This is a genomic window from Pseudoalteromonas sp. Z1A8, from assembly GCF_011378855.1.
Classification (GTDB): Bacteria; Pseudomonadota; Gammaproteobacteria; order Enterobacterales; family Alteromonadaceae; genus Pseudoalteromonas.
In genome coordinates this window covers 1-57,671 of the sequence record NZ_WTLB01000017.1, presented here as the reverse complement: position 1 = coordinate 57,671, position 57,671 = coordinate 1, and the positions used below count along the sequence as shown (strand labels likewise).

Below are 57,671 nucleotides of genomic sequence, written 5' to 3'. Positions count from 1 at the left end.
CTAAAACCTACTTGCCCAGTACTGATTATTAAATCTTGCCCAAAGGCTAAGTAAGTACCTTCAATTAAGTTAAGCTCACCTGTGGCTATAATTGGCGCACCTTGACTCATTTTTATCGCTAAATCACCCACAACTTTTGACTCCAAGCCAAACGACTCTACTTTTACATCGTTTTTAACAATCACTTTTAAATTTATGTCGTAATCAAACGGGACTTTTTCGGTAGCTTCAGTTTTTTGATCAACAATAATTTCATCATCACTAACTTGCACTGCGCCCTCAGGGAGCTCTTCAATCATTATACGACCGTAAGGCACAACTACCTCACCAGCAAGCTTGAGTGCATTATTAGCCAAGCCTATTTTTAAATCCGGCGATACTTTAAAAGTAACCCCTTGCTGCGCGCGTACATAAAACTGCTCGCCAACTACTGCCACATTTACAGCAGGTTGCGCACCTTGCCAATCAACGTCACCGGTGAGATTTATTTTACCGCCTTGATTGTCGTTTAAGTTGCCTTTTATTGTGGCTGTTGTTTTATCAAACAATACGTTTATATTTGATTTTTGCAGCGCTATAGGTAATTGATCGCCCTCTAAACTAATATCGCTCACATTAAGCTCGCCATTTAATAATGGATCTTTTAACGTACCTGCTAACGCGACTTTTCCGCTAATATCACCTTTTAACTGCTCGAGCGTTTCAAGAAAAGGTTGTAAGTCTGAAAGGAGTATTTTATCGATATTAATGGTGCCATTAAGCGCTTGCGTATTTTGTATATCATCGATATTAATTTGTGTATTAATTTTTCCTAATACACTTGATTCTAAATTAGCTTCAAGCTTGCCAATTTGAGAATCCGAAAACGCACTAATACTTAATGTTTCGATTGGTAATTTAAAACGATCTTCTTCCGAGGTAAGTACCGCTGTTAAATCAGTAGAATCGATATTTGCGCGTAATGTTTTAAGCGCACCGCCTTGCCAATTAAGTGCAATATCGCCAGCTATATTACCGCGAGTACGAATGCTACGAGGTAGAAAATGCTTAAGCTCCTCAAGTGCTAATTTGCTTAGTTTAGCATTTAGCTGACCAAGTTCTTTTGTTTGAGCTAGCGTGTCTATACATAATTCACTTTGCTCAGATGCCCAACAATGCGCGCTTACATTAAAGTCGCTAGTTTGAGTGTTAAACATAATGGCGATATTTTTAGTGTTGCTAAAGCTTAGCTTTTTATCCCCGAGCGTTACATTACTAAGCTCGCCATTCCAGGTGGCATTATTAATTTTGCCATTAACTTCAAGCTCTATAATGCCTTGTTCTGCATCTACTGATGCCGTAAGTTGATGATCTGTTTTATCGCCGCTGGCATCAATTTTAACACTATTAATTTGTTGGTCAGCCACAAGCGCCGAACCAACACTCACAGATACATCGGTTTGCCAATCGGCAGCGGTATCTAACTGCCCTTTTACTGATAATTTATCAATGTTTATTTCATCAAAAATAAAGCGATCTAGCATTAACGCTAAATCAACTGAAGGCGTTAATCGCTCGCCTCTCACTTTTAAATCTGCAAAGCCATCTGCAGTAAATGGAATATTAGCTTTTTCATCACTTTTTAGCGTTACTTTGCCATCAACCTGCCAAATGTCGTCAACTTGCCCACTTAGCGCTAACTTGTTGGTGCCACTACTTAAATAAAAGCTATCAATGTTCGCTTTTAACGTGTTGTCTAGCTTAAAGTTAGAAGCAAACTCTAGTGGTACATCGTTAAGTAATCCGTTTAGCTTTGTATTATTCATTTGTAGCTGCCACGCATCAGCTGCAGCATTAAACGAGCCTTCAAACTGCCCTGAAATATCACTTGTTGCAGCGTCAGTTAAATACTGCGCTTTTAAATTAGCAAGCGTGCCATTAAAGTTAGCCTTTATGCCTTGTTGCCAATCAACATTGGCTTTAATCACTGCGCTGCTCTCATTCGCTTTTATACTAAGCGCTTCAAGCGTTGCTTTTGTAAGACTTCCTCTTAGCTGTGTATTTAAATCTACAGCTGGGTACGCGCCTAATTGACTATTTGCCAGCAGTGTAAGCTGATAGTCGTCGGCATTACCTTTAGCATTAAGGCTAACATTTTTAACCTTCAGCTCATTACTTTGCGCATCAATAAGCCACTGCTTAATTTTGCCATTTAACTCAAACGGATAGTTTTTTTGCTTTAAATTTGCCGTTGCCGTTAAACTAAGTGGATATTGCCCCTGCGTTTCTAAATTTAGGTTTAGGTTTGATAAGTCGCCATCTAGCTCCAAGTTAGCTTGATGTTCATCACTTTGTAAAACCACACTCCCTTTTAAAGGTAATTCTCCTGCAAGCTCAGCGTTAAGATGCGTATTAAGGTGCCACTGATCATACTTTGCTGAGAATGACTCTAAATTAATAACCGCATCTTCTACACTTAATTGCAGTGAGATGTTTTCAATAACATGCTGCGCTTCGTCTTGTTCTATCGTAATGTTAGCTATTTCAAAGTCTTCAACAACTAAATCAAGTGGCGAAGTAAATTCTATATTAGGCAATGCAGGTAGGTGTGTTAAAGGCGCTTGAGTATTTTGCGCCGTTTGTGTTTTCGCATCTTGCTCTTTTAAGGCAACAAGTATGGTGGGAATATTCAGGCTTTTAACCGTCAGCTTTGAACCCTCTGCTTTTGCTGAGAGTTTAAAGTTATCCACACTTACGTTTGCACTTGGGTGCTCTAGAATAAATTTGTTTATCGCAATGTTTTTTACAGCAATATTAAAAGGTAAGCTAACTTTTTCAAGTGGTTCTGCAGCGGCTTCTTCTTGTGACTCTGCAGTTTTTGGTAATGTTAAATTTATAGATTTAGCACTTAAGTTATCTATACAAATTCCATCGCACTGCCACCAAAACAAATCAATTTTCAATTGTTGTGCATTAAAGTCCAATCCGTTGTTAGTAAAGCGCACATTAAAGGCATCATTATAAATAAAGCGGCCATTTTTAATTTCAATATGTAGTCCATCAACCGCTTTGTTAGCACTATAAGCAATAAATTGATTACCGGGTGCGGTAAATAACAAACAAAATAGTGCAACAACTAACGTGACAAAAATAGCACTTACGGCGGCTGTTATCTTTTTTAATACTGACATTAAATTTCTGGCCCTATGGTAATACTTAAACGTGTGCTTTTACTTTCTTTTGTTAATCCCCAAGCGTGGTCTATGCGCACTGGGCCAACGGGTGTTAAATAGCGAAAACCAAAACCAGCGCCTACTTCAAAATCATCAGAAAAATCATTAGTCGCAGTACCACCATCAACAAATAAAGCTGCTCGCCAGTTTTTAGCAAACTGGTAGTTATATTCCATCGTGCCCGATAGTAAATACTTACCACCTATTAGCTCGCCGTCGTCGTTCTCGGGCGATATTGATTGGTACGCAAAACCACGAACACTTTGGTCACCACCTGCGTAAAACCGAAGTGAAAATGGCACGTTATTAATATCATCAACAAGCATTGCTCCCACATTCGCTTTTAAAAACACCAAGTGGCGGTCAAAATAAGTGCGTAGCCATGCATGTTGCATTTGCACCCTAATCAGATTAGTACTCGAAAGCACGTCATCTAAGCCAAACTCAGCAGATATAAGCCACTGCTCTCCCCAATAGGGAGTGGTGCCGCCTTTTGACTTTTTACGTGCATAGCTAATGCCGGGCATTAACATTTCGGTACTTTCTTCTGGCTCATCACCAATGCGGTAGGTTTCTTGGTCACGGCGTAAAAAGGCTGTGCGCACCCACTTATTTTCAGTGAGCCATTGGCGCTGAACTTGCCCAGTTAATATTTCACTGTAAGTGTCGTTTGTTAGCTCATCTTCTAATTTATAACCGACAGAAAAACGCCATAAATCATCATTAGGATCATCAACCGGAATTGTATAGGCCATGGAAATATCTTGCTGTTTTTGTGCCACATTTAAATTAGTTTCGAGGTAATGGCCGTCTTCTGTGATCCACGGTTTACTCCATTTAAAACGTACTTTGGGTCCTAAGTCAGTACTAAAACCACCGCCAATTTCATAACTGTTAGCGGGCTTGGGTAATACTTCAACTTTAATCGGTACTTGGCTATTTTTGCGTGCAGCAATATCGGCGTAAACACGAACACTGGCAAAATAAGGTGTGCTTGATAAATCTAGATTATAGTCAGCAATATGCGTTGATTTATAAGGTTGACCTTGAGTAAAAGGAGCGATAGATCGTATATATTTTTCGGCGGGAGTATTACTCGCTATTTCTATATTGCCAAACTGATACCTAACCCCGGTATCAATTATAAAAGTAATAACAGCACTATTTTTTTTAAGCAACACTTCTAATTTGCGCGCTGGCCACTTAGCATCAAAATAACCAAGCTCTAGTAGCATTGATTCTATTTTTTTATGAGCAGAGTCATATTTACCATGATTTAAAACATCACCTTGTTTTAAGTTGGTATTTTTAATTAATGCCTGTAATTGAGTATCGCTTTGACCATCACCGTTTAGCGTAATATTAATTGCTTCTATACGAGTTGCAGGTCCTCGCTCAACTTTAACAATTAACTCACTGTCGTCTTTATCATAAATAACCTCGACGGTCGGGCTGTAATAGCCAAGTGCTTTTATACTATTTTGTACTTGTTTTTGAGCATAACGGCGAAGTGTACGGGTTGGCTTCTCGCCAATTAACTGCTTGAGGTAAAGAGCTACGTTATTTTCTAAATCGCCACTTAGTCCTTTAATTTCGTAATCTTCTATGACTTTTTCTGCCGCATAACTATTTGTCGCAATTAAAGCGCTCACAACACACATGCAACGTAAAAACTTAATAAACAAGTAAATATCCTTACTTTTAATATCTTAAATATATAATTGACGAATTAGAAGCATATTAGCATAGCCATAATGAGCAACACATTAACTTAATGGCAATCTAAGATGATAAATTATGTATTGTATTAAGGTTGATATAATTAAAATTAGTACGCGTTAAGACAATATTTTAGTTACAATAGTGCATACGAATACAAAATTAATTTTAAATGAGTTTTTAATGCAATTCCCTGATGATGATAACGGCCAACTTTTAGCCGAAATAGCCGCTGCTGGCATTGATTTAAATAAAATGCACCAAGTCGATTTTTTTATTTTATTTGAACAAGAAGCTGACGCTGAAAAATTTGCTAAAGAAATAGTATCTGATGCATTAGTTCAAAATGCTGAGCTTGAAAAATGCAAAGACACTGGCGTTTGGGAAGTAATCACTCAAGTACAAATGGTGCCAGAGCACACTCTTCTAGGCCAAGCAGAGCAATACATTGAAAGCATTGCTAATAGCTTTAATGGCTACGGTGACGGCTGGGGATTAATGGACGGTGAAGAACCTTAATTAGCTCTTGTCCTGAGTACTCTATCAGTTAAGCCTAGCGGCTTAACTGATTTGCCTTTCTAAAACCCCCTTTATAGTCAAATAGCTTATCAGCCACTTTCCAACCATACTTTTTACTTTTTCGTGCAATAACAAAATCTGGTGGCACTAATTCAAATTGTGCCTTTATTACCTGCTCTGCCGTTTTGAAGTCTATCGGTGTTTGCCCATGACTCACGCGTTTACCAAATTGTTTATTAAATATAAACTGCCCACCACTACTGGCAAGATTATATACCTCATCGCAACTTGCGCCATCTTCATCAAAATACGTTACTTTAATAAGTTCATCTTTAAGTTGAGTTACCGATAACCCACTACATCGAAGCACAAGTGCGTCTTTTAGGTTTAACGCATTACGTAACTTATCATCAGGGTCGGCCATTACAGCGCCGCAATCATGGCATTGTCGTGCAGCAATATCGTTTTGGGCACCGCACTGCTCACACTCTTTAAACCTAAAACGATAATCGCACTGCTCTTTATGACCACTATCGTCTTCTAACAACCCTTTACAACGTCTGCCAAAGTGCTCTATTACTTTTCCTGCTGAATCAGTTTTACCCCAAAATATATTCGCAAAACCACAGCCAGGACAAAGTACCTGCACAGGCTCATTATCACTATCGCCTTTTTTATCGCCCACTTCAGGGTGAAATAAATTAAAACCGTTACCAGCATAATCTATTACCAAGCAATCCGTTTTTGATTCAGATAACCTCAAGCCTCGCCCCACAATTTGTTGATACAAACTAACTGATTCTGTAGGCCTTAATATAGCAATAAAGTCGACATGCGGTGCATCAAAGCCGGTTGTTAATACCGATATATTAACTAGATACTTTAATTGCTTAGCTTTAAATTGCTTAATGATTTTATCGCGCTCAGTGTTTGGCGTATCACCTGTTATAAGTGCACTTTGATGAGCTGGTAGGTAGCTTAATATTTCCTGAGCATGCATTACTGTGGCGGCAAAAACCATAACACCTTCACGCTCTTCACTGTATTGAATTACTTGCTGTAATATAGCTTTCGTAGCGCGCTCACTGTTTTTTAAAAGCGCATTCATATCATCAGACGTATATTGCCCAAATGCATTACTATCTAAAGACGAAAAATCATAATGGCTAATCGCTGCATCAACTTCGTTTGGCGGCGTTAAATAATTATGTTTGATCATATACCTGAGCGGCAATTCAAAAATACAACTTTTAAACGGGCTTTCTTTAGTTCCTTTAACAAAGCCATGATAATGATGATGGTATATCCACCCCATTCCCAATCGATAAGGTGTTGCGGTTAAACCCAATACTTTTAACTGAGGGTTATATTCTTTTAAACTGCTTATTACTTTTCCGTACTGGCTTTTTTTATCCCCATTTACCCTGTGGCATTCGTCAATAATAAGTAATGAATAATGCTCATTTAATTTATTTAAATTACGGGACAGTGATTGCACACTGGCAAAGGTTACTTGATGGTTTAATGATTTTTCTTTTAAGCCAGCTGAAAATATACTCGCCTCTAAACCAAAACTTTTATATTTTTGAGAATTTTGCTCAACCAACTCTTTTACATGAGCAAGTACTAATACTTTTCGCTTAGCTATGCGTGCAAGCTCAGCAATAACAAGGCTTTTACCTGCACCAGTTGGTAGCACGATAACGGCAGGATCATTACTCTTTCTAAAGTGTAAAACGGTTCGTTCTACGGCTTCTTGCTGGTAAGGTCTTAGTTTATAGCTCATGGGAAAATAATTGGATTTGAATGAGGAGATTTTAGCAAATAATGGCTAGGAGTTTTAAACTTTAATTTTATTTAATAGAAGTTTGATGAAAAAAACCCTATAAAAATTATTTATAGGGTTTATCTTTTAAGAATTAAGTTAACTCATTAATTAAAATTCAACGCTTAGGTTAGCGAAGAAGCGTCTACCTATAGCATCATAAATAGCTTCGTTTCCACCGCTAGCTGAAATATACGCTGGCGGTAATTTATCCATAAGATTACGAATACCGAAACCTACACGTGTGTTATCAAATACATGATAACTTGCAGAAATATCATGCGTTATGATCGAACCTACATAACCTGGCTTAAGATCTTCTTCAATATCGCCTTCCGGAGATAGATCAAATCTAGCAGAACGGTCTATATAACGTGAGGTCCAGTTAACTACTAAATCATTGTACTTATAAACTGCAGAGAACCTAGCTTGCCACTCTGGGTCACCCACTTCACCATTTTCTACATTTACTTTATCTGGGCGATTTTGAAATTCGAAATCTTCAAGCTCAATAAGGTGATTTACGAATAGATTAAGTTTTAAGTCCCCTTCTAAAGAATAATCAGCCAAATTCATGTTGTAATCAAAATCAGCTTCAATACCACGAGTAGTTGTCGCTGCGGCATTTAAATAACCTGAGCGAACTAAAGTAACATCACGAGTGGTTGGATCACGGTCTATCTGAGAACAAAATGACTGGTCTGGTCCACCTGCAGCGTCAACACAGTTATCTGCAATGCTTTGTGTTGCAATGAACGAAATCGCATCTTCGATTTCAATATCATAGTAATCAACTGTAACCGAGAAGTTTTCAAAGAAGCTAGGAGTCCATATAACACCGGCAGTTAATGACGTTGATGTTTCAGACTCTAAGTCTGGATTACCACCACTAATAACATCTACGCTCACATTATCATTTGCTTGAAAGTCTGCAGGAATATTTAGAGCTGCACAGTTAGCTGCACGATTTGGATTATCTCCAATGTTATCTGCATCACAAGGATCTGCAACACGACCAAAACCCGGTGACTGAGGATCAAAAGCTTCAGAAATATTTGGTGCTCTCACTGCTTGTCCGTACGTACCACGTATACGAACGTCATCAATTGGGCGATACAAAACACCTACTTTCCAAGCATCCGCTGTACCAGCATGAGAGTAATCCGCTGTTCTATAAGCAGCATCAAGGCTAAGCTCTTTTGCAAAAGCGACATCAGTTAATAAAGGTAAGTTTACCTCTATAAACCCTTCTGTAACATCAAACTCACCATATGCATCTGGAGTGGCAGCATTTGTTAAAAATCCTGCTTTAGTAAACTCATCTGTTATACTTTCAGAAGTTTCTTCTCTGTATTCAAAACCTGCTGCAAAACCAACTGCACCACCTTGAAGTTCAAAAAACTCACCAGTATCAAAAGTTACACTACCACCAATAAACTCTTGTGTGATTTTATCTGTACGAGTAACGTCCGCTGAGACATAATCTTTTGCCGCGTCAGAAACTTGACCGAAACCAAATGCATTGTATGGCGTACAAGCACTAGGGTTTACACCTGCTGGATCTGTGTAGCCTTCACCTTGCAAACTTTCAACTTGACTTCTACACGCAACCTCACCCGTAGCAGGGTCTATTACAGCGTCAAGTGCAGCTGTTAAGTTACTAGGAATAAGATCATTAAGTGTTTTACGGCGGTTATCAGTTTGACCATAAACATAATAAAAATCATAGTCGAAGTCTGTTTCGCTTAAAGTGAACAACCCTTTAAATCCTGTAACAATTCGGAATAACTCACGTTTGTTATCTGCGCTTCGATTTCCAAGTTCGCCGAAGAACTTAGCCATAGATATATTGCTAGTACCTTCATTTAGTAATTTCTGACGTAGGTCTCGGTCTAAATAAGGATTATCTTCAACATTTATATTAATGTTACCGAATCGGAAAGAAGGTTGAAATTGTTGTTCAATTTCAGAACGGATAAACTTAAAATCACTATAAAATGCGTGATCATCTGTAATATTATAATTTAGAGTAGAACCAATTGTTATTTTTTCTAGTTCAGGTAATAAGTTTTCATATTCTTGAGTATTCGCACAGAATTCACAACCATCAGGAAAATTACCAAAAGCAAAGCTACCACTTGCCTCTCTAGCAGGCATAAGTTCAGCAATACCCATATCATTAAATGTATAGATGCTTCCATCGGCCCCAAATGGATTGATAACACCATTATCACTAATTCTCTCTGATAGTACATTTGGAACAGTTATTCGGTCTGGAATACCGTCATTTTCACCCGTGTTTAATGGGTTATCAACTGTGCCATAGGCATTCGCTTGGCGTAGGTCAGTACCTAACACTTGTCGAATTCTATCTTTACCAGCAAAAAATGTGATATTACCTTTACCGCCAGCAATTTCAGTACCAGCAACAATACTTAAACTATGGTTTTCTGTTCCCACTCCTTCTGTTGAATTGCCAACAGATGCGTTAAATTGCAGGCCATCAAAACTGTCTTTTAAAATAACATTCACAACACCTGAAACAGCATCAGAACCATAAATAGCAGAAGCACCACCTGTAATGATTTCAATTCTCTCAATCAAGGCAGAAGGAATTGAATTTAAATCTACTTGTGACGATCCAGGGGCTCCAGCTACATGGCGCTTACCATTAACAAGAACCAATGTTCTTGCAGCTCCTAAACGCCTTAAATCTGCAGAGCTTACACCAGCGGATGCGTTACTATCATTATTTCCGACTAACGTATCGGTAGAACCAATCGCAGGTAATTCCGCTAAAATGCTACCTAAATCAGGAGTACCAGCTTTTGCTATATCTTCTGCAGAAATAGTAACAATAGGTGCTGGTTGAGAAAGACTAGCTTTACTTATGCGTGAACCAGTTACTTGAATACGTTCTACTTTTTCAGCTCCTTCATCTGCAGCCATTGCGTTTGCAGAAAAAACAGCTGTTGATGCTGTACCGAAAGCAATCGCTAAGCGAACTGCCTTTGAAATTTTATTGTTTAACATTTGATTATCCCTAGAATACTTATTTATTATTTTGTTTTTTCAAAAGTGGGTTTACTATTCAATGTAGTACCCATCTGTACCTAGATAGTAATCCTAACCTAACCATGACGTCAACACCTTGGTAACTAATTACACGTTTAATTTACAAACACTTGTTTTTTGATACTAAAAAGTAAACAATCAAGTGCTTTCTCTCATTAACTTTAAAACCATTAATAAATCATGTTGTATTTAGCAAAGACTCTGGTTGTAATTGAGTTAGTCGGATACTGCAGCCCAATAACTGAGATAAACTGCTTATAGCTGGGTTATCAGGTATAAAGCCGTGCGCTCTTAAGCTTCTGGCTGGTAAGGTCTTAGTGTATAGCTCATGGAGGGAATAGATTTTAATAAGGGAGTTTTAGCAAATTATTGCTATGGCATTTATAATTTTATTTAATTAAATGTAAACAAAAAAGAGAAGCCGAAGCTTCTCTTAATTTAGCTTTAGGCTAAAAACTTTTCAAGCTCAACACCTTCGAACGCTTTAGGGCGGCGACCACGGCCTGTCCATTCTATAGTCTCACCATTAAGTTCCATACGGTACTTAGGCTTAACTTTAGTGCGCTTGTCAGATGCTCCATCTTGTAAATCTTCTAGCGTAAGTCCTTTTTCTTTTAAAAGATCCAAAACTTCCTGTTTCGCTTTTTGCTGCTGGGTATATTTTGAAATTGCATCATTGATAAGCTGTTGAGCTTTTTCAAGATCTGTTAATGATGCTGTTTTAATAAAAGATCGGACTTCTTTCATTTATATCTCGCTAAATTATATGATTGGATTTATTTAAATATTCTTTTTAAGTATAAGGCTATTTTTCAAAAATAACTACGGCACATAATTTATTAATGTATATAAAATTTATTCATAAAAAAACCGCGATTAAAATCGCGGTTTTTATCGTTCTTATATAAATAACAATTAGAATTTAGTAGTAAAACTCAATTGGAAGTAACGACCAGTAACATCATAAGCTTCACCAACAGTATTTACACCTGTTGCTCCACTTACAGAGCTTTGGTTTGCTACAGGAGGTTGTTTATCAAAAACATTTCTAACTGATAAAGTAACATCTGTACCATCTGCAATGTTATAAGTACCTGATAGGTCATGATATATAACAGTTGGGAATCTATTGAACTTGTCTAACGGAGCGCCCGTTGAGAAGTTTTGGTTACCTTCGATATTACTATCATTTGAGCTTGCCCAGTACTTCATGCGCCATGATACCGCAAAGTCATCGACTGCATAACCTAAGTTCAGGTTTGCTCGATTTGTAGGCGTTAATACTTCACCTCTGTAGTCAATCTCTTCACCTGACTCAATCGATGTTTCAAGGTATTCGTACAAGTGATTCCATATTAAATCAGCAGAGAATTCGCCGTAAGCAAACTCTTGTTTGTAGCTTAATTCAATATCTAATCCTTTTGTACTTAAATCATTTTCATTACTTGTACCAGAACTTACCTCTGTTAAAGCACCTCTAGTGTCGCGTATTGCACCACCACAATTTGAATCAAATTCAGATGGGCTAACACCGTAACATCGATTTAATACTGTTGTTCTACCTGTAGTCGCAATTGCATTATCTACAGCAATATCGTAGTAATCTAGAGTTAATGAGAACTCATCCGTTACTTGCCATATAGCACCAACACTAAATGAATCTGAAGTTTCTTCTTTTACTTCTTCATTACCGCCAACATAACCACCGGTACTTTGGCGTTCAATTGTTGTCAAATTAAATCCACCATCAGCAGCAACTCTGTTAGCAACTTCTGGGATAGAAAGACAGTTTGCCGCAACATTACCTGTTGATGATGCAGTAATTGAATCACAAGGGTCTGTTATACCAGCAAATGTTTCACCTCTACCACCAAATAGATCAGCAATATTTGGTGTACGAATTGCTCGTGCAGCTGATGCTCTTAGTTTTACTGTATCAGTTGGAGAATACTGAACACCTGCATTCCAAGTTGTTTGGCCACCAACAATTTCATGATCTGAGTAACGAGCGGCTAAATCTAGTTCAACATTTTCTAGTACTGGTAAAACAGTTTCTACAAAAACATCGTTAGTATAAAAACTTCCATCAGTAGGATCCGATTTATTCGTACTCGATGCACCAGTTTGAGCTAAATCACCTGGAGAATATGAACCTTTTTCAAGACGATGTTCTGCGCCTACAGCCAAACCAACCATACCACCTTCTAGTTCAATTGGTAGTTCACCAGAAAGAGTTGTAGAGAATATAAATTGTTCAACTTGACCCTGAGATTTTGCTGGTGATTTTACATACGCCACAGCTTCATCAGATAAAGTTCCTGCACCAAATAAATCTAAAGGTACACAGCCTTGTAAAACAGCTAGCTCATTTGAACACTGAACATTGCCCGCTGAGTTAGTATAAACATCAAGTGCATTAGCAGCACGTTCAACATTAATTTGGCCGCCATTTTCTTGACGTTGGTCTGTTTTACCCCAAGAAATATATGTATTTAAAAGCCAGTTGTCATTAATGTCCCAATCAATACCTGTAGCAATACGAATAGTATCACGCTCTAAGTCTGTCGAACGTGCACCAAATTCAACCATACGACGAACTAACGTAGGGATATTATCACCCGCGGTTAAGTCTGGATTATCAGCCATTAAATTTTGGCGCAACAATTCCGGCACTAAAGGGCTACCTAGCTTAATGCCACCAACGCCGCCACGTGAAGGCAGATATACGTCGTCAGTAGTAAAAGGTGTAGGCTCAGTAGTTGAGTTGTATGTTTTAGATGAATTCCAGTTTACTTCCGTGAAAGAGTGAACACTATCTGAAATATCTTGTTTAAAGTTAACTGCTGCGTATTTACGTTCAAGCGGAGTCACTAACTGTCGATAAGAAGCACGATTGAATGAATTCTCATCACCGACATAAGGTGTACCATCAGCATTATATCCGCCAACACGGCCTTGAGGTGGGTATGAAGAGTTTTGAACACCTACATATTCACCACCTTCATCATTCAAAAATATAGCTTGGTCATATTTAGAGAAATTACGGTCAGATGATTTAAGGCCTTTATCGTCATCATATCCAGCTGCAATTGTAACACTACCTGAATCCCATGTATTACCTGCCGTAAGGTTTAAAGAGTATTTTTCACGATCGGATTCATCTGAAATACCTGTTTGAGCATTAACCTCAACACCTTCAAAATCGCTACGTGTTATGATATTCACAACACCTGCAACAGCATCTGAACCATAAACTGCAGATGAAGCGCTTTTAAGAATATCAATTCGCTCAATCATTGATGCTGGAATTGCGTTTAAATCAACCGCATAACCAGTTGAAGGTGAAACACCTGATACAAAGCGACGACCGTTAACTAATACTAATGTTCTTGAAGAACCTAAATTACGTAGCGATGTTGTATTTAAGCCAACACCCGTAGTACCAAATGCACTATTTGATTGGTTTGAGCCAGCAATAGTAACTGGTGACTGATTCAATACATCGGCTACATTCAATGCGCCCATTTGAATAATATCGCTTCGGCCAATTGATGTAATTGGTACAGTTGTTTCAATATCAGTTCGCTTTATGCGTGAACCGGTAACTTGAATACGCTCTACTTTTTCAACGCCTTCATCAGCAGCCATCGAGTTTGCAGAAAAGACAGCTGTAGATGCTGCACCAAAAGCAATCGCTAAGCGAACAGCTTTTGAAACTTGATTATTTAACATTGGATTCTCCCTAGAATACTATTTTAATTATTTTACTTTCTACCTGGTCTGTAATTAATCACAGTACCTATTTCGATTTGAATAGTAGTCCCAACCCAACCAAAAGGTCAACACTTGGCTAACTAAAAAAATGCCTTTAGTTACAACAAGTTAAAGTAACACAAAATAAACACGGTGCAAAAATAACATTAATGTAATTTTTGCACCTATTGATTTTTGGAATGAATGTTTAGAAAAAATAGTTTTGCAACCTTATTACAGCAAAAGAGTTACAAAGGTAAATGTGTATCTTTTAGAGTGGGGTAAAGTTTGAATCGGGGGAGGTTAAATTTAAAAAGTAAATATCACACTTAAAATTCACGATAGCTAGAAGTATAAAAATTCATATTAGGGTCTGACTTAAAAGACACCTATTAAAGCAATGTGTTAAATACAAAAAAGGCCCATAGTCACGTGACTATGGGCCTTTTAATTAAATTTCTAATATTAGAATTTCAAGTTAAAGCTTACATGAACAAAACGACCTAACGTGTCATAAAAACCAGCTACAGTGTTTGCATTAGAAGCTACAGTGTTACCAACTAACGGTGGCTCTTTATCGAAGATATTATTCATACCGCCAGTAAAGGTTAAATGCTCGTTATATGAGTAGCTACCCGAAACATCAATAAAGTTATATGCTTCTATACCACCATCATCAATTAATAACGTATCTGCAGTTCCTTCATAATCTACAGTTCCGTAATAACGCCATTTAACACCAACACGCCAATCATCACGTAAGTAATTTACATTAGCTGTGTGACGCCATTTCGGAGATGCAAAACAGTCTGTACTAATAGTGCCTGAACAATCGTAAGCTAAATCCGCATCACCTAAAATAGGTTCAACTTCTTTTTGAATGCTGTAGTAACCATTAATATCAAAGTTTAATGCACCTTCTTCTAGGTCCATTTTGTAAGCTGCTGTAAAGTCAACACCTTCCCATGTTTGACCACCAATGTTATCGCTCAAGTTTGTAACGAAACCAGCTTGACCTAACCATAAGCTGCCAGATGGGCTACGAGTAACATTGTCACAGAAGAATGCATCGCCTGTTTCAGCACAGTTGTTAATAATTCTTTCTGCACCTACAACACCAATTACTTTTTCAATTTCAATCTTGAAGTAATCAATTGAGAAGTTGAATCCATCTAATGGATTTGCAACTAAACCGATTGTAAATGTATCACCTTCTTCTGGTTCTAGTAACTGATTACCACCTGCGAATTGGTTATATTGACCCGCTGGAGACTCACCAATACCACCGTACTGTGAAGCACTTACACCAGTATTTTCACACTGACTTTGTGAGAATGCAGGGGTATCGCCTGAACACGAATCCGCACCACTCCATAAGCTAATACTTTGTGCAGAGAATAACTCACCAACATTTGGTGCGCGCACAACTTTTGCATAGCTTGCTCTTAGTTTATATGCATCTGCAATCGTGTAATCTGTACCAATTGAGTATGTAGTGTCTGAACCTGTTGTTGAATAATCAGACCAGCGAGCAGCGGCTGATACATTTAACTCGTCAAGTACAGGAATTTGTAATTCACCATAAACTTCATTTACATCAATAGCACCGTACAAACTTGGAGATGGACCACCTTGACCTAATAGTTGACCTTCTTCGTATACCGTATCTGAAACACGTTCATAATCTTGCTCACGACGTTCAAAACCGAATACTGCAGCGATAGGAGCTGATGCAGAAGGTAGGCTCCAATCAAATTCACCGGTAACGTAACCACTGTAAATAATCTGTGTTACTAAACCGGTTTGTGTTCCAACACCAGCTAATTGCCCAGCCTGCTCTGCGGTAACACCATCTAATTCAAATACGTTATATAGCAAACAACCATCTGCAGTATCACACTCTGTACCTACAGCGCCAACGCGTGGAGCAATTTTTGGCGAAAGTAAGTCATTTTTATAAACTGAGCTTGATGTTGTTGCAGAGTAGTTATAGCTAATATCGTAAGACCAGCTATCGTTAATCTCACCTTCCATACCTGTCAAGATTCTGTATGACGTATGCTCAAGGTTATCCTCTCGTGGACCACCTTCAACGTTACGTTTACCAATGTATGCAACAAATTGGTCATCGCTGCCTTGGCCAAATAACGTTTGTAGTTGTTCTTTTTGAAGATCAGATAATAATGGGTTGTTATAATCGAATAAAATTTCTTCGTTATAAAAAGTACCAGATTCAGCGATTTGGCCTGCTGTTCTGTTGTGCATAAATGAAAATTCTAAATATGGTCTAAAGTGTTCATTTATTTCATAATCAATAAATGTACCAAACGTAAAACGCTCATTTGGACGTAAAAAATGGTTTACCGGTGCAAAGTTGTAACGGTAGCCATCATCTTCCATAAAACCTTGGCCATTTGGATTCAGATAACCAAAAAGATTCTGATCGTAATCAACATCACCGTCTACAACCGGGTAAATATCAAAATGAGGATTTGGAGTCGTAGCAGAACCACTACATGACTGGCCATTGCCACCTAAAGCACACGATGAATAGTCTCGAGTACCTTGTACTAATTCGTTTTGACGGTTATAAGTAACATAACCTACGGCATGACCTTTACCACCATCAAATCCACCACCAACAGTAAAATCGATGCTATAAGCTTTACCATCGATTCCAGTATTACCTGTATCGTAGTCATAACCTTTGTCATCCATCAAACCTTGCATGTACTTGTTATCATTGTTGTGCTGAAAGCCTGATGAGCCCACATTTAGTGAAATACCATCAAACTCATCATCCATAACAAAGTTAACAACACCAGCAACGGCATCTGCACCGTATACTGCAGCTGCGCCACCTGTTAGTACATCAACGCGTTTAATTAAAGAGGCTGGAATTTGGTTAATGTCAGCAACTTGAGAGGTAATACTACCAGCCTGCATTCTGCGACCATTTATTAACACTAGAGTTCTGTTTGAGCCTAAACCACGTAAATCAACAGTTGCAGTACCTGTTGCGCCATTAGCTAAGAATGAGCTTTGAGCGGCTTCTATTTGTGGAAGTTGGTTTAAAACATCTTCAACACGAGTAAAACCACTTAGCTTGATCTCTTCAGCAGTCATTACTGTTACAGGGCTAGATGTTTCTAAGTCAGTTCTTTTAATTCTAGAACCGGTGACTTGAATACGTTCTACTTTTTCGATTTCATCTTCAGCTGCAAAAGAGTTTGCTGAAAAAACAGCTGTTGAGGCTGCGCCAAAAGCAAGTGCGATACGCACCGCTTTAGCTACTTGATTATTTAACATTTGATTCTCCCTGGTGTCACTACTTAATAGTAGCAATCATTATTTATTTTATTGTTACAGCTTTTTAACAGTAACTGAAACAAATAATAAACAAAAAACACTGAAAAGCCAATAAAAGTTAATAGGATTTTGCAAAAAAGAATAAATAACGCAATAAAAAGGAAGTGCAGGAAGGTTTAGAAGATAAAAACACCATATTGTTGCTGTTTTGGGTATTGTTAAAAAAGCTCATCCTGAGAATTTAACCCAGAATAAACATTGTAGTTCGAAATAAGATCGACCATTTCAATTAGCGGTACAATTTGCTTTTCTAAATAAATTGCATAGTCATAGCTATGAAAGCCTTGATATAGTTCAACTCCAGCAGTTGTGTAAACAAATGTAACAAATTCACCCCTATTGACCGTAAATTCGCTATTTTTTTTCTGGTGTTTTTTAACTGCTTGAACATGAGGGGGGATATTTTTCTTATAATCGATTAAATTTTGACCTAATCTCTTTTTAAAAATGAGTAAATGATCAAAATCACCTTGGTATAACTTTGTTGTATAGTCTTTAACAAGGTCATTTATATTTAAATTTCCATCAAAAAGACTAGTAAATAGGTCGAACTGGAATTGTTGAGCAAGTTTAGTCCAATCACTTCTTACTGTTTCTAATCCTTTAAATACTAGTTTTGATTCGTTTGGTTTAATTAATTTACCGACATAGCGCTTTTTAGAGCCAACTAGCTTTCCCCTTATGGTTGGCAAAAAGAAAGGGCTATAAAGAGATTCAAATTCTATTTCTAAATGACTTGTTAAGTTGTGCGTTTGTTTAATCTCGTTAATCCAATCTGTAGTTATCTTTTTAGCTAAAAACACGCCAATTTCATTACACTCGTCGTGGGTTAAATCATCATCCAACTTAATAAACGTAGAATCGGTATCGCCATAAATAACGCTATAACCAAGCTCTTCTATCCATTTTTTAGTTTGTAGCATTATTTCGTGCCCTCTTAACGTAATAGAGCTCGATAACCTAGGATCGTAAAACCGACATCCTTTTGAGCCTAGAACGCCATATAAACTATTCATTATTATTTTGATTGCTTGAGAAAGCATTTGATCTTGATTATCTTTGGCGAGCTGCCTTTGAGACGCTAAGCTTTTAACGAGTAGAGGGAGGTGGTGTTTGTCTCGCGAGAATACGGCTTCATTAAATCCCTGCACACTATGCTCAGGATTTTTCAGACCTTCTATTAGTCCGAGTGGATCAATGTAAAAAGTTTGCATAATACTGGGGTATAGGCTTTTAAAGTCTAAAACAATGACATTTTTATAAAGGCCAGGAATAGACTCCATGACATAACCACCAGGGCTTTCAAATGTAAGTCCATGATCGCCCATATTTGGGGCAACATAACCACTGCGATGCAGTAATGGTAAATACATATTGATAAAAGCAGCAACAGAGCCGCCCTTTTTTTCAAGCTCTAACCCCGTAAGCTTTGTTCTTATAATAGAAAAATTGAGTAGCTTTAATTTATCAAAAATTTTATTTACCAAAATACAATCTTGTCGATTATATTTTGCTAAAGAAAGTTTATCTTCGTTAAATTGCCTAATAATTTCCTGGAGACTATTACCCGAATCGATTAATTTAGACTCACCCAACACTTGATTTGAAACATTAGCTAACGAAAAGCTCTCAAAGCTATATGTGCCATTTTTTAAAGTGTCTATTCCATCAACTACACATCGCCCGGATATCGATACTCGAGTAAAGTGCCCTTTTCGAACATATAAAGGCTGATTTCCTCTACCCAGTAATAACTTAATCCCGAGTGCTTCAGCTCTTTCATGAATAACAGCAAAGTCGAACTCAATTACATTCCAGCCAATTATTACATCAGGATCGCTAAGCTTAATAAAATGCTCTAATCCCTTTAAGAGCTCGGCCTCATCTACACACCAAATAATATCAAACTCGAGGTTGGTAGCCTCTCTTTCTGGCTCGCCAATCATTAAAACACAGTCTAAATTACAGCCCACGAGTCCAATAGAAAACAAAACCCCACTTTCGTTACATTCAATGTCTAACGAGAGCTTATTAAGAGTTGGGAAATATTCTTCATTCGCTTTTAATTTAGCGTTGGTTATTAATGTATAGCCATCTTGTTTAAATACATTACCCGTTATCCAAGCTCCACCTTTTATAAAGCGCTCCATTAAATAGCGCTCTATTGGTCGAATATCTTCTTCAAATAATACAACTCCACGTTGCTTTAAAGCTTTAGCAGCAGAATAAAAATGCTTTAGTGATTTGAAGTAGCAGGCCGACATATCTTCTTGCTGAAAGTTTTTTAGCTCAAGACTTTTAATATTAAAGTTAAGTGATTCAGCTACTAATATTTCATTCGCTATTTCAGCATCTTTGCTTTTGATAAAAAACAGTGCATTTTCGTTAGCCGACACCGTTTTTATAGGTCCTTTATCACTACAAAACCACGCTTCGTAACATATGCCGTTTGCAGTATCATAAGCATGAGAAGAAACAATAAAACCGGCTGTTAAGTACACTATTACTAAACCTTATACATATATATGTAAGTTTTTACTTAATTAAAAATGCTTTAAAGCCATACACTCAACCTAAATAAACACTCAGAGACTTTATTTTGCTAAATTAATTTCATCACTTCTTGTAGTTACACTCTTATAACTCTAAAATCCATAGCACTGTAATTATATACATACTTTAGGTAAATCATCCCATGCTTTCTGACTCACTAAAAAAAACAATTAGGCAAGTACACCAGCATGTGGCTAGTAACCTAAACGATTATCGCCCTCGCAGCAGCCAAAATTACCTTGTAGCCGAAATAGCAAAAACACTTGCAGGCGAATATCACAAAAAACAACGCATATGTGTTATTGAAGCAGGCACAGGTACCGGTAAGTCTCTTGCCTATTGTTTAGGCGCATTACCGCTTGCCTTAGCGCAAAAAAAGAAGCTAGTTATTTCTACCGCAACCGTTGCACTGCAAGAACAATTAATAGCAAAAGAACTGCCATTTTTTAAAAAGCATTCAGGCCTCGACTTTAAATTTGATTTGGTAAAAGGTCGCCATCGTTACATTTGTGCTCATAAATTACATAACGCGGTTAATGGCGATAGCCAAACACAAATGGATTTTATGCCAACGCTTACTTCACCACTGAGCGCAATGGAAACCAAATGTTTAAATGAGTTATATAACGCTTACGTAAATAAAAAATGGCAAGGCGATAGAGACAGCTGGGCTGACACAGTACCCGACAGAGTGTGGAACTTAATAGCCTGCGATAAGCATTCTTGCCAACGCCAAATGAAAGCACACCAAACGTGCCCGTTTCAGCTTGCTCGTAATCAATTAATGCAAATGGATGTGCTAGTAATTAATCACTCATTACTACTTGCTGATTTAGACTTAGGCGGTGGTAAAATTTTACCAGAACCCGACAATACCATTTATGTTATTGATGAAGCGCATCATTTAGCGCACATCACACGCGACTTTTCATCAGCTGCTGCCACAATTAAAGGCACGATAGAATGGCTTGATAAGCTCACCAAGTTTAGCGGGAAAATGGCTAAAATTTTAGTGGGGCAAAGAGCTATTGGACAAAACTTTAAACTTTGCGACAGCATTAATGACGCTAATAAAGATTTAAAAGTAGTGCGCGATATTCTTGATAATGCCGATTTTGAGTATTCAAAAGACGATACTTATCGTTTTGAACACGGTGAAATTCCAAAATCATTGCACAGTAAAGCAAAAGACATAAGCGAAGCCACGCAAGATGCGCTGCGCTGTTTAAACAAAATGCACGACACCCTTACCCAAGATGTTAGCGATGGCGACATAAAACCTTACGTTGCCGACCCAATACTAGGCGAAAGCGGGCAATACATAAACCGCTTAGAGCAGCTAAACAAACTATGGTTTAGTTATGCTAAAAAAGGTGAAGGTGCTCCGCATGCACGATGGATAAAACGCCTTGAATACAAAAGCCATCACGATCACTTATTAAGCGACTGCCCTATTGAAGTGGGTTACTACCTAAAAGATAAATTATGGCGCGAATGCGCAGGCGCTGTTTTGTGCTCTGCCACATTAAGTGCACTCGGCTCGTTCGATCACTTTGCTTACGAAACAGGGCTTGCTAAAGAAGAAGGCGTTAAATTTATTAAAGTACCTTCTCCTTTTGATTATCCCAAACAAGCCACTTTACGTATTCCGGTATCTAAAGTAGAACCTACCGATAAAGACTTTAGTGATCACCTAGCTAAAACTTTACCAGAGTACCTAAATGATAAAAAAGCGAACCTTGTATTGTTCGCTTCTTACTGGCAAATGGACCATGTAACAAAGTTTCTTAGAACAAAAGGTTTTAACTTATTAGTACAAGGTGAAATGTCGCGAGAAGCGTTGCTTAAATTACACACTAAAAATGTAGACGAAGGCAAAGGCAGTATTTTATTTGGAACACAAAGCCTTTCAGAAGGCCTTGATTTACCAGGAAAATATTTAGAGAACTTAATAATTACTAAAATCCCGTTTGCTGTACCTACTTCGCCTATAGAAGAAGCGCAAGCAGAATTTGTACAAAGCAAAGGCGGCAACCCGTTTTTAACGATTACCGTGCCAGACGCCGCGAAGAAATTGGTACAAAGCTGTGGTAGACTGCTGCGAAAAGAGAGTGATGAAGGCTGTATTACTATTCTCGATAGACGCTTAGTTACTAAGCGATACGGTAAAGCCATGCTCGACACCCTACCACCTTTTAAAAGACAAATAGATTATTAATGTTTGAACTCGCACTCGATCCAACTACCTGGGCTGTTTTATGTGCTGTTGCACTTGCCGCAGGTTTTATAGACGCTATCGCCGGTGGCGGTGGCATGTTAACTGTGCCCGCTTTATTAACTGCTGGCTTACCTCCACATTTAACATTAGGCACCAATAAACTAGCTGCAAGTTTTGGCTCCCTAACAGCAAGCTATACCTATTATAAAAAGAACTTATTTAGTCCAAAGTTTTGGGCTGCCTCCGTTATTGCAACCGCAATAGGTGCATTGATAGGGACTGTTATTGTTGACCATTTAAGTATCGACTTTTTAAACAAGCTACTGCCTATTATTATTATTTTAGTTGCCGCTTATAGCTTATTTGGTAATTTAAGTACTACCGAAGGTGATGAACTCCCTAAACTCAACAAAGCGATGAAAGTAAAACAGTGGCTGCAGGGTTTAACATTAGGCTTTTTTGATGGTTTAGCAGGCCCAGGTACAGGTACTTTTTGGACAGCCTCCAATGGCATGCTTTATAAAATGAACTTGCTACTCAATTGTGGCTTAGCGCGTTCAATGAACTTTGTTTCTAACTTTATATCTTTAATTACCTTTGTAGCACTCGGCCATGTAAATTTTTTACTTGGTATAACAATGGGCTTTTTTATTATGCTAGGCGCATGGTTTGGCGCGCATTCGGCAATACGCTTTGGTAGTAAATTTATTCGCCCTGTATTTAATACTATGGTTATACTTTTAGCATTAAAACTAATTTACGAGGCTTACTTTTAATATGCATTCAATGGCTTTAGATAAACTACGCCAACAAGTTGCAACGCTAAAACAACAAGCTGAGCAATTTGATAAAGCTAAACTGTTTTCTAAAAACCGTTATATGCAGGCGCAACCGAGCTTGTTTGACCGCGCAGTTTTTAGTACAAAAAGCATGAACCTAGCCGATTACGTAATAGAAATTGAAGACGAAGTGTCACGATTACCGCCAAGCGAGCATCGTCATGCTTATACCTACGCACTTGAACGCATTGGCGCACAAGTACAAGCCGTGTTTAATGTTATTAAATCAACGCCTATTTGGGTTAAAGAAAACAAAAGCCATTATAAACCTCGTCCTAAGCAAACTGTTTATAAGCACGCTGTACAAAAAATAATGCAATCATCGCACGAGCTTTATGACGAATTAAAACAAAACCATGAGTTTGAACGTCGGTTAGTGCTCATGATTGAAGAGCGTAAAATGCAAATGGATAAAGCCTCGCCTGCTAAAGCACAAAAGCTTAACCTTGAAATATTAAGCACACATGCTCGGTTAGGTCGCTGCAGAAAAGCAATTTCTGCCACTGAGGACAAAATACAACAAGTAGAAAAACAACAACTGCGTTAAGGCGCACTTTACTATGCAGCTTTATTATCACCCATTGTATTCAGACCTTATACTGCCAGAACGTCATCGCTTTCCTATTCAAAAGTATCAGCTACTTAAAACCGAAATAGAAAGCCTCGGTGTTTTGGCAAGTGCTTTTCAAGAACCTAAAAAAGCAACCGCATCTAAACTTGCGCTATGTCATAACCAACGTTATATAGATGACTTTTTAGCTGGCGGGTTAAGCGATAAAGCAATTAAAAAGATGGGATTTCCCTATTCGCAGCAACTTGTAGAGCGTACTCTTTTATCAATTGGCGGGAGTATTCAAGCAGCTGAAGCGGCTTTTAGTCACGATCTAACCTTTAACTTGAGCGGTGGTTATCATCACGCCTATAGCGATTTTGGCAGTGGCTTTTGTATTTTTAATGATTTAGCTATTGCCGCTGCACATTTAATAGATACCGATCAAGCTGACACTGTTTTAATTTTTGATTGCGACGTACACTAAGGCGATGGCACAGCGCAAATCACTCAAAAAAATGACCAAATTATTACCTGCTCAATTCATTGTGAACAAAACTTCCCACGTAATAAACAACAGTCTACTTACGATTTTGCATTACCCGCTAAAACAACCGACACTGAATACCTTGCTACAGTAAGCCAAGCACTCGATTTTTGCGTGCGCATTCATAACCCTGATATTATTTTGTATAACGCTGGGGCTGATATTTATACTAAAGACGAGTTAGGCTTGTTTGATGTATCACTGGATGGCGTATATAAGCGCGACTTTTTTGTTCTCAACTTTTGTAAGCAACAACAAATCCCATTAATGTGCGCCCTAGGCGGAGGTTATCAGCGTAATTTAAGTGAGCTAATTAACGTTCATAAACAACTCTTTAAAGCCGCTATCGATTTATAGCAAGCCTTAGTATAGACTCAGTTAAACGGATTATTTTTTAAAGCGGTGGGAATATGCGATTACACGAAGACATACACAACTATTACGAAAAAATTGTAGTCGAAGAAGTTATCAAACTTAAACTTGACGAAAAATATGATGAAGACGTAATGGCTGACTTTTGCTGTACAGTACTAAACCAGCTCCCACCACGATACATTCGCTATGATGTTGATATGGCATTTTATTTACCACAATCAGAACGCATACATATGGAACAACGCGTGCAAACAGCTATAAACGTTGCCATAAGCCAAATATCAAAAAAGAAAGAGTTAAATGACAAACCCACTTGATCAAGCCCCTACACATATTAAACTTGCAGTAGATTTAATAATGATTTTAGAGCAACACGATGTTGCTCCAGAAGAAATACTCAAAGCACTTGAAATAGTTAAAAGCGACTTTGAAAAGAAGCTAGAAAAGCTATAACTCTATTCTATTATTTGTATTTCGTGCTCGGTAACGATACCTTCGTGCTTAGTGCAATCAATTTTAACTTCACCAAATGTACGCCTAGGCGAAGTTGAACGACGACAGGTCATATTTTGTGCCTTAACGCCAAATTGCGTTATATACACCGCAACTGTTTCATCTATTAGTTGTTTTTGTTGCGTAGTCGCTGCACTGTAAAATGCATCGTATTGCGCAGACCAATTTTCAACCCCCGCTTCCTTTGCAACGCCTAGCCAGCCCATCCCTAGTTTAGTAGATTGCTCCAAGTATTGGCCTTTTAAAAACATAAACGCCAACGTGTACTGTGCGCTTTTATAGCCTAGCCCAGCAGGCTCTTTTAAATAATTGAAAGCGGCCTCAAACTGCCCTTTTCGATACGCTTTAATACCATTGTATTCATTCTTTTTCATGGTGGTATCACTGTAAAGGTTGATTGGGCTAGAGTTACATCCACCCAACAAAGTGATAAATACCATAGAAGCTGCAGCTACGGAGAACTTTTTCATTCTTGTCCTTAATTTATTATTTTTATATGCCAGTTCCGAATATGGCTTACAGTGTTTATAAACCCTGCTATTCTAAAGCCCAATATGCATAATTAAAATACTATCATGACCTTAGCAAGCTTACTGCGATTATTTTTTCTGGCCGCTATTTGGGGCGCATCATTTTTATTTATGCGAATGGCAGCTAACAGCTTGGGGCCTGCAGTATTAATTGAGTTTAGAGTTGGCTTTGCCGCAGTTACTTTATTTATTGTTGCCTTATACTTAAAGCGCCGTTTAGCCTTTATTGAACACAAAAAACACTTTTTTATTATAGGCGCGTTTAATTCAGCTTTGCCGTTTTTATTTTTTGCCTATGCAGCACAAACTATAAGCGCTTCTACTTTATCAATTTTAAATTCAACAACCCCTATTTGGGGCGCAGTAGTAGGTATTTTATGGACAAAAACAAAGCCGACCAAAAGTATGGTGCTTGGTTTATTGCTTGGCTTGATAGGTGTTGCAATACTTGTTGGGCAAAATCACTTTGTATTAAATAGCCAATCAATCATAGCCATAGTAGCAGCATTAAGCGCTTCACTTTGCTATGCCATTGCATCGCATTACACTAAAAATGCGCCCAAATTGGCCCCATTCGATAACGCTCATGGCTCAATGTGGGCGTCGAGTTTTATGGTATTGCCACTTATTTTATTTATGCCAATACGTGAAGTTCCAACCACCAACGTTATGCTAGGTGTATTAGTACTGGGCGTTGTATGTACCGCGCTTGCGTATATATTATTTTTTAAACTTATTGACGATATAGGCCCAACTTCAGCACTCACTGTCACCTTTTTAATTCCATTATTTGGCATATTTTGGGGGCATTTATTTTTAGATGAGCAAATAGGGCCAAATACATTACTAGGCGCACTATTTGTAATTGTAGGCACTATGCTGGTTACTGGTTTTTTACCACGAAAAAGGCACTTAGCTAAAACAAGCTAAGTGCCTTAAATTACATATGGCATTAAAGTTTAAATAAATTGCGGATCTTTTGGCGAATCATTCCTGCGAGTAATATACACAATACAATCATTTTTCGCTTCATTACTAAACGCTCGGCTATGCTCAATAGGAACTGAAAATGTATCTCCTTGAGTAAGCGTTAATACTTCATCGCCTAAATCAATGGTTAAGCTACCTTGATGAACAAAAATAACCTCTTCTTCAAAACGAATGTGTTTTGCTATTTTTGCATTTGGTTGGAGTTTTAACGCTGATATATTAAATCCATGTGGCCAATTTAGTTGTGTTTGAATAGGCGTATCGGCATTTAAATTACCCACTAGCGGTGCTTCGTAAACACCTTCGAATTGGCTTAGGTAAGAGTGCTTGTTCCAATTAAAATCACTTGCTCTGACCACTGTTTGCGCAAGCTCTTCGTCTGTTATTATTCGGTGCTGCGCTATTTGTTCGCTGCTAGTAACAGCCATTGGACTAACCCCATCAGGGGCTTTTTCATTGAGCGTTGTATCTACTAAACTGCCATTTTCAAGTAAAATAAGGCCAAACTCTTTTGCCATATCAAATACTTGTGGAGCCCAAAGTACTCTACCCGGATCGTCACTGCCAAGCACTGCATATAAGTAGCCAATACCATTACCTACGTTTTCGAATCCTCTAAAAATATCTAAAGGAATCGAAATAATATCACCTTCGTTTAAAATTACCTTAGCGTCTTTACCGTCTACACCGGTATAAAATGCCCATGTGCCACTGTGTACAACAAATATTTCTTCGGTTAAGTGGCTATGCTGCGAGTTTAAGCACCCAGCAGGTTGGCGAGCGCCACCAATATTAAACCCATGTGGTATAGAAATATGCACATGCTGATTAGGGTTTTCTGCAACACCTGGACCTATAATAGTAAAATTTTCTTTTTGATCACTACCAGGCGAACGCGTATCAATAAAGGCGTTCTTACACGGAATTAAATCATCGTATCGTACTAAGCGATCTGCAAATAAACTCATTATTCTCTCCTAAATTAATTACTGAGCGGTCCAGCCGCCATCAATTTTTATACTTGTTCCTGTGATCATTGCAGACAACTCACTAAGCAAAAATACACAAGCATTTGCAACATCATCCGTTTGGGCAATTTTTTTCATTGGGATCATGTCATAAACAAACTTTTTGAAGTCGGGATTTTCAAGCATTGGCTTTGTCATTGGCGTTTCAACAAACGTAGGGGCAACCGTGTTTACACGTACATTTTGTGTTGCTAGTTCAACAGCAAGTGCCTTGGTGAGCCCCTCTACCGCATGCTTACTCATGCAATACAAAGTGCGATTAGGTGAGCCTACAAAACCCATTTGAGATGACATGTTAACCACAGCACCGGCACCAGAGTTAATTAAAGCTGGTAATGCTGCTTGGCTTATTCGATAAACACTACGAATATTCATCGAAATTACATCATCAATATTGTCATCTGTTTGCTCAAGCATTGGCGCAACACGGTTAATACCTGCGTTGTTAAGTAAACCGTCTAACTTAGTAAGCCCTCGTAAACGCTCATAAAAAGCATCACTGTTTATATCAAGCGGCCAGATTTCTATTTGCGAAGGAGCATATTCCTTGAGCTGCTCCAAATCGTGTTTTGTACGCGCCACAGCAATTATATTTGCACCCGCATCTACACACTTTTGTACGCACGATTTACCAATGCCTTTACCCGCACCCGTTATCAAAATGGTTTTACCAAGTAAAAGAGTTTTATCAAATCCCATTTGTTCACCTAAAATCTATATTGCATTCGAAGTCATTATTAATTAGAGTACCCACAGATGCAAGACATTATTTAACCAGTACGTCTCATCAACAGTGTATAAAACAACTAGTCACTAAGGATATAAACAATGATAAAGCATTTAAAAAAAGGTCAACCAATTGACTCAAAACAAAAACAAAATCAATCAGTAAGAGATATTGTAGAAAATATTTTAGCGCGTGTTGAATCTGAAGGTGATGCAGCAATTCGTGAATATTCTGAAAAATTTGACAAGTGGACTCCGAAGTCTTTCAGGCTATCTAGTGATGAAATTAAAGCGTGTTATGCACAACTTGATGATCAATTAATCGAAGATATTAAATGGGCGCAAAGCCAAGTCCGCAATTTTGCTCAAATTCAACGTGACTCAATGAAAGACGTTGAAGTAGAAACACTACCTGGCGTTACACTTGGCCATAAACACATAGCAATGGAGAGCGTAGGTTGTTACGTACCAGGAGGGAAATATCCACTACTAGCCTCTGCGCACATGAGTGTATTAACGGCTAAAGTAGCCGGTGTTAAACGTGTTATCGCCATGGCTCCACCTTTTAATGGCAAGCCATCACCAGAAATTGTGGTTGCAATGGATATGGCCGGCGCAGATGAAATTTACTGCCTCGGTGGTGTACAAGCCGTTGCTGCAATGGCTATTGGAACGCAAACTATTGCTCCAGTAGATATGATTGTAGGCCCGGGTAACGCCTTTGTAGCCGAGGCTAAACGACAATTATTTGGCCGAGTTGGTATCGATTTATTTGCAGGCCCTACCGAAACACTCGTTATTGCTGATGACAGTGTAGATGGCGAATTATGTGCGACCGATTTACTAGGCCAAGCAGAGCACGGCCCTACGTCTCCCGCTATTTTACTGACTAACTCTGAGCAATTAGCTATTGATACAATGGCAGAAGTAGAAAGACAACTTACCATATTACCTACTGCTGATATTGCAGGTGTGGCATGGAAGGATCATGGTGAAGTTATTGTATGTGATACCTATGAGGAGATGATCGAAGTTGCTAACGATCTTGCATTTGAACACGTACAAATTATGACTCGCAATACCGACTACTTCAAAGAAAACATGCAAAACTTTGGAGCTTTGTTTTTAGGTCCGCAAACTAACGTTTCTTATGGCGATAAATGTATTGGTACAAACCATACACTACCCACAGGTAAAGCAGCGCGTTATACTGGTGGGCTATGGGTAGGAAAATTCATAAAAACATGTACTTTCCAACGAGTAACAGAAGAAGCCTCGGTTGTTGTTGGTGAGTATTGTTCACGTTTATGTGCTGCAGAAGGGTTCGCTGGCCACAAAGAACAAGCAGACATACGAGTAAGACGATATAGGAAATAAATCATTGTCAAAGCAAAAACGAGTCACCTCATATGATGTAGCCCGCGAAGCGGGTGTATCACAATCAGCGGTATCGCGTGTATTTAGGCCCGGATTTAGCGTGTCTAAAAAAACCCGCGAAAAGGTAGTCGCAACAGCCAATGAAATGGGCTATCGCCCTAATGCCATTGCCCGTATGTTGATCACTAAACAGTCTGGTATGGTCGCGGTTATTTTATCATCGCGAGCAAACTTGAACTATCCTGAGGTACTCTCTGAGCTTAACAAAGAGCTAGCACTTAACAATAAACGAGTGCTGCTCTTTACTCTTGATGACGCAGACGAATTAGATGAATTACTCGAAAACATTTGGACCTTTCAGGTTGATGGCGTAATTGCTCTAGCCGCTCACTTTGATAGTAAAAGCCTAGATTTATTTGCTAAACACAGCACACCCATTGTGCTTTATAACCGTAATGTGCCTGAATCGAATGCAAACACAGTTTGCTGTAATCACGATAAAGGCATTAAACAGCTAATTGATTTATTACACCAATCTAACCATAAGTCGTATTTAATTATTGCCGGCCCAGATGACTCCGATGTAGCCAACGAGCGCCGTGAAATAGCTCAAAATTATTTACACACTTTAGGTATCCAAAATACGCCTGTTATTTATGGTGATTATGGCTATAAATCAGCACGAAGTGCATTAGAAAATTGGTTAAAAACAAACACCCTACCCGATGCTATTATTTGCAGTAACGATGTAATGGCCATTGGCGTAATTGATGAAATCAAACAAAACTTAAACTTAAGCGTACCCGACGATGTGTCGGTGGTAGGGTTTGATGGTATTAGTGCTGCGTCTTGGTACAACTATCAAATAACCACAATACAACAACCTATGAAACAGCTAACTAAAGCCGCTGTAGACATACTCATGGAACGTATTGAAAACCCTCAAGCCGCTGCTGAAGCACGAGTTTTTACCGGTTCATTAATTACAGGGAACTCTATTAAAACACGTTAAGTTAAGGAATTTTTGTGGCCAAAAATCCTGTTTATATTTTACCTGGTACTATGTGTAACCACCGTATGTTTGAAGCGCAAATAACTGCCCTTCAAAATGCGGGTTATACCCCTCACGTTATTCCATTTACTGAACAAACAAGCATTGCAAAAATGGCTGAGCTTACTAAAACCATAGCCCTAAAACCTGCTCCTTTTATTGGTTTTTCAATGGGTGGCATTGTTGCCCTTGCGCTTTTAAAATCAAACCCTGAGCTTATACAGTCGCTGTGTTTAATATCAAGTAATAGCCTAGCCGACAAACTCGAACGCCCGGCTATTAGGCAAAAGCAAATTGAGCAAGCACACGCTACAGGCGTAGAAAGCGTACTTAAGCACGATTTTTTACCGCATTATTTCCACCAGCCAAATATAAAGCACAGTGAACTTGCATTAAAAATGGCAAATGAGCTTGGCTTTAACGCTTTTAGTGCACAATTAAATGCCCTTGCAACACGCGAAGACACCCTAAACGTTATTAAACAAACCAATAAAAAATTACTATTTGTTGGTGGTGAACGTGACGTTTTATGTCCAAGCACTATTCAAAAAACAATGCATAACGCTTGCCCTAATAGCGATCTTATTTTATTAGGCAATTGTGGACATTTCGTCCCGCTTGAAAGAAGTAACACCCTAAACGCACTACTCTTAGATTGGTTGGAGTCTATTAAATGAATTTAAAACAAAAGTTAAATACTCAACAATTGCTATTAGGTACATTTATAAAAAGTACTCATTATCATAATACCGAAGTACTTTCTCACACTAATCTCGATGTTTTGTGTTTAGATGCAGAGCATGCTCCGTTTGATCGCGGCGATTTAGATAGTTGCATTATGGCAGCCCGTACTAAAAACATGCCGACCCTTATTCGCGTAAGTAATACCGATCACGCCACTATACTTAGCAGTTTAGATATCGGTGCCGATGGTTTAGTGTTACCTCACATTAAAACGGCAGAGCAAGCAAAAGCGATTATTAAAAACTGTTTTTATGGTAACAACGGTAGAGGTTACGCAGGTTCAAGCCGCTTTGCAGGCTACACCACACATGCATTAATCGATAACTTAGCAGCCAACAAATCATCTACCTGCATTATTGCTCAAATAGAGGATGCCGATGCGCTTGAGAACATCGATGAATTATGCCAAATAGACGAAATTGACTGTATTTTTATAGGCAGAATGGACTTAACTATTTCCCTCGGTGAAACCAACCCAAGCGCTCCTATTGTTATTGATGCCGTTACTAAAATAGCTAACGCGGCGGCAAAATATAATAAATGCTGTGGCATGTTTGTTGGTAATTTAAGTGAGGTCAGTCATTGGCAATCGTTAGGCGTAAGCTTTTATTTATTAGGCTCTGATCATAGCTTTTTACTAAGTGGTGCTAAGCAATTACGTGCAGACTTTGAATCAGCTACAAGTGAATCAAAAATATGAGTATCCATAACAAAAATAAAGAGTTAATTAAAAACTTCAGAAACGCACTCTATAACTTTGATATTAATTTGCTCAAAAAAGAAGTCACAAACTTATTTACTGATGACGCATTAATACAACTTTGCTACCCGTTTGAAACACTCGCAAATCCTAATGCACTTATTGAGGAAGCCTATTTACCCCTTAGCAAAGCATTTGTTGGCCTTGAACGTCGCGATACCATTGTAATGGCAGGTAGCTCTATAAACGACTCTGATTGGGTTGGCTGCTGTGGATACTATACCGGCTCATTCGAAAAACCATGGCTAGGCATTCCACCCACAGGGCATCAAGTGAGTATGCGTTTTCATGAGTTTTACCGGATTAAAAATAGCAAAGTGATTGAAGTACAAGCTATTTGGGATATTCCCGAAGTAATGATGCAAGCAAACGTATGGCCACTGTCTCCGAGCTTAGGCAAAGAGTGGCATGTGCCAGGGCCTGCCACACAAGATGGGGTAATCACCCGTCCTTATAATAGCGAACAAGCTGCGCAAAGTTTAAAGCTTGTGGGCGATATGTGTGAGCATCTTGGATTTTATGCTGAAGGTGGCATTGAAGCCATGAAGCTAGAGCACTTTTGGCATCCGCATTGTAGCTGGTATGGACCAAGCACAATAGGCACTGCACGCGGTATAAAAGGCTTTAGAAATTGGCATCAAATCCCGTTTTTAAATGCCCTACCCAACAGGGTTGGCGATGCAAGTAAAGGTTATTTATTTGCCGATGAAAACTACGTAGGGTTTACTGCATGGCCTGGTATGAGCATGACTATTAGTAACGGTGGTTGGTTAGGTATTGCGCCCGCAAATCAGCAAATAACCATGCGTAGTCTAGACTTTTGGCGAGCCGAGAATAACTTAATTCGCGAAAACTGGGTGCTGATAGATATGCTCGATGTGTACAATCAAATTGGCGTAGATGTATTAGCTCGTATGAAAGAACTAACTAAAGCGCGCTACTTATACCAATTCCAATAAATAGCTGATCTATTTTACTTGCTAAAACAACCCATTTCTTTGTTGTAAATTTCGCAAAGGGAACAACCATTTACATCAATTTACGCCTAGAACTGAATTATTTTTTCGGCGTAAAATTTAGATCACATACTTAATGGAATTGGTATTAAACTTTGCTCCATAGCCTCTTATATAACCGTTATAAAAGAAAAGCTCTGTCATTACAGAGCTTTTTATAACTTGAAAAAATTAAGTGCCCGGATTAGCAATACTTTGCGTGCGTTTTAAAATATCTAAACCTTGTTGTTTTAACCAATACGGTAAGTCAATAATTACCCAGTTTTCAACTAGTTTATCACCTTCACGATGATATACATCAACCACGCGCATATCAGCAGGAGTATTAGCTCCAGGTAAACCTAAAAAGCCACCAATGGCGGTATTTGTTAAGTTTGGCCAACCAAAAAAGCATGCATATTCATCCTCAGCAAACCGGCAAATATGGCCATTAAATACTTTACCCGTTAACCCTTCTCTAAACGGATACATATGCTGTTGCTGATAACGCTCAATTGTATATGTAGCGCCAATTCCCGCAGGGCCATACCAAACCATGTTTTCATCCCATGTTTTTGCAAGCACTTCAGGTGGGCAGGTATTTATACCGCTTTGATTAAGCGCGGTTAGGTTATCAATCATCTGATTAACCAAGTTCATTGTGCGCATACTTTGCTCATCGCTCCCTTCACCTAAACGAACTCCATCGTGGGTACGTGGCCCAGGATAAGTAAAGTATTGCCCGGTAGAGAGCGGTAATGGGTTTAAACCTACTTGTAGCATCACCCCAATAATATCGACAAAAAAACCAGTTTGAATAATTTTACCGTCTTTAACACAGTTAAACTCAGCGTAGCGAATTGTCGCCAATTTATGAGAAGGCGCAATACCTAACCAGTCACGATCAAAGAGGCCCATAAAGTGGCCCATACTCATTACCCACTCGCCACCATCGGCTTCACTTTGCCCTGCAATAAAAATATCTTCACGGCGCTGAAGTGCTTTAAAAGAATGAAATAAAGGCTGCCAAACATGCTCAATCACATCATTAGCATTATTTAATTCATTAAACGGATGCACACCTTTAAAGCTGTAATTATCTGCCAAGTACTCTTTAAATAAAGCGTTTAAATCATTACCTTGTGTTTTTTCTAATGCAGCATGAAACTGACGAACCAACTGCTTATTATTAATTATTTCTGCCATGATGTTCCCTTGTTGTTTGCGCAATCAAATTAACACTCTTAAACCGCAAATAAATATGCATTGCTAAAATGTATTCTATTTAAAGAGTAATTAAAAGCCTGTAAATACTAAGTTATAAATCGATTTAAAATAATACTAATGACAATTGACTTCGAAGTCAAAGTGATTCATGATGATTCAAAATAAAAAGTATAAATAGGCTAATTAGCCCGTAATACCTAATCTAACAGGATTAATTATGAATGATTTTGGATTATTGAATTGGAGCATTCTCATCGGGTACATTATTGCTAACCTCATACTTGGGTTTGTAATAAGTAAAAAGGTGAGCAGTGCTAATGATTTTTATATTGGCCGAAAAAATACACCTTGGTGGGCTATTGGTATATCGGTAGTGGCAACCTATGTTAGTGCGCTTACATTTTTAGGTGCGCCAGCGTGGTCATACAAAGAGGGGTTATCGGTTATTGCCATACACTTAAACTACCCACTCGTTATTGTGGCTGTTGTGTGTTTGTTTTTTCCGTTTTTTTACAATGCAGGTGTCGCCTCAATATACGAATACCAAGAGCGTCGTTTTGGTAAAAAAGCGCGGATTTTAATCTCCACAATTTGGCTTATTTCACAAACAATGGGCTCAGCCGCTGTACTCTATGCAACCTCCCTAGTACTTGCCTTTATTGTAGATATTAACGTTATTACTGCTATATTTTTAGTCACTATTATCGCACTAATATATACCATGCTAGGAGGTATAACTGCCGTAATATGGACCGATGTTATCCAATCAGCAATATTATTTATTGGTGCCGGCATTATTATGTATGCCCTTATTACCTCGATGGATGGCTCGTTTAGCTCAACACTTACTGAGTTAAAAGCACAAGGTAAGTTAGACCCTCTTAATTTCTCGTTCGACTTCACGCAAGTAACCACCGTTTGGTCTGGCGTGCTAGCTATGTCGCTTTATCACATCACTGTTTACGGTACTAACCAAATGATGGTGCAGCGTACGCTTGCAGCTAAAAACATTGGTGATGCTAAAAAGTCATACTTACTAATGGGCTTTATTGCATTCTTTATTTACCTGTTTTTTATATTTATGGGCGTGTTGTTTTACAGCTATTACGGCGGACGTACATTTGAAAACGACAACCTAATTATTTTACAGTTTGCATCCGACTATGGTCTGCCAGGGTTAATGGGAATTATAGCGGCAGCCGTAATGGCTGCTTCTATGTCGAGCCTCGATTCAGCGCTTAACTCACTCTCTACAATTAGTACTATCGACTTTTACAAAAAGTATTTTGCACCTGAAAAAAACGACGCACATTATTTAGCTGCAACACGTTTATTTACCCTTGGCTGGGCAATCATCATCATTGTACCCGCCATTATGTATCACCTTTACAGCGAAGGCTCAATTTTAGAAATACTCACCAAGGTAGGTTCATACTTTGTAGGTGCTCAATTAGGTATGTTTGCACTAGGGTTTTTCTCTAAGCACACAACCGAAAAAGGCCTACTTATTGGCACATTAGTATCGTTTGTAACCGTTGCAATATGCGCCCTTTACACCGATATAGCGTGGCCTTGGTACTGTGCAATTGGTGCCCTAACGTGTGTTGTATTTAGTATTGTTTTGAGTATCGCTTTTGATGGTTTTCAAGAGGAATACAACGAGTACACCATTAAAGGTCAGCTAAAAATGTTTAAAGAACAAAACCGCCCTGAAAAAGAAAATGGTTGGTATTTAGTTCCAGGTAAATTTGACTCAATAAACTACTGGTTACTCGGCTTTTTTGTAGTGAGCTTCGCGTCTCTCATGTTATTTGAACATTTTGTATAAGGTGAAATAAATGAATATTTTAGAACAACTTTTTGAAAACTTCAGCGCTGCAGAATTACCAAACCAAGCATTGCTTGCGGATACCGTTCAATGGCAGGTAAGCCACCCTTTTGAACCAATTACATCTAAACAAAATGTAATTAATAATTACTTTAAAGTGCTTAAAAACTCATTACCCGATATAGAGCGTAAACCCTTTATTTCTATTGAGGGCGACTACAAAGACGAGCAATGGATATGCGCAACAGGTTACTTTACTGGCACATTCACAAAACCGTTATTAGGTATTCCAGCCAGCGGTAAAAGTATTTTTATTCGTTATAGCGAAATGGCTCAAATAGAAAAAAATAAAGTAGTTAACGTTTATACCTTTTTAGATTTAATCGATGTAATGAACCAAGTGGGTGTAAATCCACTGCGTCCAAGCTTAGGTTACCCGGGTTTAATAATGCCCCCCACTACACTTGATGGTGTGCCTGCTACAGCTAAAAACGACGAACTAAGTAAAGCCAACGAACAGCTCGTAATTGATATGCTTACTGAGCTTGGCCGCTACGATGGTAAAGACCTATACAGCATTAATTTAGAAAAATACTGGCACCCAGATTTTATTTGGTATGGCCCAGCCGGTATAGGAACAACCCGAGGCATTAGTGGCTTTAGAGAACACCACCAAGCTCCATTTTTAAAAGGGTTCCCTGATCGTGGGATCAATAAAACACTCTGCTTAGTAAGCCACGACAATTTTGTAGCCACCGGTGGCTGGCCGCATATGTACGGTACTCATACAGGGGATGACTGGCTAGGTTTACCTGCATCGGGTAATAAACTGTTTCCGCGTGTTATGGACTTTTGGCGCTGCGAAAACGGAATTTTAAAAGAAAACTGGGTCGCTATCGATATTCCTCATTTATTAGAGGGAATGGGTATTGATATTTTTGAGCAAATGCAAAATAAAATCACTGCAGCAAACTAAGAGGTATTTATGAGCACACAAAACACAATTACCCAACCTTACTGGCTGCCTTTATCGAGCGTATTAAACCCGCAAAGTAAAAAGCAGCAAGCGCTTATAGGGTTTGACGAAGAGTTTGTGGATATTGTTGATTACATTTTACGTATTACGCACCGTATTTGGGAGCAAAAAAACATTGGTTTATGTTATCGCTATTACGCTGATGTATGCCCTGTTTTTACACTTGGCGCTTATGGCGAAAATATTGAAGATGTTATTCAAGGCACACTTAAAACCATTGCCGCATTCCCTGATAGAAGCCTAATTGGCGAAAATGTTATTTTTTCAGAAGACGGCAACGAGCATTACTACTCATCACACTTAATTAGCAGTGTAATGAGTAATACCGGTAACTCAGAATTTGGCCCTGCTACAAATAAAACAGGCCGAGTAACTACCATTGCCGACTGCGTTTGTTTTGAAAATAAAATAGTAAAAGAATGGCTAGTACGCGACAACGGCTTTTTAGTTAAACAACTTGGCCTAAGTATTATTAATGTAGCCAAGCACATGGCCAAAGTACCAAGTAAAGAAAAGCATACCCTATGGCTTAATGAAGAGTTTACCCGAGTACAAGCAATTGATCACCGCACGCCAAGCACTCCAATTTTAGACGGTGAACTGGCCGCATTTGCGCATAACTGGTTAGATACATTATTTAACCAAAAGCAATTTGCTAAAATACACGATTTTTATAGCTTAACGGCCACACAACAATGGCCAAGCGGCAGAATGGCAACCGGCCTTGCACAAATAAATGGCGTATTTATACAATTTTTTGCCAACTGCCCTGATGCCAAGCTAACCGTCGATCACTTAGCAATTACCCCCTTTGATGAGAGCACTACAGATGTAGCAATTCGCTGGTCACTTGCGGGGCATTTTAACCCACAAAGCGATGAACTAAGTGAGCTAAAAAATCTTCCTTATTTTGTGTTAGGCGCCTCACATTTACGCATCAAAAATCAAAAAGTCATTGAAGAAGTCACCGTTTTTGACGAAGTTGCTCTACTCGCAAACCTATTTAGAGCACACGCGTTAAATAGCCAAACAGAATTGGAGGTAAATGCATGATCAACGCAATTATCGATTTATACACCAAAGCAGATATTAAAACTATTTCAGGTAAATTGCTGCGCAGTAGTCGCTGGCAACAACATCACTTTACCGCTATGGGTTCATTGCAAGCACAGCCGCTATGGCTTGATTTTTTAGCGCAATATGGTGTATCAGAATTAATATCTAAAACGCACAGTAAAGGCAGCGAACTTGAGACTTTACAGTTGGTATTGCAACCAAAAAAATTGCTAAAACCAGTAAGACTTTCATTTGTTATAAAGTACAATAGCACCTTCATAAAATCAGTGAAATGTGTTGTTGATACGCTATTATTGGCTAACAACGAATTTACAGGTGAGGCAAGCAATAATACGCTGGTGATCCCTAAGTTACCTAAAAGCGACCCTATTATGGTTAGCGATTTAGATAACCAGCTGCACCCTACTACCTTTCATGCAACGCCCAGCGACATTTGTGAATTACCAACGCAAATTGCCGAAACATTAAATAATTGGTGGCAAATTTGGCAGCTTAATAACTTAGCTAATTTTGAAAGTGTTTATATTAAAAGTGCAGACGTTATTCTTGCTGGCAGTAACGAAACACAATCAAAAGATGCACTGTTAAATTGCCATTTAGCGTTTTCACAAAGCCTAAGCAGACGCTACGCTCAGCTAGAAACCGTACAGTTTGACAGCGCCTCAAATCAAGTAACAATTTGCTGGACACTCGATGGGACTTTTAATGCCAAAAACGTACGCGTTCGCCAACAAATACTCACCGTTATTACATTTACTAACACTCTAATATCAAGCGAAGTTATGCAATTTGACACCCTCGCGTTAAATCAGCAATTCGCACTGTAAACACTTACCACTTCCCTTCAAGCGCTCACTGAGCGCTTTTTTTGTTTATAATTTTAACTTTTTTAGGTACATTAAACCTTAAATTATAATAATTAAGGACAATAAATGAAGTATCTCAGTATCTGTACCGTCTTACTTTTAACTGGCTGCCAAGCTACGCCTACATTATGTGAGATAGAACCCAACGCGTTTTTGTGTGACTCAAGTAGTTATAATGTAGCGACGGTAAATGCATTAACCACATTCGAATCAAGAGCTGGCAGAAAAGCATTCGCACTAGGGAAAACCTATAATGGTGGCGAGTTTTATGGCTTTTCAGAGGGTTACAGCTCACAATCTAAAGCAAATACAAGAGCCTTGGATGAATGCAAAAAAAGACTCGCTAAATATGATACTAATGCTCAGTGCGAACTAATTCGATAGCTTTTTTTAAATAAAAAAGCCAGCTAATAAATTTATTAGCTGGCTGAAAGTTATGGCCATGCGGCCATTTAGGAAACGTTAAAACTGGTATTTTAAGCTCGCGCCCCACGTACGCGGGTTGCTCCAGTTTGCTTGTACTGAGTTAGCTGGCAAACCATCAACAATTTGTGAATGCACCACACCACGCGTTAATATGGCTTTGTCACCAATATTCTTAACATAAGCCTCAATTTGTACGCTGTCGTTTATAAACCAAGTTAGGCGTGCATCAGCCATTAAATGCGCATCTACTCTTACCTCTGGAATATTCGTATCAAACGCGTAGTAATCGTCTAAGTAATTCATTTGAATATACGGTACTAAGTACGAGTCGCCCCCTAAACTAAACTCATAACGCGCCGAAAGCCCCATGCTGTACTCTGGCGCCATTGCAGGTCGCCAGCCTTCAAAACTAAATTGGCTTGAATTATCGTTTATATCTTGACGCCCGCCTTGGTTACCAAGTGCTAGCAACGGGCGAAGTTGTTCGTTGCCCACAGCGTAACCATCAGCAAATTCGCTATCCAATAACGATAACGTACCGGTAAGTGTTAAATTATCAATTGGTACCCATTGAAGGTCGGCTTCAAGGCCTTTTGTTTCTACGTCACCGCCATTTTCGTAATACTCAAATGTTGTGGCTGTACCTGCAGACACACATTCTAAAACGGTATCACCCGTTGTTGTATCGTTACATGACGTTGCAAACAACTGTGCTTTTACGTCTTCGTACTTATTCATAAATACCGACACATTTAAACGCATTGCACCATCTAGCAAATAGCTCTTCATACCCATTTCGTACGAAATAACATCTTCGTTATCATAAAGTGGGTCTGCACCACGTGCTACCACGCGCGAATCGTTTGCACCACCCGTTCTGTAACCCGTGGCTACGCTTGCATACACCATTATGTCTTTGTTTATGTCGTACTCTGCAGCCGCTTTATATAACATTGCAGAATCATCCCAATCGGGAATGGTATCACCAGTAAACGTTTTATCGTCTTGGTTAACACGCAAGCCACCTACAACACGTAGGTCTTCACTAATTTGATAACGTAACTGCCCATACGCTGCGATAGATTTAGCCGTATGCGGGTCGTAATCTGGATTCCCCCACGAAGGCACAACAACAGAGTCTGATACACCATCGCCTGTTGTATCTGTATGCGATAACCAGCTCCAATCTGCTTCTTGGTCAAAGTAGTAAAGTCCACCAATCCACGAAAAATCAGAATCATCATTATTTGATGCAAACTGTAACTCAGACGATAGAGTTTTTTGATCGTCAACTCGCCCAAAACCACCTACAAAATCAATACCGCCATCGCTATAGTCGTTGTCGTAGTATTGCTTGCCGTTAAGGGTTGAATAGTTAGTCGTCCACTTAATATCAGCAAAATCGGTATACCACTCAAGTGCTACTGTTGTCGAAAAGCTTTCTTGTTTATCAAGCGAAAAACTATTGCGATAAACATCATATGGGCCAAGATCTTCGTGCTGCGCATCACTTGGCTGATAAATATGCCCAGCTGTAATTGTAGGGTTAGGATCAAATATACCGGAGCCTGGTGACGTTTCGCTTATTTGGTAACCCGCAATTTGCTGATAACCCCAAATAGCTTCTGAGTTTGAGTTTTTACGCGAGTAGTCAAAACGTACCATTGCGTTAAACTTATCGTTTGGTTGCCACTTAGTGACATTACGCATATAAAACTGATTTTTTTCGCGTAAATCATCCGAAGGTCCTGGAATCACTAAATTATTAATATAGCCATCATGGCGATCAGAGGCCACTACAAAACGAGTCGCGATTGTATCGCTTACAGGAATATTTATAATACCCTCGTAAGCATTGCGGTTATAACTCCCTGTTTCAACTTTTATACTCCCCAGTAAATCGTCAAAAACAGGTTGATTAGTAATTATATTAATACTGCCAGCAAAGGTGTTACGCCCGTATAGAGTACCTTGTGGGCCACGCAGCACTTCTATGCGCTGCACATCCACCAATGCTCCTAAACCAGATGAGGTAGTAGGTACGTAAATGCCATCTTGAAATATGCCTACAATTTGCTCGGCAATACCGGTGCCTGCTACACCCACCTCATTAGTACGTGCGCCGCGCATGGCAGGACGAACCTCACCACCAGATGACCCCATACGTAAACCCGGTACAACCTGCTCAAGACCCGTAACATCAATAATACCGGCACGGGCAATATCAGCCTCCCCGAGTGCGGTGATTGATGATGATACTTCCTGTAGATCTTGTGAGCGACGGTTTGCAGTAACGGCTATGCGTTCAATGGCTGGTTCTTTAATTTGCTGCTGAGTTTGTGTTGATGTTGCTTCTTCGGCGCTGTGAGCATTCATTGTGGTTGCTGCAATAGCAGTTGTTACAGCAAAATGAACGAGAGTCCGTGTAAATTTAGCTTTCATTATAATTATTCTCCCGAGTTTAAAACGTGTCTACTTCTCCCCAACTCTACATTTTCAATTATTACAGTAAACAAATTGTATCAATTGAAAATGCATTGATACAAAATAGACTTCGAAGTCAAAAAAATCAACAACTTTCTGCTTAATAATTAAGCTTAATCACTAAAAGTTATAAATAACAATAATTTAAAATTCAAATTAGTATGATTTCGAAATCTAAAAAACAAAAAGACCAGCAATACAATATTGCTGGCCTTTTAAATAATATCCAATTTTATTAATAACTTAACTTCAGCTAAACCCTAACTGAGTATAAAGCAGTTAAAAGCAATAACAGGCTTAAAAGTTGTAACCTATTCTTACACCATAAGTGCGAGGATTAGCATAGTCAGCAGCCGCTACATTACCGCCAAAGCGAACCGTTCTAAGCAAAATAAGCTCATCACCTGCATTTTGAACATATGCGCGTATGGCCCACTCATTATCGGCCGAATACCATGCAATGCTGGCATCGTATTTTTGATAGCTATCTTGCGTACCAAACGAAAAAGGGAGATCGTTGGTCGTATACGAATCCGATAACTGAATACTGGTAGCAGGCACAATGCGGCCTTTATCACCTAAATCAAACTCGTAACTCGCCAATAGAGTAATGTTATATTTTGGGCTTAACTGCACTTCGTTACCGTCAAGTTGCAGTAAGTTATCTACGCCATTAATGGTCTCTCCGCCTTCTTCAAACACATTTGGCGTAACAAAGTCGCCATAGGTAGAGTCTGTAAACGCGGCACGTGCACCTAGGCGCAATGCATCACTCACTTGCCAATCAATTTCAAGCTCAAGACCAGCAGCATCAATTTCGCCCGCATTACCAAAAAACGATACCGCCGTACCGCCTACGTTTTGAAAACGCGTAGAAAGTAAGTCCTCGTATTGGTTGTAATATAAAGAAGCGTTAAATCTTAATGAATTATCAAGCAGCATGCTTTTAAAGCCAACCTCGTAAGCCGTTACTGTTTGCTCGTCGTAGCTATTTTCGCCATTAAAAGCGCCCTGTGCATTACCCGCTAAAAAGCCTGTAGAAACCGTAGCATAAAGCAATTGAGAATTTGTTAAGTCATGCTCTACGCCTAACTTCCACGTTATTTTACTCCAATCGCCATCTGCGTCTTTAACTTCTAATTCTGAAAAATCTAGCGTGCTTAAATCATTAGTATTTTGACCGTAAATATCCCACTCACGGCTATCATTTGTATACCTTATGCCGGCTATACCGCGTGTATCATCACTAAATGCGTAGTTACCTTGAAAGTAAGCCGCCGCTGATCGCGTTTCTAACTGAATTTGGTTTAACCAAGGTGCATATTGAAGCGCTTGAGGCTGCGTTGTATCGGGTACATTATCAACCACGGCTCCATAGCTCGCATTTAAAAAAGCGTTGTCTAGATCCTCTGAAAATAAGTAAATACCAGCCACCCACTCAAAATCACTTTCGTATGTAGAGCTAACTTGTACTTCTAACGAGTTAGTTTTAGATTCAATTGCGTTACCATCTACAGTGGCTGCATAAGTCGAAAAATCACCATCGGTAAGGCGCGTTTCTTCGTAATCCATTGAGGCTGCAATTACTTTTAAATCAACCGACTCAAGCGACCAGTTTAACTCGGCGCTAATACTTACATCGCTTACATCGCGTGATGGCTGATAATCAAACTGCTGAGTAAATGGGTCTGACGACACACCTTGTGCAGTATCAAGCCCAGGCGTTGCTGCATTATCTAAGCCTGCACCAAAGCGACCACAATTACTGCCACACACATCATCGCGACCAATTCGCTCAGTTAATGGTGCCGACAAGCTTGTTTTACCTGTCGCTGGGTTTATAGGTACACCTAAAATATGGTAACCAAATGCACCGCCGCCATTTGACTCGTCCTGCCATGTTTCTACTTTTACATTTAAATTTACATCATCGTTAAACTCAGTAAATATTTGGCCACGCAAAAAATACATATCTGCATCTTTTAAGCCTGCTGATTCATTAAACGAATTCTCTACGTATGGGTCGCGTATTTCTCGCACCCCAGTAAAGCGTACTGCGGTATCATCGGTTAAAGCGGCATTAAAAAAGCCTTCACCGCGTAAATGACCATAATTACCAAATGTTGTAGCCATACCGCCTTCGGTAATATCAAGCTCTGGCTTTTTAGCTATTACATCAATAGCTCCACCAAATGAGTTACGACCAAACAACGTACCTTGCGGCCCGCGAAGTACTTCTACACGCTCTAAATCTACAAAACCAGCAAGTGCTTGCCCATGACGAGGGCGATAAACGCCATTAGAATAAAACGCAATGGCAACATCGTTAGCTTCTACTTGCTCTGTTCTGGCACCGCGCATGGCGGGGCGAGCATCACTGCCCGACACACCCGACTTTAAACCTGGCGCTAGGCTATCAAGGCTTAAAATATCGGTTATGCCATTTTCTAGTAAATCTTTAGCCGATACAGCTGTAACTGCCAACGGCACCGACTGAATACTTTTAACCCGCTTAGTAGAGGTAACAGAAATAACCTCCAACTCTTTATTAGGGTTTAACTTTGCTTCTTGTGAAAATACAGATGCTGAGCCTAATAACGCCGTATTTACAGCAGCAAAAATAAGTGTTTTACGTAAAATATTCGTCGTCATGAGATAAATTCTCCACCTGTTGAAATGAATTTTATTAAGCATTTATGGATGCTATGCCCCACCATCACATTCTTATTATTTATAATTATTAAAAACGCGATATTTAAATGACTATTTTTTCGACTCATAAAAACTACCGCTTTTTGCATTCGAATGCAACAGCGATTAATGCAACTTTTACATGTAACTAACACGCGTTATAAAAATAAAAACACAAAACTCATTCAAGCAACTAATAATAAACAAGTTTAATTTTTACAGCTGATTTAAAGTTACTGGTTTGATCAGTTTAATATAGGGGATTTAAACAAAGAAAGGAGGGGAAATACAAACAAAGCGCACCATTTAGACTTCGAAGTCTAAATTGTATTAAAGATCTACTTTAAGTGTCAGCACATAATTAATTTTCAATTAAGTGCTGACTATTCATAGCATAACTAGTTAGTGGCTTTTAGTTAATCTGAGGACCTATTCACTACTTTGGGATTGCTGAATAAGTAATAATAACTCTGCAGTGGCGGTTGCATCGGCAAGTGCCCGGTGATGGCTGGTTAAATTTAAATTAAAGTGCGATGAGAGATTGCCCAGCGAATACGACTTTAAGCCTTTAAACGCTTTGCGCGACTCTACCACGGTGCACATTTTTGGCATTTTAAAAAAGTGTCCTGCCATCTCGCATTCTTTTTTAATAAAGCCGTAGTCAAAATTAACGTTATGGGCTACAAAAATACTGCCTGTGAGTTTATCTAACAATGGCTGTGCTATTTCGGCAAATACAGGGGCATTGCGCACCATGCTGTCGCTAATACCGGTTAATGACGTTATAAATCCGGGTATGTGCCGCTGTGGATTTACAAGTGTCGTCCAGGTGTCTATTACTTTGCCGTGCTGTACTTTTACAAGGCCAATTTCGGTAATGCGGTTACCGCCTTTTAAACCGCCTGTGGTTTCTATATCTACTACGCTGTAAATACGGTTTGGATCTACAAACCATTTAACCGCAGCAATGTGGACTGTAAAGCCCACATTTTTAAGGTTATCAATAGTGGTTAATTGGTTTCGCCTAAGTTTGTCGCCCGGCGCTTTTACCTCTTCAAAATGTACTTTGCCATTATTAATTACCATTAAGTCGGGGTAGCCGTCTTTTAGTTGTAAATAATGTTTACTCATATTGGTTAAATGGGTAATTAATGCATCAATTGGGCTATTTAAAATGAGTGCTTCTAACGGTTGTAGTAGCTCTTTATGCCATCTAAATAAACCATTAGGTTGATCAAAGTATTGCGCTGCATTTTTACACACTAAATTAAGTAATGCTTGCGACGTTTGGCATTGCGCTAAACGCTCATTTATTTGTGTTTGCTGCGCTTCATAAAAATTACCAAGCCTTAATACTTGCGGATAAATATCAAACTCATTACATGGCGGGTAAGGCGACTCTACAAATAACTCGTGCCAAAATACTAAACCAAACAAACTTTGCCAAAGCGTGTTTTCGGTATTAAATACAGCCATACCTTGGCGAGTATAATAATCGTTTACGCCCTGCTCTACTTCACCTCGGTACAGTTCATCTATTTCTAGCACGCACTGGGTATCGCTAAGCATGGCACTTAAACGCGACCGTGTTTTTTTATTAAACTTACGCATTAAAAAATCGTCAGCAAAATAAAGTAAATCATCAGTAAGCGGATTTTCAATAATCGCTTCTAATCGTGCTTTTACCCACTCTTTATTACCAAGCCTGTATTGCTCTCTTATTTGAATTTCTTGTGCTTCGCTATCATCCACGCACCCTTCAAGTAAGCTAAAAGCAAGTTCGCTATCAACTGCCTTTAGTTGCCTATAAAGCCTTACTAATAATTTGTTTTTTAACGCAACAGCAATGGCACCGTGCGCAGCTTGCATTAAAACCTGCGGCGCTAAAGCAATATAATCGCTCTCATCCGTTATATTTTTAAATGCTAACCGATAACGGTTTAATAAATAGTTCGATTGCGCTTCATCAAGTGTTTCAAAGCGCGACAAACTCTCGCTGTGCCCTTCGCGCGTAGCGGTTAAACCTAAATCTCGCATTACAAAACGATTTTGATGATTCACATCACCACTGCTTAATTTGCCTGCAAATAAAAACTCAAAATACTCGTAGTAATCACTGCGGTTATTAATTACATACTGGCTATAAAGTGGCGCAAGCTCGTGTGGGCATGTTTTAAAAAACTCACGGGCAATATCCACCAGCGCGCCTTTAGCGGCGCTCTTTTTAAAGCTTATTTGATCAGGGTAATTACTTAGTAACTCCAGCAAAGCAGGTTTGGTTAAGTGAGCCAAAAGCTGCGAGTAATGCTGCTCGTTTGGCTCAAATAAAATGCCCGCTTTTTTTAGCGTATAAATAGCCTGATGCGGTGATGTTATTTCTTCGTAATTAAGTGACTGCGCTTGCACCAAATAAGGCTTGCGCGAGTACACTCGCGCCAACATGCATTGGCTTTGCTCATCTAGCTGGTTAATTTTACTAATAAATTCACTATGTTTAGGCTCAAGTAAATGCATACATTTACTTGTTACAAACTCAATAAGCTCTCTAAAATGCGCTAAATAGTATTTTGCTGGTAATTCTTTTTTCATAATATCGCCACAACTGTATATAAAAACAGTATCTAGTATTTTCGCTTATTATTCAATCTTAAACTTGTAATCAGTAATGCTTATAGTTGCCATATAAAAATAATATAGAGTCAATAAGCACTAAATGTAAAAAGCGACATACTACAAGCCATACAACACAAACAGAGCATGGTCATACACTGCAAAGGCGGCACTGGCCGCAAAGGGTTGGTAGCTGCATTTATTTTAAATTTGGGAGGTTACACAAAAGAAGAAGTATACAACCGAGTACAAAGCACTCACTATAGAACTGCAAAAAGAGAGCTTTGAGGGGTAGGAAAAAATTTAGCACTATGAATAGTGCTAAAAATATTTTTAATACTAGTTATGGGTTAGCGGTTTATGAGTTTAACTACTTGTGAAGCTCTATTTCCTGAGAAAAGGCACCATAAACCTCAATATCATTTGTTGGTATTTGTATTAAGCCGGAAGGGTAGCCAAACTTACCTCCAAGCTTTTCAAAGAATGACCAATCAGACTTTCTAAAAATAACTAAGTAAGGATTGCTGGTATTCTGTTCCGTTGATTTCAAGGGAATGAGTATATTACCTTGTTTGTTTATAGGAATTTCATATTCTGAGTTAAATGTGCTTCCATATTTAACTATTCGATAAAGACCCTCTTTGTCTTGGTTGTAAAGAACTGAAATGTAATCACTAGGATCAGTAGTATCGCTTAAGACTAAAGAAATCGATATTTTTGTTAATTCAGAACTATTTGATAATTTAATTTTATCCACCCCCTTAATAGCGGAATTAGCTGGGGGAGCAAGCAAGTAACTTACATTAAAAAAGTTCCCTGTATAGTACTTAACATATGGAAACCCTACAGTACAAAGCCAAACAAAAAGAAGAAACACAATTGATTTTCCCGTAATCTCACCATATTGTTTATTTTTGTAATTTTCATAGGATGACTGAACATATTTATAGAAAGCTCCTCCAGCTGTGTAAATACAAATGAAGTAAAACAAGACTGATATTATAAAATCACTTAAGACAAACTCAATATCCGCAAATTTGCTAAGTAATGGTCCAGCAACAAAGGTCGCAACGGAAACTCCAAGAATGGTTGAAAAATCGGATAAAATAGAAAGTTTATCTCTAGAACTTCCATTTTTAAAATCGTGAAATATATCCTTCATCTATCTCTCTCTAGACGGAACTTAGTCTATGACATTTGTTGCTTTATAAATCCACAAATGTCCCTATATTACAATGCATTTACCTTAACCACCAAATAACCACATGTAAACAATTACTAAACCTCATATCAGTTTATGCAATCGCTAAAATACACAAAAATGGGTGGGAACAGTAATATTGAACAAAACAAGCACTGTTCATACAAAGTATGTTGTTTAATGAACATTCATATCATGAAATCATTTTTTAACTATGGCTATCGAATAAATGCGCCTATTTATCTTTATTTTAAAACTATTGAATTCAAAACTTTTAATAATTAGGCCACATCTTCTTTAAAAAAGGCGCTACTTAATTTCAAAGTACTTAAACTAACGCTTTCAAACTAAAGCCTTTAAAGCACTGCTTAATTTATACCCGCTAAATCGTTATACCTGCACAAATGTATTCAGCCATAGCGCTTTACGATATTATGCTCCTTTATATTTAATTTATATTTCAGGGCATATAATGACAACGCACACACCGCCTTCCCACTCAGCCAACACAGCTGAAAACACCTCTCTTTTTTACGTTATATTTATCTCTGCAGTGGCTGCTATTGGTGGCTTTTTATTTGGTTTTGACTCGGGCGTTATTAACGGCACGGTGTCGGCACTCGGTAATGCATTTAATTCAAGCAGTGTGGCAACAGGGTTTAACGTAGCGTCTGTGTTACTTGGCTGTGCCTTAGGTGCTCTTGCTGCGGGGCCGCTGGCTGATAAGTTTGGCCGCCGTGCAATTATGATCATCACTGCTATTATTTTTGCCATTAGTGCGTTTGGTTCGGGCATTAGCGAAAGCTCTGCGGAGTTTATTTTTTACCGTTTATTTGGCGGTTTAGGGATTGGTGCAGCATCGGTATTAGCGCCAGCTTACATTGCTGAGGTTGCGCCACCCGCACTACGTGGTCGTTTAGCTACACTGCAACAACTCGCTATTGTACTAGGTTTATTTGTGGCATTTTTAAGTAACTATTTAATAGCTGATGCAGCTGGCAGCGCGCAAAATATTTTAATGCTTGATATAGCCGCTTGGCGCTGGATGTTTTGGGCAGAGCTTGTGCCTGCAGTATTGTTTTTAGTGGGTGTGTTGTTTATACCGGAGTCGCCTCGTTATTTAGTGGCGCAAGGTAAAGTAAACGATGCCAAAGCGGTATTTAGTAAAATTTCGAACGACAATGTTGATGCGCAAATAAGCGATGTTAAACGCTCCTTGCATAGCGATACAAAGCCAAGTATTCGCGATTTATTTATTGATGGCAGTAAAAAAGTACACCCAATTGTTTGGGTAGGTGTGGCGCTGAGTGTATTTCAGCAATTTGTAGGTATTAACGTGGTGTTTTATTACGGCTCTGAGCTTTGGCAAGCCGCTGGGTTTGATGAGTCACAATCGTTATTTATAAATGTATTAGCGGGCACTACTAATATTGTATCGACCTTTATTGCCATTGCGTTAGTTGACAAAGTTGGCCGTAAACCACTGCTGCTTGTAGGCAGTATTGGTATGTTTATTAGCTTAAGCGCGCTTACTTATATATTTGGCAGCGCAGGCCTTGATGAAGCAGGCAAACTTGCGCTTAGCGATAACATGGGTACGTTTGCACTTATTATGGCAAATTTATTTGTGGTATTTTTTGGTTTAAGTTGGGGCCCTATTGTATGGGTATTATTAGGCGAAATGTTTAATAACCGTATTCGTGGTGCAGCGCTTGCTGTTGCTGCCAGTGCGCAGTGGATTGCTAACTTTGCAATCACCATGACCTTCCCTATTATGCTTGCCAATATAGGCCTTGCCGGTGCATACGGCTTTTATGCGTTATCAGCACTTATAAGCATCTTTTTTGTTGTTAAATACATTAAAGAAACGCGCGGTAAAACGCTCGAATCTATGTGATTTTTTAAAAGCGGTGATACTAGTCGCCGCTTTGCCTTTGTATAAAGCAGCGTTATCTAGGGTCTTATATGGACTCCCTATATAAATAACCTAAAAGTTAAATAGCAATCTTTGCTCATTTATTTTAACTTTATAGCCATTGCTCTATTACCTTTTATTATAACTAATCTATTTAAATTCCTTTTTAGAATATCAATAATTAGCTATTGTCCGCCCATTCCAACTTTATGTGTCTACTAAAATGAAAAAACAGTTAATATCAGGCTTAGCTTTAACGTGTGCGTTAGGTTCGTTCAGTGCATTTGCTACTAATGGGTATTTTACACACGGCTACGGCATGACCCACAAAGGCATGGCTGGCGCAGGTGTAGCGCTGTCAGAAGAGTTAATGTCTGGCGCTAATAATCCTGCTACTTTTTTGCCAAACGGAACACAGCTATCTCTGGGCTTAGAGCTTTTTTCACCTGAGCGAAAATACACTGCATCGAAAGTAGATACTTTTTACCCTGACGCTTTTTATCTTGAAGCAAAAACACAAAAAAGCGATAACTCCGTATTCGCAATTCCAGAATTTGCTATTGGCCACCAATTAAATGAAAAAGTAAATATTGGCTTATTAGTGTATGGCAATGGCGGTATGAATTCTGAGTACGGCGCAGAGTCAGCTCCTGAAGGAACCTTTTATGGTGGTACGGCAGGCGTTGATTTAAAGCAGCTCTTTATTAGCCCAACAGTAAGCTATAAGTTGAATGAACAAACACGCCTTGGTGTATCCCCTATTTACGTGGTGCAGCAGTTTGAAGCACAAGGGCTTGAAAACTTTGCTCCTTTTTCGCAATCACCAGAAGCGCTTACAAATAATGGCACCGATACAAGCACAGGCCTAGGCATTCAACTAGGTATTAGCCAAGATATAAATTCGTCATTAAGCTGGGGGGCAAGTTACCGCTCATCAGTGTCGATGGAAGAGTTTGATAGCTATAAATGTTTGTTTGCAGAGCAAGGCGGATTTGATCTGCCAAGTTCGTTTCAAATTGGTGCAGCTTATAAACTTACACCTAGTAATCAGGTGGTATTTGATTGGCAAAAAATAAATTACAGCGAAGTAAAAAGTATTTCAAACCCAGTTGATAACTTGATGTCAGCGCCTTTAGGAGCTAACGCAGGTGCTGGATTTGGCTGGAACGATATGACTATTTATAAGCTTGGCTATCAGTGGCAGCGTACATCGCAACAAAAGATTCGTTTTGGGGTGTCTTACACCGAGCAACCTATCCCTTCGTCACAAGTTATATTAAATATTTTAGCGCCGGGCGTTCAAGAGTGGCATTTTACAACGGGCTTTAGCCATTCTTTTACCAACAAGGTACAATTAAACGCTATGGCTTTTTATTCGCCAGCTAAAAAAGTAACGGGTGCTAACTATTTAGCGCCAAATCAACAACTATCAATCGAAATGAAACAAACCGGTTTAGGTGTTTCTATTGTTTGGGAAATTTAAAAAATGGTAACAGAATTCACCCCCGTATCGGCTGCAATAGGCGGTGCATTAATTGGTATAGCGTGTACGTTATTACTGGTTTTATACGGAAAAATTGCAGGCATATCGGGCATTGTTAAGTCTGTATTTGCTAAAGCAAATTCGGGCTCGCGTTGGCAGTTATACTTTATTTTAGGGTTATTGTTGGCAGGTGTAGCTGTAAGAGTATTTGCCCCTTCTTTATTGGAGGGCGAATTACAGTTGCCGCCTTGGCTTATTATTGTTGCGGGGCTTTTAGTTGGCGCAGGCACAACTTTAGCTAATGGATGTACAAGTGGCCATGGCGTGTGTGGCATGTCGCGTTTTTCTACCCGCTCTTGGGTTGCAACGTGCACATTTATGCTCGTCGCCTTTATTACAGCAAACCTTGTAGGATAAATAATGAAAGCAATTATGATGGTTTTTATAGGCTTTATATTTGGCTTAGGGCTTATTATTAGCGGTATGACAAACCCCGCTAAAGTAATTAACTTTCTTACCTACGGGAACCAATGGGACGCAAGCTTAATTATAGTGATGGCTGTTGCTATGCTAATAATGATGCTTACATGGTTATGGGTTGCAAAAAAAGAGAAGCCACTTATTTCAGGCACATTTAATTTAAGTGATTTAAAAAAAGTTGATTCGCGCTTAATTATTGGCTCAGTACTTTTTGGTTTAGGGTGGGGTTTAAGTGGCATATGCCCAGGCCCGGGCTTGGTTCAATTAGTGTCTCTTAAAATGGAGTTTTTATTATTTTTTGCGGCCGTGCTAGGCGGTATGTGGTTAGCTAAAAAAGTATAATATTTGCTGCCGACTAAAAATCGGCAGCTACTTTTTCCAAACAAAGGAACATAACTTGCTGCAATATATATAAAACTATATTGAACAGGCTTAAGTTATGCTAAATAAAGCGCTGGAATTTTCTAACAGCACACCTTGGTTAAGCGTAGCGTCCTCCCTTTTACTTATAGCTATACTACTGTTTTTAATTCGTTTTTTTGTAATGTACTGGCTAAAAAAATGGACTTCAAAAACCACGTTTATATTCGATACTTTACTAATAGAGTCAATATCTAAGCCGCTAACACTACACAAGAAGCGGCTAAATTTAATAGCGATAAAAAATAAGCGCGAGATAAATTCGCGCTCAAATCACTTTAAAACTTATACGTTATTTGCCCTACTATTTCACGTGGGCTACCCGGAAAATGGCCATTACGCTCAGTAAAACCACTTACTGCGTATTCTTTATCAAATAAGTTATTAATATTTACGCTTAATAAAACATCATCAAAGCGAGTGGTCCAGCTCATATCGAATACGGTAAACGGTTTAACTTTTTGCCCTACTCTGCTCAACTGCTCACTTACGTAATTAGCACCAAATGCGATTGATGAGTCAATTGAGTCAATAGCGTAACGAGTCCATAAACCTGCCTGATGGCGTGGTGCATTAGAAAAGCGCGAACCATCGCCAAATGTATTTGAAACAGTGTCGCCCGTTACTCCTTTAACTACTTTTGTATCGTTGTAAGCGTAGTTTGCGGTTACCGTCCAATGCGCTGATAAATCGCCCACGAGCGTTGCTTCAAACCCGCGACTTTCTACCTCACCTATATTTAAAAGCGCAGCAATACCGTCACCCGCTCCTAAGTCCTCTGGGTTATTCATTACTACGTTTTCTTTATTAATTTGGTATATAGCAAAGGTGCTCATTATTTTGCCATCAAGCCATTGGTTTTTCATACCAATTTCAGTTTGTTTACCTGTTTCTGGCTCTAGGTTACCTTCGCTTTCTACATCTTCTTGATCGGCCGATGATGTTGGGTTGAAGCTCTCTGAGTAGTTAATATATACCGATGTATTTTCAACAGGTTGGTAGGTCACAGCAACACGTGGGGTTACGCCGTTATCTGAGTAACTAAAGCCAGTTTCTTGGTTAAACTCTTTAAAGTGGTCATAACGCAGGCCTGCAATAATAGTCCACTGCTCGCCTATGCTTATTACGTCTTGTGCGTATATTCCAAAGCGATCGGTATCTACGCCATCGCGGTTTAAATCGGTTAGGTTATAAGTGCTTGGGTCGGTTTCGCCGTAATTTAAATTAAATATGTTTAAATTAGCAACGCCATCGGCCTCAAAGCGGGCACGCAAGTAATCGTACTCGGTATCTACGGTGTGGTAGTCGCCACCAAATAAAAATTGGTGCGCTAACTGCCCTTGTTCAAAGCTATAAACAAAATCAGTGGTTAAACTAATTTCTTCGTTTGCACGGTATTGCTTACGGTACTCTCGCCCAATTGTCTCGTCGTCAATGTTTGCTAAACCATCGCCGTTTACATCTATCCAATTTTGCGACTCATGGTAAGCTTGGTCACGTTCGTTATCTAAATAGCGAAGTGTTGAACTAACCGAAAAATCATCACTAAAATAATGACTTAGATCTGCTTGAAGCACTAACGCTTCCATGTCTTGATAATCAACCGCTTCGTTGGCATTATAACTTGGGTCAACTAAAAAATTACCATTGTCGTCAACAGGTACGCCACGTAAACGATTACCCCCTAAGTCTTGTTTGATGTAATCAACACTTGTGGTTAGTGTTGTTGAATCACTTAAATCAAATAGCAAACCGCCAGTAAGTTCGGTATTTTTAGCGTCTGCGTTATTACGAAAGCTGTCTTGCTCTTCATAAAAACCACCTAATCTATAGGCCATTGTGTCGCTTAAACCACCGGTCATATCGAGCGACGCACCACGTGTATTAAAATTACCTAGTGTTAATTTTAGCTCTTTGCTTTGCGTATAACTTGGCTTTTTAGTGACGTAGTTGATCATTCCACCAGGTTCACCACCCCCATATAAAGCAGATGCAGGGCCTTTTAATACTTCTACGCGTGATACATTAAATAACTGCGGTACACCAAAGCCCGAATACGGGTCGCCACGTACACCATCGTAAAATACGTTAGCGTCGTCTCTAAAACCACGAAAAGTTACACTTGAGTAGCTGTACTCACTTACACCCGCTATTGAGCGATACAAATCGGTAATGTCGCGGGCTGCTTGGTCAATTATAAGTTGCTCTGTTAAAACCTGAGCAGACTGAGGAAGCTTAATAAGATCTAAATTCGTTTTAGTACCAATCTTACTTTCGGTTTCAAGATAAAACTGCTGAGCACGACCAGTTACTTCAATTTTTTCAATGTCTTTATTTTGCTCGGCAAGTGCCAAATGAGGAAAAGCAGATAAAGACGCGGCAATACTCAATGCCAAATAGCTAGGGTTAAACATGATAATTCCTGAGAGGAGCGCAAGTAGTTAATAAGCTAAATGATAACTCTTATCATTTTTAAAATCAACGAAATTGAACTTTAACACTTCTTAATTTTAGAACGAATAATACTTAAAACAGTGAGTTACTTGATGAGTTATTACATAAATAAGTAATAAAGTGACTAACAGAACTAGAACACCAAATTGATATAGTATAACATAATGCAAAATGTAATTTAGCAAGACTCTAAAATGATAAATAAACTGCCCGTCACAGTGTTATCTGGTTTTTTAGGCGCTGGTAAAACAACCGTGCTCAGCCATATCCTTAATAACAGGCAAGGTAAAAAAGTCGCCGTTATAGTTAATGATATGAGCGATATAAATATCGATGCAGCAACAATTAAAAGTGGTGTATCGCTAAATCACAGCGATGAAAAACTCGTTGAAATGAGTAACGGCTGTATTTGCTGCACTCTACGAGAGGACTTACTTGTTGAAGTTGGCAAGCTTGCAAAAGAGGGCCGCTTTGATTACCTCGTTATTGAATCAACGGGTATATCTGAGCCCCTACCGGTTGCCGAAACATTTACCTTTGCTGATGAAAACGGTATTTCACTTGGTGATGTTGCCACCCTTGATACCATGGTAACCGTAGTTGACGCGGTTAACTTTTTAAACGATTACGAACAAGCAAACGATCTACAAGATACTGGCGAATCGTTAGGAGAAGACGACGAGCGAAGCGTCGCTGACCTACTTGTTGATCAAGTTGAATTTGCCGATGTTATTTTAATTAGTAAAACTGATTTAATTACAAACGATGAATTAAACCGACTTACTGCCATTTTAAATACGCTTAATACTCAAGCTAAAATTATTCCTATATCAAACGGTAATATTAATATTAATGAAGTGCTAAACACCGGCCTGTTTAATTTTGAGCGAGCCCAACAAGCTCCAGGCTGGCTTAAAGAAATGCGCGGTGAACATATTCCCGAGACCGAAGAGTATGGTATTAGCAGCTTTAACTATACGGCGCGCCGCCCATTTGATCCTGAAAAGTTTTATAACTTTCTTCACAGTACCGAAAAATATGGCAAGCTTATTCGCTCAAAAGGTTACTTTTGGCTGGCTACTCGGCCTTTATTTTGCGGGCAATGGAGCCAAGCAGGCGGTATTGCTCACTACGGATTTGCTGGCATGTTTTTTAAAGCCATCCCCCAAAAAGAGTGGCCTACAGAGCCCGAATTGCTTGCTGACATAAATAATAAATGGGTGGAACCCTTTGGCGATATGCGTCAAGAGCTGGTGTTTATTGGTCAGTCTTTGAATCAACAAGCGATGATTGAGGCTCTTGATGACTGCTTATTATCAGAAGACGCCGTACTTAAGGGTAAGGACTTTTGGAGAACCTATAACGACCCGTTCCCTATTTGGGAGGAAGAATAATGAACGCACTAGCCCCTTTAACTCACTCTACGCCAGCTACAATGCAGCTATTGCGTAAAGCGGCTCAAAGCACTAATGCTAATGTACTTCCGCAAATTTATAACGAAGATACCAACATTGTTATTTGGCAAAGAAGCGCAGCCGAAAAGCTAACAAAAGCTGTTAATACACTCATTGCCACCAGCACGTTAAAACCATTAGAACTTGCTGTATCGCCCGATGATGCGTTTGATCAGTTAATAAAGGAGCTTAAGCCAGAAGATAATAACCGCGATGAGGTTAATACACTTTGTGAAGACATTGCCCTACTTGTTGAAATGTTTTGCTGCCTGTTTGATTTAAAGCGCGCAGGTTTAAGACTAAAAGTATTGGATAAACCCATGTGTCCGCGTTTTCATGTAGACAAAATTCCGTGCCGATTAGTTACAACCTACCAAGGCGTTGCTACGCAGTGGTTAAATCACAGCGATGTAAACCGCTCAAAGCTAGGTACTGGTAATTTAGGTAAACCAGATGAAGAGTCTGGATTATTTAAAAGCTTAAGTAATATTAACCAGCTAACAAAAGGTGATGTTGCCCTGCTTAAAGGAGAATACTGGAATGACAACGAAGGAGCCGGTTTAGTGCATCGCTCACCACCGGTAGCTGCAAACGAGCAACGCTTATTGCTAACCCTAGATTTTATTTAATACGCTAAGTATTGCATTACATAAAAAACGCTCCATAAAGGCTGTCTCTTGATCACAAGTCTGGCTCAAGAGATTTTGCTAAATCGTAGCCTTCCAGGATGGCTTGTAACTTAAGCCATCCT

At 39.0% G+C, this 57,671-nt stretch carries 40 protein-coding genes and 2 pseudogenes (1 of these 42 running past the window's edge); 25 read left to right on the top strand and 17 right to left on the bottom strand.

The features are described 5' to 3' along the window. Together GQR55_RS08695 and GQR55_RS08690 are read right to left on the bottom strand one after the other, a co-directional pair. A protein-coding gene (locus GQR55_RS08695; RefSeq protein WP_166420274.1) for a translocation/assembly module TamB domain-containing protein crosses the window boundary here: on the bottom strand, positions 1-3,170 show its 5' portion. The gene continues 514 nt to the left of window position 1, outside the view; 3,170 of the gene's 3,684 nt are visible here — the first part of the coding sequence; it begins with the start codon at positions 3,168-3,170; its stop codon lies beyond the left edge, outside the window. Then, positions 3,170-4,897, bottom strand: a complete 1,728-nt coding sequence (locus tag GQR55_RS08690; RefSeq protein ID WP_166420273.1) for an autotransporter assembly complex family protein — start codon at positions 4,895-4,897, stop codon at positions 3,170-3,172. Before GQR55_RS08690 ends, GQR55_RS08695 begins: the two co-directional genes overlap by 1 nt. A gap of 217 nt (positions 4,898-5,114) precedes the next feature. Here GQR55_RS08690 and GQR55_RS08685 point away from each other — a divergent pair, with 217 nt between their 5' ends. Then, positions 5,115-5,450 (top strand): ribonuclease E inhibitor RraB, encoded by a 336-nt coding sequence (locus GQR55_RS08685; protein ID WP_166420272.1) that lies wholly within the window; start codon positions 5,115-5,117, stop codon positions 5,448-5,450. Positions 5,451-5,484: 34 nt separating this feature from the next. On the opposite strand, the gene GQR55_RS08680 is transcribed toward GQR55_RS08685, so the two are convergent. From GQR55_RS08680 to GQR55_RS08655, 6 genes are all read right to left on the bottom strand, one after another. Then, on the bottom strand, positions 5,485-7,236 hold the full coding sequence (locus GQR55_RS08680) for a DEAD/DEAH box helicase (protein WP_166420271.1): 1,752 nt from the start codon (positions 7,234-7,236) through the stop codon (positions 5,485-5,487). Positions 7,237-7,386: 150 nt separating this feature from the next. Then, entirely contained in the window at positions 7,387-10,308 is a 2,922-nt protein-coding gene (locus tag GQR55_RS08675; protein ID WP_166420270.1) for a TonB-dependent receptor, read from the bottom strand. A 486-nt stretch (positions 10,309-10,794) separates the two neighbouring features. Next, entirely contained in the window at positions 10,795-11,097 is a 303-nt protein-coding gene (locus tag GQR55_RS08670) for an H-NS histone family protein (protein WP_007586043.1), read from the bottom strand. Between the two features lie 168 nt (positions 11,098-11,265). Next, complete coding sequence (locus GQR55_RS08665; protein ID WP_166420269.1) at positions 11,266-14,082, bottom strand: TonB-dependent receptor; 2,817 nt, start codon at positions 14,080-14,082, stop codon at positions 11,266-11,268. Between the two features lie 486 nt (positions 14,083-14,568). After that, on the bottom strand, positions 14,569-17,412 hold the full coding sequence (locus GQR55_RS08660) for a TonB-dependent receptor (RefSeq protein ID WP_166420268.1): 2,844 nt from the start codon (positions 17,410-17,412) through the stop codon (positions 14,569-14,571). A gap of 218 nt (positions 17,413-17,630) precedes the next feature. Further along, positions 17,631-19,973, bottom strand: coding sequence for a DNA polymerase II (locus GQR55_RS08655; RefSeq protein WP_166420267.1), 2,343 nt, complete (start codon positions 19,971-19,973; stop codon positions 17,631-17,633). 194 nt (positions 19,974-20,167) lie between these two features. On the opposite strand from GQR55_RS08655, the gene dinG reads away from it, so the two are divergent. The 6 genes and pseudogenes from dinG (at position 20,168) to GQR55_RS08625 (ending at position 25,007) form a co-directional block, all read left to right on the top strand. Beyond that, positions 20,168-22,243, top strand: a complete 2,076-nt coding sequence (gene dinG / locus GQR55_RS08650; protein WP_166420266.1) for an ATP-dependent DNA helicase DinG — start codon at positions 20,168-20,170, stop codon at positions 22,241-22,243. Then, the gene (locus GQR55_RS08645) at positions 22,243-23,019 is read left to right on the top strand and encodes a TSUP family transporter (RefSeq protein ID WP_166420265.1); all 777 of its coding nucleotides are present in this window, start codon (positions 22,243-22,245) and stop codon (positions 23,017-23,019) included. Before dinG ends, GQR55_RS08645 begins: the two co-directional genes overlap by 1 nt. 1 nt (position 23,020) lies before the next feature. Then, positions 23,021-23,629: a primosomal replication protein gene (locus tag GQR55_RS08640; protein WP_165740536.1), complete on the top strand. Its 609-nt coding sequence runs from the start codon at positions 23,021-23,023 to the stop codon at positions 23,627-23,629. 13 nt (positions 23,630-23,642) lie between these two features. Next, positions 23,643-24,536, top strand: a pseudogene (locus tag GQR55_RS08635) (histone deacetylase). Between the two features lie 53 nt (positions 24,537-24,589). Beyond that, positions 24,590-24,871, top strand: a complete 282-nt coding sequence (locus GQR55_RS08630; RefSeq protein ID WP_166420264.1) for a late competence development ComFB family protein — start codon at positions 24,590-24,592, stop codon at positions 24,869-24,871. Beyond that, entirely contained in the window at positions 24,855-25,007 is a 153-nt protein-coding gene (locus GQR55_RS08625) for a DUF2496 domain-containing protein (RefSeq protein WP_166420263.1), read from the top strand. Before GQR55_RS08630 ends, GQR55_RS08625 begins: the two co-directional genes overlap by 17 nt. A 2-nt stretch (positions 25,008-25,009) precedes the next feature. On the opposite strand, the gene GQR55_RS08620 is transcribed toward GQR55_RS08625, so the two are convergent. Continuing rightward, positions 25,010-25,537: a sel1 repeat family protein gene (locus GQR55_RS08620; RefSeq protein ID WP_166420262.1), complete on the bottom strand. Its 528-nt coding sequence runs from the start codon at positions 25,535-25,537 to the stop codon at positions 25,010-25,012. A 105-nt stretch (positions 25,538-25,642) separates the two neighbouring features. Here GQR55_RS08620 and GQR55_RS08615 point away from each other — a divergent pair, with 105 nt between their 5' ends. After that, positions 25,643-26,527, top strand: coding sequence for a DMT family transporter (locus tag GQR55_RS08615; RefSeq protein ID WP_166420261.1), 885 nt, complete (start codon positions 25,643-25,645; stop codon positions 26,525-26,527). Between the two features lie 29 nt (positions 26,528-26,556). Here the strand turns inward: GQR55_RS08615 and GQR55_RS08610 are convergent, their stop codons facing one another. Together GQR55_RS08610 and GQR55_RS08605 are read right to left on the bottom strand one after the other, a co-directional pair. Then, on the bottom strand, positions 26,557-27,555 hold the full coding sequence (locus GQR55_RS08610) for a cupin domain-containing protein (RefSeq protein ID WP_166420260.1): 999 nt from the start codon (positions 27,553-27,555) through the stop codon (positions 26,557-26,559). An 18-nt stretch (positions 27,556-27,573) separates the two neighbouring features. Further along, positions 27,574-28,314: an SDR family oxidoreductase gene (locus GQR55_RS08605; protein ID WP_165740532.1), complete on the bottom strand. Its 741-nt coding sequence runs from the start codon at positions 28,312-28,314 to the stop codon at positions 27,574-27,576. 129 nt (positions 28,315-28,443) lie between these two features. Here GQR55_RS08605 and hisD point away from each other — a divergent pair, with 129 nt between their 5' ends. From hisD to GQR55_RS08580, 5 genes are read left to right on the top strand one after another with little or no spacing between them, the layout of a single operon-like run. Then, positions 28,444-29,718 (top strand): histidinol dehydrogenase, encoded by a 1,275-nt coding sequence (gene hisD / locus GQR55_RS08600; RefSeq protein WP_166420259.1) that lies wholly within the window; start codon positions 28,444-28,446, stop codon positions 29,716-29,718. 4 nt (positions 29,719-29,722) lie between these two features. Next, entirely contained in the window at positions 29,723-30,730 is a 1,008-nt protein-coding gene (locus tag GQR55_RS08595; protein ID WP_166420258.1) for a LacI family DNA-binding transcriptional regulator, read from the top strand. Between the two features lie 14 nt (positions 30,731-30,744). Continuing rightward, positions 30,745-31,446 carry an alpha/beta hydrolase gene (locus GQR55_RS08590; protein ID WP_166420257.1) on the top strand — a complete coding sequence of 234 codons (702 nt, stop codon included), beginning with the start codon at positions 30,745-30,747 and terminating at the stop codon, positions 31,444-31,446. After that, positions 31,443-32,213 (top strand): aldolase/citrate lyase family protein, encoded by a 771-nt coding sequence (locus GQR55_RS08585; protein WP_166420256.1) that lies wholly within the window; start codon positions 31,443-31,445, stop codon positions 32,211-32,213. The genes GQR55_RS08590 and GQR55_RS08585 overlap by 4 nt, the downstream gene beginning before the upstream one ends. Continuing rightward, positions 32,210-33,232, top strand: coding sequence for an ester cyclase (locus tag GQR55_RS08580; protein ID WP_166420255.1), 1,023 nt, complete (start codon positions 32,210-32,212; stop codon positions 33,230-33,232). The genes GQR55_RS08585 and GQR55_RS08580 overlap by 4 nt, the downstream gene beginning before the upstream one ends. Positions 33,233-33,460: 228 nt before the next feature. Here the strand turns inward: GQR55_RS08580 and GQR55_RS08575 are convergent, their stop codons facing one another. After that, positions 33,461-34,474 (bottom strand): ester cyclase, encoded by a 1,014-nt coding sequence (locus GQR55_RS08575; RefSeq protein ID WP_166420254.1) that lies wholly within the window; start codon positions 34,472-34,474, stop codon positions 33,461-33,463. A 238-nt stretch (positions 34,475-34,712) separates the two neighbouring features. On the opposite strand from GQR55_RS08575, the gene GQR55_RS08570 reads away from it, so the two are divergent. The 5 genes from GQR55_RS08570 to GQR55_RS08550 all read left to right on the top strand — a co-directional run bounded on the left by GQR55_RS08570 (position 34,713) and on the right by GQR55_RS08550 (position 39,686). Beyond that, a complete protein-coding gene (locus GQR55_RS08570) occupies positions 34,713-36,323 on the top strand; it encodes a sodium/solute symporter (protein WP_166420253.1) in 1,611 nt (536 codons plus the stop codon). Between the two features lie 10 nt (positions 36,324-36,333). Beyond that, on the top strand, positions 36,334-37,299 hold the full coding sequence (locus GQR55_RS08565; protein WP_166420252.1) for an ester cyclase: 966 nt from the start codon (positions 36,334-36,336) through the stop codon (positions 37,297-37,299). A gap of 9 nt (positions 37,300-37,308) precedes the next feature. Then, complete coding sequence (locus GQR55_RS08560) at positions 37,309-38,412, top strand: nuclear transport factor 2 family protein (RefSeq protein ID WP_166420251.1); 1,104 nt, start codon at positions 37,309-37,311, stop codon at positions 38,410-38,412. Beyond that, on the top strand, positions 38,409-39,263 hold the full coding sequence (locus GQR55_RS08555; protein WP_166420250.1) for a hypothetical protein: 855 nt from the start codon (positions 38,409-38,411) through the stop codon (positions 39,261-39,263). Before GQR55_RS08560 ends, GQR55_RS08555 begins: the two co-directional genes overlap by 4 nt. Before the next feature lie 105 nt (positions 39,264-39,368). Beyond that, positions 39,369-39,686, top strand: a complete 318-nt coding sequence (locus tag GQR55_RS08550) for a hypothetical protein (protein ID WP_166420249.1) — start codon at positions 39,369-39,371, stop codon at positions 39,684-39,686. A gap of 78 nt (positions 39,687-39,764) precedes the next feature. Here the strand turns inward: GQR55_RS08550 and GQR55_RS08545 are convergent, their stop codons facing one another. The 3 genes from GQR55_RS08545 to GQR55_RS08535 all read right to left on the bottom strand — a co-directional run bounded on the left by GQR55_RS08545 (position 39,765) and on the right by GQR55_RS08535 (position 47,492). Beyond that, positions 39,765-42,170 (bottom strand): TonB-dependent receptor, encoded by a 2,406-nt coding sequence (locus GQR55_RS08545; protein ID WP_166420248.1) that lies wholly within the window; start codon positions 42,168-42,170, stop codon positions 39,765-39,767. A 339-nt stretch (positions 42,171-42,509) separates the two neighbouring features. Continuing rightward, a complete protein-coding gene (locus tag GQR55_RS08540; protein ID WP_166420247.1) occupies positions 42,510-44,864 on the bottom strand; it encodes a TonB-dependent receptor in 2,355 nt (784 codons plus the stop codon). A gap of 468 nt (positions 44,865-45,332) precedes the next feature. Further along, a complete protein-coding gene (locus GQR55_RS08535) occupies positions 45,333-47,492 on the bottom strand; it encodes an exonuclease domain-containing protein (protein ID WP_166420246.1) in 2,160 nt (719 codons plus the stop codon). Positions 47,493-47,621: 129 nt separating this feature from the next. Between GQR55_RS08535 and GQR55_RS08530 the strand changes: the two are divergent. Beyond that, a pseudogene (locus GQR55_RS08530) lies at positions 47,622-47,808 on the top strand (tyrosine-protein phosphatase); the annotation flags it as partial. A gap of 75 nt (positions 47,809-47,883) precedes the next feature. Here the strand turns inward: GQR55_RS08530 and GQR55_RS08525 are convergent. Beyond that, positions 47,884-48,675 (bottom strand): hypothetical protein, encoded by a 792-nt coding sequence (locus tag GQR55_RS08525; RefSeq protein WP_166420245.1) that lies wholly within the window; start codon positions 48,673-48,675, stop codon positions 47,884-47,886. Between the two features lie 511 nt (positions 48,676-49,186). Between GQR55_RS08525 and GQR55_RS08520 the strand changes: the two genes are divergently transcribed. The 4 genes from GQR55_RS08520 (at position 49,187) to GQR55_RS08505 (ending at position 52,934) form a co-directional block, all read left to right on the top strand. Next, complete coding sequence (locus GQR55_RS08520) at positions 49,187-50,611, top strand: sugar porter family MFS transporter (RefSeq protein WP_166420244.1); 1,425 nt, start codon at positions 49,187-49,189, stop codon at positions 50,609-50,611. A gap of 241 nt (positions 50,612-50,852) precedes the next feature. Then, complete coding sequence (locus GQR55_RS08515) at positions 50,853-52,112, top strand: outer membrane protein transport protein (RefSeq protein ID WP_166420243.1); 1,260 nt, start codon at positions 50,853-50,855, stop codon at positions 52,110-52,112. Positions 52,113-52,115: 3 nt separating this feature from the next. Continuing rightward, on the top strand, positions 52,116-52,529 hold the full coding sequence (locus GQR55_RS08510; protein ID WP_165740903.1) for a YeeE/YedE thiosulfate transporter family protein: 414 nt from the start codon (positions 52,116-52,118) through the stop codon (positions 52,527-52,529). Between the two features lie 3 nt (positions 52,530-52,532). Further along, positions 52,533-52,934 (top strand): DUF6691 family protein, encoded by a 402-nt coding sequence (locus GQR55_RS08505; RefSeq protein ID WP_165728566.1) that lies wholly within the window; start codon positions 52,533-52,535, stop codon positions 52,932-52,934. 356 nt (positions 52,935-53,290) lie between these two features. On the opposite strand, the gene GQR55_RS08500 is transcribed toward GQR55_RS08505, so the two are convergent. Further along, a complete protein-coding gene (locus tag GQR55_RS08500) occupies positions 53,291-55,426 on the bottom strand; it encodes a TonB-dependent siderophore receptor (RefSeq protein ID WP_166420242.1) in 2,136 nt (711 codons plus the stop codon). Between the two features lie 234 nt (positions 55,427-55,660). On the opposite strand from GQR55_RS08500, the gene zigA reads away from it, so the two are divergent. After that, complete coding sequence (gene zigA / locus GQR55_RS08495; protein ID WP_166420241.1) at positions 55,661-56,860, top strand: zinc metallochaperone GTPase ZigA; 1,200 nt, start codon at positions 55,661-55,663, stop codon at positions 56,858-56,860. Next, positions 56,860-57,549, top strand: coding sequence for a DUF1826 domain-containing protein (locus GQR55_RS08490; protein ID WP_166420240.1), 690 nt, complete (start codon positions 56,860-56,862; stop codon positions 57,547-57,549). The genes zigA and GQR55_RS08490 overlap by 1 nt, the downstream gene beginning before the upstream one ends. The last annotated feature ends 122 nt before the right edge of the window (positions 57,550-57,671 follow it).

Excerpts from the sequence above, each read along its gene's own strand:
- GQR55_RS08685 (WP_166420272.1), top strand. The coding sequence starts at position 5,115 with ATGCAATTCCCTGATGATGATAACGGCCAACTTTTAGCCGAAATAGCC.
- GQR55_RS08680 (WP_166420271.1), bottom strand. The coding sequence starts at position 7,236 with ATGAGCTATAAACTAAGACCTTACCAGCAAGAAGCCGTAGAACGAACC.
- GQR55_RS08675 (WP_166420270.1), bottom strand. The coding sequence starts at position 10,308 with ATGTTAAACAATAAAATTTCAAAGGCAGTTCGCTTAGCGATTGCTTTC.
- GQR55_RS08670 (WP_007586043.1), bottom strand. The coding sequence starts at position 11,097 with ATGAAAGAAGTCCGATCTTTTATTAAAACAGCATCATTAACAGATCTT.
- GQR55_RS08665 (WP_166420269.1), bottom strand. The coding sequence starts at position 14,082 with ATGTTAAATAATCAAGTTTCAAAAGCTGTTCGCTTAGCGATTGCTTTT.
- GQR55_RS08660 (WP_166420268.1), bottom strand. The coding sequence starts at position 17,412 with ATGTTAAATAATCAAGTAGCTAAAGCGGTGCGTATCGCACTTGCTTTT.
- dinG (WP_166420266.1), top strand. The coding sequence starts at position 20,168 with ATGCTTTCTGACTCACTAAAAAAAACAATTAGGCAAGTACACCAGCAT.
- GQR55_RS08645 (WP_166420265.1), top strand. The coding sequence starts at position 22,243 with ATGTTTGAACTCGCACTCGATCCAACTACCTGGGCTGTTTTATGTGCT.
- GQR55_RS08640 (WP_165740536.1), top strand. The coding sequence starts at position 23,021 with ATGCATTCAATGGCTTTAGATAAACTACGCCAACAAGTTGCAACGCTA.
- GQR55_RS08630 (WP_166420264.1), top strand. The coding sequence starts at position 24,590 with ATGCGATTACACGAAGACATACACAACTATTACGAAAAAATTGTAGTC.
- GQR55_RS08625 (WP_166420263.1), top strand. The coding sequence starts at position 24,855 with ATGACAAACCCACTTGATCAAGCCCCTACACATATTAAACTTGCAGTA.
- GQR55_RS08620 (WP_166420262.1), bottom strand. The coding sequence starts at position 25,537 with ATGAAAAAGTTCTCCGTAGCTGCAGCTTCTATGGTATTTATCACTTTG.
- GQR55_RS08615 (WP_166420261.1), top strand. The coding sequence starts at position 25,643 with ATGACCTTAGCAAGCTTACTGCGATTATTTTTTCTGGCCGCTATTTGG.
- GQR55_RS08610 (WP_166420260.1), bottom strand. The coding sequence starts at position 27,555 with ATGAGTTTATTTGCAGATCGCTTAGTACGATACGATGATTTAATTCCG.
- GQR55_RS08605 (WP_165740532.1), bottom strand. The coding sequence starts at position 28,314 with ATGGGATTTGATAAAACTCTTTTACTTGGTAAAACCATTTTGATAACG.
- hisD (WP_166420259.1), top strand. The coding sequence starts at position 28,444 with ATGATAAAGCATTTAAAAAAAGGTCAACCAATTGACTCAAAACAAAAA.
- GQR55_RS08585 (WP_166420256.1), top strand. The coding sequence starts at position 31,443 with ATGAATTTAAAACAAAAGTTAAATACTCAACAATTGCTATTAGGTACA.
- GQR55_RS08580 (WP_166420255.1), top strand. The coding sequence starts at position 32,210 with ATGAGTATCCATAACAAAAATAAAGAGTTAATTAAAAACTTCAGAAAC.
- GQR55_RS08575 (WP_166420254.1), bottom strand. The coding sequence starts at position 34,474 with ATGGCAGAAATAATTAATAATAAGCAGTTGGTTCGTCAGTTTCATGCT.
- GQR55_RS08570 (WP_166420253.1), top strand. The coding sequence starts at position 34,713 with ATGAATGATTTTGGATTATTGAATTGGAGCATTCTCATCGGGTACATT.
- GQR55_RS08565 (WP_166420252.1), top strand. The coding sequence starts at position 36,334 with ATGAATATTTTAGAACAACTTTTTGAAAACTTCAGCGCTGCAGAATTA.
- GQR55_RS08560 (WP_166420251.1), top strand. The coding sequence starts at position 37,309 with ATGAGCACACAAAACACAATTACCCAACCTTACTGGCTGCCTTTATCG.
- GQR55_RS08555 (WP_166420250.1), top strand. The coding sequence starts at position 38,409 with ATGATCAACGCAATTATCGATTTATACACCAAAGCAGATATTAAAACT.
- GQR55_RS08550 (WP_166420249.1), top strand. The coding sequence starts at position 39,369 with ATGAAGTATCTCAGTATCTGTACCGTCTTACTTTTAACTGGCTGCCAA.
- GQR55_RS08545 (WP_166420248.1), bottom strand. The coding sequence starts at position 42,170 with ATGAAAGCTAAATTTACACGGACTCTCGTTCATTTTGCTGTAACAACT.
- GQR55_RS08540 (WP_166420247.1), bottom strand. The coding sequence starts at position 44,864 with ATGACGACGAATATTTTACGTAAAACACTTATTTTTGCTGCTGTAAAT.
- GQR55_RS08535 (WP_166420246.1), bottom strand. The coding sequence starts at position 47,492 with ATGAAAAAAGAATTACCAGCAAAATACTATTTAGCGCATTTTAGAGAG.
- GQR55_RS08525 (WP_166420245.1), bottom strand. The coding sequence starts at position 48,675 with ATGAAGGATATATTTCACGATTTTAAAAATGGAAGTTCTAGAGATAAA.
- GQR55_RS08520 (WP_166420244.1), top strand. The coding sequence starts at position 49,187 with ATGACAACGCACACACCGCCTTCCCACTCAGCCAACACAGCTGAAAAC.
- GQR55_RS08515 (WP_166420243.1), top strand. The coding sequence starts at position 50,853 with ATGAAAAAACAGTTAATATCAGGCTTAGCTTTAACGTGTGCGTTAGGT.
- GQR55_RS08510 (WP_165740903.1), top strand. The coding sequence starts at position 52,116 with ATGGTAACAGAATTCACCCCCGTATCGGCTGCAATAGGCGGTGCATTA.
- GQR55_RS08505 (WP_165728566.1), top strand. The coding sequence starts at position 52,533 with ATGAAAGCAATTATGATGGTTTTTATAGGCTTTATATTTGGCTTAGGG.
- GQR55_RS08500 (WP_166420242.1), bottom strand. The coding sequence starts at position 55,426 with ATGTTTAACCCTAGCTATTTGGCATTGAGTATTGCCGCGTCTTTATCT.
- zigA (WP_166420241.1), top strand. The coding sequence starts at position 55,661 with ATGATAAATAAACTGCCCGTCACAGTGTTATCTGGTTTTTTAGGCGCT.
- GQR55_RS08490 (WP_166420240.1), top strand. The coding sequence starts at position 56,860 with ATGAACGCACTAGCCCCTTTAACTCACTCTACGCCAGCTACAATGCAG.